51 protein-coding genes are annotated in these 57,067 nt (G+C 63.7%); 41 read left to right on the top strand and 10 right to left on the bottom strand.

Annotation, left to right across the window (positions count from 1 at the left end; translation table 11 throughout):
* Window positions 1-5 precede the first annotated feature (5 nt).
* From ACTS1Z_RS15645 to ACTS1Z_RS15595, 11 genes are all read left to right on the top strand, one after another.
* Window positions 6-413 carry a phage tail tube protein gene (locus tag ACTS1Z_RS15645; protein ID WP_442625402.1) on the top strand — a complete coding sequence of 136 codons (408 nt, stop codon included), beginning with the start codon at window positions 6-8 and terminating at the stop codon, window positions 411-413.
* A gap of 281 nt (window positions 414-694) precedes the next feature.
* Window positions 695-1,009, top strand: a complete 315-nt coding sequence (locus tag ACTS1Z_RS15640) for a gene transfer agent family protein (RefSeq protein ID WP_442625401.1) — start codon at window positions 695-697, stop codon at window positions 1,007-1,009.
* Window positions 1,006-1,296, top strand: a complete 291-nt coding sequence (locus tag ACTS1Z_RS15635) for a phage tail assembly chaperone (protein ID WP_442625400.1) — start codon at window positions 1,006-1,008, stop codon at window positions 1,294-1,296. Before ACTS1Z_RS15640 ends, ACTS1Z_RS15635 begins: the two co-directional genes overlap by 4 nt.
* Window positions 1,289-1,870: a tail tape measure protein gene (locus tag ACTS1Z_RS15630; protein ID WP_442625399.1), complete on the top strand. Its 582-nt coding sequence runs from the start codon at window positions 1,289-1,291 to the stop codon at window positions 1,868-1,870. The genes ACTS1Z_RS15635 and ACTS1Z_RS15630 overlap by 8 nt, the downstream gene beginning before the upstream one ends.
* 4 nt (window positions 1,871-1,874) lie before the next feature.
* The gene (locus ACTS1Z_RS15625) at window positions 1,875-4,199 is read left to right on the top strand and encodes a DUF2460 domain-containing protein (RefSeq protein WP_442625398.1); all 2,325 of its coding nucleotides are present in this window, start codon (window positions 1,875-1,877) and stop codon (window positions 4,197-4,199) included.
* The gene (locus ACTS1Z_RS15620; protein WP_442625397.1) at window positions 4,199-5,020 is read left to right on the top strand and encodes a DUF2163 domain-containing protein; all 822 of its coding nucleotides are present in this window, start codon (window positions 4,199-4,201) and stop codon (window positions 5,018-5,020) included. Before ACTS1Z_RS15625 ends, ACTS1Z_RS15620 begins: the two co-directional genes overlap by 1 nt.
* Entirely contained in the window at window positions 5,020-5,454 is a 435-nt protein-coding gene (locus tag ACTS1Z_RS15615; protein ID WP_442625396.1) for a peptidoglycan endopeptidase, read from the top strand. Before ACTS1Z_RS15620 ends, ACTS1Z_RS15615 begins: the two co-directional genes overlap by 1 nt.
* Window positions 5,455-5,458: 4 nt before the next feature.
* Window positions 5,459-7,657: a phage tail protein gene (locus ACTS1Z_RS15610; protein ID WP_442625395.1), complete on the top strand. Its 2,199-nt coding sequence runs from the start codon at window positions 5,459-5,461 to the stop codon at window positions 7,655-7,657.
* Window positions 7,658-7,675: 18 nt separating this feature from the next.
* A complete protein-coding gene (locus ACTS1Z_RS15605; RefSeq protein WP_442625394.1) occupies window positions 7,676-8,176 on the top strand; it encodes a DUF2793 domain-containing protein in 501 nt (166 codons plus the stop codon).
* 235 nt (window positions 8,177-8,411) lie between these two features.
* Window positions 8,412-9,599 (top strand): OmpA family protein, encoded by a 1,188-nt coding sequence (locus ACTS1Z_RS15600; RefSeq protein WP_442625393.1) that lies wholly within the window; start codon window positions 8,412-8,414, stop codon window positions 9,597-9,599.
* Window positions 9,600-9,816: 217 nt separating this feature from the next.
* Entirely contained in the window at window positions 9,817-10,947 is a 1,131-nt protein-coding gene (locus ACTS1Z_RS15595; protein WP_442625392.1) for an OmpA family protein, read from the top strand.
* A gap of 82 nt (window positions 10,948-11,029) precedes the next feature.
* Here ACTS1Z_RS15595 and ACTS1Z_RS15590 read toward each other — a convergent pair whose 3' ends face one another.
* Window positions 11,030-12,997 (bottom strand): glycosyltransferase, encoded by a 1,968-nt coding sequence (locus ACTS1Z_RS15590; protein WP_442625391.1) that lies wholly within the window; start codon window positions 12,995-12,997, stop codon window positions 11,030-11,032.
* A gap of 124 nt (window positions 12,998-13,121) precedes the next feature.
* Between ACTS1Z_RS15590 and ACTS1Z_RS15585 the strand changes: the two genes are divergently transcribed.
* The 7 genes from ACTS1Z_RS15585 (at window position 13,122) to ACTS1Z_RS15555 (ending at window position 21,944) form a co-directional block, all read left to right on the top strand.
* A complete protein-coding gene (locus tag ACTS1Z_RS15585; protein WP_442625390.1) occupies window positions 13,122-14,438 on the top strand; it encodes a glycosyltransferase family 2 protein in 1,317 nt (438 codons plus the stop codon).
* Window positions 14,439-14,480: 42 nt separating this feature from the next.
* Window positions 14,481-16,175 carry a glycosyltransferase gene (locus tag ACTS1Z_RS15580; protein WP_442625389.1) on the top strand — a complete coding sequence of 565 codons (1,695 nt, stop codon included), beginning with the start codon at window positions 14,481-14,483 and terminating at the stop codon, window positions 16,173-16,175.
* A gap of 82 nt (window positions 16,176-16,257) precedes the next feature.
* A complete protein-coding gene (locus ACTS1Z_RS15575) occupies window positions 16,258-17,574 on the top strand; it encodes a UDP-glucose dehydrogenase family protein (RefSeq protein ID WP_442625388.1) in 1,317 nt (438 codons plus the stop codon).
* A 92-nt stretch (window positions 17,575-17,666) separates the two neighbouring features.
* On the top strand, window positions 17,667-18,437 hold the full coding sequence (locus ACTS1Z_RS15570) for an ABC transporter permease (protein WP_442625387.1): 771 nt from the start codon (window positions 17,667-17,669) through the stop codon (window positions 18,435-18,437).
* 5 nt (window positions 18,438-18,442) lie between these two features.
* Entirely contained in the window at window positions 18,443-19,102 is a 660-nt protein-coding gene (locus ACTS1Z_RS15565; RefSeq protein ID WP_442625386.1) for an ABC transporter ATP-binding protein, read from the top strand.
* Window positions 19,102-20,259 (top strand): hypothetical protein, encoded by a 1,158-nt coding sequence (locus ACTS1Z_RS15560; RefSeq protein WP_442625385.1) that lies wholly within the window; start codon window positions 19,102-19,104, stop codon window positions 20,257-20,259. The genes ACTS1Z_RS15565 and ACTS1Z_RS15560 overlap by 1 nt, the downstream gene beginning before the upstream one ends.
* The gene (locus ACTS1Z_RS15555) at window positions 20,256-21,944 is read left to right on the top strand and encodes a polysaccharide biosynthesis/export family protein (protein ID WP_442625384.1); all 1,689 of its coding nucleotides are present in this window, start codon (window positions 20,256-20,258) and stop codon (window positions 21,942-21,944) included. The genes ACTS1Z_RS15560 and ACTS1Z_RS15555 overlap by 4 nt, the downstream gene beginning before the upstream one ends.
* Before the next feature lie 100 nt (window positions 21,945-22,044).
* Here the strand turns inward: ACTS1Z_RS15555 and ACTS1Z_RS15550 are convergent, their stop codons facing one another.
* Window positions 22,045-23,355, bottom strand: coding sequence for a capsule biosynthesis protein (locus tag ACTS1Z_RS15550; protein ID WP_442625383.1), 1,311 nt, complete (start codon window positions 23,353-23,355; stop codon window positions 22,045-22,047).
* A 149-nt stretch (window positions 23,356-23,504) separates the two neighbouring features.
* On the opposite strand from ACTS1Z_RS15550, the gene ACTS1Z_RS15545 reads away from it, so the two are divergent.
* Genes ACTS1Z_RS15545 through kdsB form a run of 3 tightly spaced genes read left to right on the top strand, consistent with a single transcriptional unit; the run spans window position 23,505 to window position 26,043 of the window.
* Window positions 23,505-24,488 (top strand): KpsF/GutQ family sugar-phosphate isomerase, encoded by a 984-nt coding sequence (locus ACTS1Z_RS15545; protein ID WP_442625382.1) that lies wholly within the window; start codon window positions 23,505-23,507, stop codon window positions 24,486-24,488.
* Entirely contained in the window at window positions 24,481-25,314 is an 834-nt protein-coding gene (kdsA, locus tag ACTS1Z_RS15540) for a 3-deoxy-8-phosphooctulonate synthase (RefSeq protein WP_442625381.1), read from the top strand. The genes ACTS1Z_RS15545 and kdsA overlap by 8 nt, the downstream gene beginning before the upstream one ends.
* 9 nt (window positions 25,315-25,323) lie before the next feature.
* Complete coding sequence (gene kdsB, locus ACTS1Z_RS15535; protein ID WP_442625380.1) at window positions 25,324-26,043, top strand: 3-deoxy-manno-octulosonate cytidylyltransferase; 720 nt, start codon at window positions 25,324-25,326, stop codon at window positions 26,041-26,043.
* On the opposite strand, the gene ACTS1Z_RS15530 is transcribed toward kdsB, so the two are convergent.
* Complete coding sequence (locus ACTS1Z_RS15530; protein WP_442625379.1) at window positions 26,040-27,317, bottom strand: nucleotide sugar dehydrogenase; 1,278 nt, start codon at window positions 27,315-27,317, stop codon at window positions 26,040-26,042. The genes kdsB and ACTS1Z_RS15530 overlap by 4 nt on opposite strands.
* A 106-nt stretch (window positions 27,318-27,423) precedes the next feature.
* Here ACTS1Z_RS15530 and ACTS1Z_RS15525 point away from each other — a divergent pair, with 106 nt between their 5' ends.
* The gene (locus ACTS1Z_RS15525; RefSeq protein WP_442625378.1) at window positions 27,424-27,978 is read left to right on the top strand and encodes a superoxide dismutase family protein; all 555 of its coding nucleotides are present in this window, start codon (window positions 27,424-27,426) and stop codon (window positions 27,976-27,978) included.
* 62 nt (window positions 27,979-28,040) lie between these two features.
* Here ACTS1Z_RS15525 and cysQ read toward each other — a convergent pair whose 3' ends face one another.
* Window positions 28,041-28,841 carry a 3'(2'),5'-bisphosphate nucleotidase CysQ gene (gene cysQ / locus ACTS1Z_RS15520; protein WP_442625377.1) on the bottom strand — a complete coding sequence of 267 codons (801 nt, stop codon included), beginning with the start codon at window positions 28,839-28,841 and terminating at the stop codon, window positions 28,041-28,043.
* Between the two features lie 102 nt (window positions 28,842-28,943).
* A complete protein-coding gene (locus ACTS1Z_RS15515) occupies window positions 28,944-30,524 on the bottom strand; it encodes a long-chain-fatty-acid--CoA ligase (RefSeq protein ID WP_442625376.1) in 1,581 nt (526 codons plus the stop codon).
* A 125-nt stretch (window positions 30,525-30,649) separates the two neighbouring features.
* Here ACTS1Z_RS15515 and ACTS1Z_RS15510 point away from each other — a divergent pair, with 125 nt between their 5' ends.
* The 16 genes from ACTS1Z_RS15510 to ACTS1Z_RS15435 all read left to right on the top strand — a co-directional run bounded on the left by ACTS1Z_RS15510 (window position 30,650) and on the right by ACTS1Z_RS15435 (window position 47,280).
* Window positions 30,650-32,146, top strand: coding sequence for a CoA-acylating methylmalonate-semialdehyde dehydrogenase (locus ACTS1Z_RS15510; protein ID WP_442625375.1), 1,497 nt, complete (start codon window positions 30,650-30,652; stop codon window positions 32,144-32,146).
* Between the two features lie 3 nt (window positions 32,147-32,149).
* A complete protein-coding gene (locus ACTS1Z_RS15505) occupies window positions 32,150-32,614 on the top strand; it encodes a hypothetical protein (protein ID WP_442625374.1) in 465 nt (154 codons plus the stop codon).
* 5 nt (window positions 32,615-32,619) lie between these two features.
* Window positions 32,620-33,006 (top strand): RidA family protein, encoded by a 387-nt coding sequence (locus ACTS1Z_RS15500; protein WP_442625373.1) that lies wholly within the window; start codon window positions 32,620-32,622, stop codon window positions 33,004-33,006.
* Window positions 33,007-33,072: 66 nt separating this feature from the next.
* Window positions 33,073-34,215, top strand: coding sequence for an acyl-CoA dehydrogenase family protein (locus ACTS1Z_RS15495; RefSeq protein WP_442625372.1), 1,143 nt, complete (start codon window positions 33,073-33,075; stop codon window positions 34,213-34,215).
* A 24-nt stretch (window positions 34,216-34,239) separates the two neighbouring features.
* Window positions 34,240-35,022, top strand: coding sequence for an enoyl-CoA hydratase-related protein (locus ACTS1Z_RS15490; RefSeq protein ID WP_442625371.1), 783 nt, complete (start codon window positions 34,240-34,242; stop codon window positions 35,020-35,022).
* On the top strand, window positions 35,000-35,917 hold the full coding sequence (mmsB, locus tag ACTS1Z_RS15485; protein WP_442625370.1) for a 3-hydroxyisobutyrate dehydrogenase: 918 nt from the start codon (window positions 35,000-35,002) through the stop codon (window positions 35,915-35,917). Before ACTS1Z_RS15490 ends, mmsB begins: the two co-directional genes overlap by 23 nt.
* A 71-nt stretch (window positions 35,918-35,988) precedes the next feature.
* The gene (locus ACTS1Z_RS15480; protein WP_442625369.1) at window positions 35,989-37,014 is read left to right on the top strand and encodes an SDR family oxidoreductase; all 1,026 of its coding nucleotides are present in this window, start codon (window positions 35,989-35,991) and stop codon (window positions 37,012-37,014) included.
* Between the two features lie 222 nt (window positions 37,015-37,236).
* The gene (locus ACTS1Z_RS15475; protein WP_442625368.1) at window positions 37,237-38,769 is read left to right on the top strand and encodes an acyl-CoA carboxylase subunit beta; all 1,533 of its coding nucleotides are present in this window, start codon (window positions 37,237-37,239) and stop codon (window positions 38,767-38,769) included.
* Between the two features lie 8 nt (window positions 38,770-38,777).
* Complete coding sequence (locus ACTS1Z_RS15470; RefSeq protein ID WP_442625367.1) at window positions 38,778-39,230, top strand: hypothetical protein; 453 nt, start codon at window positions 38,778-38,780, stop codon at window positions 39,228-39,230.
* Window positions 39,231-39,397: 167 nt separating this feature from the next.
* Window positions 39,398-40,384: a DUF808 domain-containing protein gene (locus tag ACTS1Z_RS15465; protein WP_442625366.1), complete on the top strand. Its 987-nt coding sequence runs from the start codon at window positions 39,398-39,400 to the stop codon at window positions 40,382-40,384.
* A gap of 28 nt (window positions 40,385-40,412) precedes the next feature.
* A complete protein-coding gene (gene mce, locus ACTS1Z_RS15460; protein WP_442625365.1) occupies window positions 40,413-40,832 on the top strand; it encodes a methylmalonyl-CoA epimerase in 420 nt (139 codons plus the stop codon).
* A gap of 82 nt (window positions 40,833-40,914) precedes the next feature.
* Window positions 40,915-41,715: an enoyl-CoA hydratase-related protein gene (locus tag ACTS1Z_RS15455; RefSeq protein WP_442625364.1), complete on the top strand. Its 801-nt coding sequence runs from the start codon at window positions 40,915-40,917 to the stop codon at window positions 41,713-41,715.
* 23 nt (window positions 41,716-41,738) lie between these two features.
* Window positions 41,739-43,874 carry a methylmalonyl-CoA mutase gene (scpA, locus tag ACTS1Z_RS15450; RefSeq protein WP_442625363.1) on the top strand — a complete coding sequence of 712 codons (2,136 nt, stop codon included), beginning with the start codon at window positions 41,739-41,741 and terminating at the stop codon, window positions 43,872-43,874.
* A complete protein-coding gene (bioB, locus tag ACTS1Z_RS15445) occupies window positions 43,871-44,875 on the top strand; it encodes a biotin synthase BioB (RefSeq protein ID WP_442625362.1) in 1,005 nt (334 codons plus the stop codon). The genes scpA and bioB overlap by 4 nt, the downstream gene beginning before the upstream one ends.
* A gap of 4 nt (window positions 44,876-44,879) precedes the next feature.
* Window positions 44,880-45,275, top strand: a complete 396-nt coding sequence (locus tag ACTS1Z_RS15440) for a lysozyme inhibitor LprI family protein (protein ID WP_442625361.1) — start codon at window positions 44,880-44,882, stop codon at window positions 45,273-45,275.
* Between the two features lie 22 nt (window positions 45,276-45,297).
* Complete coding sequence (locus ACTS1Z_RS15435) at window positions 45,298-47,280, top strand: acetyl-CoA carboxylase biotin carboxylase subunit (RefSeq protein ID WP_442625360.1); 1,983 nt, start codon at window positions 45,298-45,300, stop codon at window positions 47,278-47,280.
* Between the two features lie 21 nt (window positions 47,281-47,301).
* Here the strand turns inward: ACTS1Z_RS15435 and ACTS1Z_RS15430 are convergent, their stop codons facing one another.
* Together ACTS1Z_RS15430 and ACTS1Z_RS15425 are read right to left on the bottom strand one after the other, a co-directional pair.
* On the bottom strand, window positions 47,302-47,604 hold the full coding sequence (locus ACTS1Z_RS15430; RefSeq protein ID WP_442625359.1) for a hypothetical protein: 303 nt from the start codon (window positions 47,602-47,604) through the stop codon (window positions 47,302-47,304).
* Entirely contained in the window at window positions 47,601-49,049 is a 1,449-nt protein-coding gene (locus ACTS1Z_RS15425) for a coniferyl aldehyde dehydrogenase (protein WP_442625358.1), read from the bottom strand. The genes ACTS1Z_RS15430 and ACTS1Z_RS15425 overlap by 4 nt, the downstream gene beginning before the upstream one ends.
* A 134-nt stretch (window positions 49,050-49,183) precedes the next feature.
* Between ACTS1Z_RS15425 and ACTS1Z_RS15420 the strand changes: the two genes are divergently transcribed.
* Entirely contained in the window at window positions 49,184-49,603 is a 420-nt protein-coding gene (locus ACTS1Z_RS15420) for a VOC family protein (RefSeq protein ID WP_442625357.1), read from the top strand.
* Window positions 49,604-49,660: 57 nt separating this feature from the next.
* Window positions 49,661-50,710: an enoyl-CoA hydratase/isomerase family protein gene (locus ACTS1Z_RS15415; protein WP_442625356.1), complete on the top strand. Its 1,050-nt coding sequence runs from the start codon at window positions 49,661-49,663 to the stop codon at window positions 50,708-50,710.
* A 102-nt stretch (window positions 50,711-50,812) separates the two neighbouring features.
* Here ACTS1Z_RS15415 and glpK read toward each other — a convergent pair whose 3' ends face one another.
* Window positions 50,813-52,276, bottom strand: a complete 1,464-nt coding sequence (gene glpK / locus ACTS1Z_RS15410) for a glycerol kinase GlpK (protein ID WP_442625355.1) — start codon at window positions 52,274-52,276, stop codon at window positions 50,813-50,815.
* Entirely contained in the window at window positions 52,273-53,757 is a 1,485-nt protein-coding gene (gene glpD / locus ACTS1Z_RS15405) for a glycerol-3-phosphate dehydrogenase (RefSeq protein WP_442625354.1), read from the bottom strand. The genes glpK and glpD overlap by 4 nt, the downstream gene beginning before the upstream one ends.
* Before the next feature lie 73 nt (window positions 53,758-53,830).
* Between glpD and rnr the strand changes: the two genes are divergently transcribed.
* Window positions 53,831-56,053 (top strand): ribonuclease R, encoded by a 2,223-nt coding sequence (rnr, locus tag ACTS1Z_RS15400; protein WP_442625353.1) that lies wholly within the window; start codon window positions 53,831-53,833, stop codon window positions 56,051-56,053.
* Here rnr and ACTS1Z_RS15395 read toward each other — a convergent pair.
* Entirely contained in the window at window positions 56,050-57,039 is a 990-nt protein-coding gene (locus ACTS1Z_RS15395; RefSeq protein ID WP_442625352.1) for an MBL fold metallo-hydrolase, read from the bottom strand. The two genes, rnr and ACTS1Z_RS15395, sit on opposite strands and share 4 nt — an antisense overlap.
* Window positions 57,040-57,067: the final 28 nt, after the last annotated feature.

Genomic DNA, 57,067 nt, shown 5'->3' with positions numbered 1-57,067 from the left:
TGAACATGGCAGCAGAAAAAGGATCGGCTTTCCTCCTGAAGGTCGGCGATGGCGGCGATCCGCCCGTCTACAGCACGGTCGCGGGCATGCGGACGACGCAGCTTTCGATCAATGGCGAGCCAGTCGTCGTCACCAACAAGGATTCGGGCGGCTGGCGCGAATTGCTGGGCGGCGCGGGTGTGCGGTCCGTATCGGTGTCCGGTGCGGGGATATTCACCGGCTCCGTCGCCGAGACGCGGCTCAAAAATAACGCGCTCTCCGGTTCGCTCGATGATTACGAGCTGAGCTTCGAAAGCGGCGAGCGGATGCAGGGCAGCTTCCTGATCGCCCGGCTCGATTACGCCGGCGATTTCAACGGCGAACGCAATTACACGCTGGCGCTCGAAAGCTCGGGCGAAGTGGCGAGCCTTTAACAAGTACGTGTACTTGATCTCCGGCTAAGCAAGGATTGTCAGTACCAGCATTGCGAAGCCAGTAAGCGTCGTTGTGGCGGTCAGGACCAAAATCGCTGTCTTGTAGCGCATATATCGGTCTCCTTTCTGGCTCACCAATATTTCCAAACTTCACTCCGCGTTACCGCCGTCATGCTGAACTTGTTTCAGCATCCACTGCTCCATTTGCGAGACCGGCTCAGGAGGAAGAGTGGACCCTGAAACAAGTTCAGGGTGACGAACTCCTTTTTATGGGAAAGCTTATGACTATTAATGCAAATCCCGCGCGCGGCGAGGCGGAGATTGTTGTCGCTGGCGAGACGCTTCGCTTGCGGCCGAGCTTTGCCGCGTTGGTCCAGGCGGAGGAGGAACTTGGTCCGCTGTTCGCGCTCGTCGAACGCGCGGCCGATGGCGGGCTGAAGCTCGGCGAACTCGTCGCGCTGTTCTGGCACTGCCTCGACCCGAAACCCGAAGCGCTGACGCGGGACCGGTTCGGCGAGGCGCTGGCGGGGCAGGGGCTCGCCGCGCTGACTCCGGCGCTGCGCATCCTGCTCGGGCAGATATTGCAGGGCCGGTGAAGAAGACCGTGCTCCTGCGCAGGCAGGAGCCCAGAGCCGCAAGCGATGTCGTAAGCCGCCCTAGGCTCCTGCCTGCGCAGGAGCACGAGATCAGCTTTACAGCTTCCGCCTCCCGGCTGTCCGGACTGGCCGGCGCGATGCTGGGCTGGCGGCCCGACGATTTCTGGGCGGCCACGCCCGCCGAACTCGCAACGATCGTGCAATCCTTTTCCGATGAAGCACCGGGCGGCGTTCCCGCCGCGCCATCCGATCTCGCCGCCCTGATGGAGCAATTTCCCGATGGATGATTTTTTCGAGGATCAGATGGTCCGTATCCGCGCCGACACGCAGGCGTTCCGCCACGATGTCGAGGAGATGCGCCGCAGCCTTTCCGACGGGCTGGGCGGCGCGGCCGATATCACGGGTCGGCGGATCGAGGGCGCATTGCTGCGCGCGGTCCGCACCGGCAAGCTCGGTTTCGACGATCTGAAACGCACTGCGCTCGCGGTGATGAACGATATCGCCCAGGCGGCGATCCGCACGGGGCTGGATTCGCTGTTCGGCGGTACGCGCGCCGGACCCAATGGCGGGCTGCTCTCGCTTGGCAGTCAGCTCGCGGCCGCCTTTCTCGGCGTGCCGGGCCGGGCGACGGGCGGACCGGTCGCGCCGGGCCGGGCCTATCGCGTGGGCGAGCGCGGTCCCGAACTGTTCGTGCCGGACGCGGACGGACGGATCGAGCCGCTGGCCGCGCCGAACGCGAGCCGCGATATCCGCGTCACGATCAATCTCAATGCGCCACAGGGGGCAGAAACGGAGGCGCTGACGCGTTCCGGCCGCCAGATCGCCCGGCAGGTTCGCCGCGCGCTCGAGCGGACGGATTGAGCCGATGCCCTATTGGCTCGCCCAGCCTGGCGATGCGCAGCAGCACGATTTCATCAAGCGCTTCGATCCGCGTTTCTGGACTGTCGATTTCCCCCGGCCGATGATGGCGTCGGTCGTCACCACCGGCCCGGATTCACTGCGCGCCGATTGCGTTTTCTACCAGACCGACGATCTCGCCGGATTGATCTGGGAGAGCGAGGACCGCTGGGACCATCCGCTGGTCGCCTATGAGACGGCGCGCGACTATCGCGGCTGCCAACTAAGCTTTCACTGGCGCTCGTCCGGGCTGATGCCGCTCGACGCGATCGACGGGCCGACGCTGACCATCGAGGGGCGGGACGCCAATGGCGATCCGAAGAGCTGGTACGTCCGCCTGTGGAACTATGCGACCGGCACACCGGAGGACGCGGCGATCGCGCTCGATTTCGACGCGATGGATGGTGGGTTCCTGCTGCCGGGTGAGGCCGATCCGGTCTGGGCCGGCGATATCGACCGGCTGTTCGTCTCGCTGGTCCCGCCCGGCTATACCGGGCTCGACGGCCCGCTTCCCGATACAGCCGAAGCCTGGCTCGAACTGACCGGCCTCGCCTGCACGGGGCCCGCATCGACGATTCGCATCGGCGATACGATGCTGCCCGAACACGCGATGCGCCTCGCCACGGGTTATGACGATGCCTATAACCAGACGCCGGCGCGGCTGCTTCGCAATGCGCTGCACCTCGGCTATCGCGCGACCATCAACCATTATGTCGGGATGAGCCATTATTACCGGCTCGCCCGCAGCACCAACGGCAACCTGCTGATCACGGTTTCGGACGGCGCGCTCAACACTGCCTGCATCGCCTGGCATCGCGACTTTGCCGAGCGCGCCGCTGCGCTGGGCTTCGCGCCGATCTTCTCGCTGTCCTACGAGCTGTTCGACGAGATTACGCCGGGCGGATGGAAACAGCGCGCCGAAAATGGCGATGTCGCGCTGACCGGCTGGTCGCCGCCCTCGACGCTGCTGACGCCGGCGCGTTCGACGGTCGTGTTCGTGCTCGCCGCGATCGCCATCGCCTTCGCCCAGATCCTCAAGGACGCCGGCCTGCCGGTCAAATTCCAGATCGGCGAACCCTGGTGGTGGATCATGCAGGACGGCACCGGCCGTATCTGCCTTTACGATGCCAGCGCCCAGGCGGCGTTCGGCGCCGATCTCGTCTCGATCCCGACGATCGAAGGGCCGCAGACGCCCGAACAGATAACAATGCTCGATCGGGCGGGCGAGATACTCGCCCAGTCCACCGCCGATATCGCCGATGCCGTGCGCACCGTCGATCCGGCCGCTGAGCTACATCTGCTCGTCTATCTGCCGACCGTGCTCGACGAGACGGCGCCCGAGGCGAAGCGCGCGAACGTGCCGCTCGGCTGGGCGTCGCCGGCTTTCGATGTGCTTCAGCTCGAGGATTATGACTGGGTGACGGCCGGCAATCGCGGCGCGACGGCGCGCGGCGTCGCGGCGATGGAGGCACGGCTCGGCTATCCGGCCGACCGCCAGCATTATCTGTCCGGCTTCGTGCTCAATGCCGAGGACGCCGCGCAATGGGCGGCGATCGACGCGGCCGCCGATGCCGCACGCGCCCGCGGCGTCGCCGAGACGTTTTTCTGGGCGCTGCCCCAGGTGATGCGCGACGGCTTCACCCATTTCGATATCGAGGAGGACGAAGTGCAGGCTTTCGACGATGTGCAATTCCCGCTGGCGCTGGGCCGCGAAGCGGTCGCGGCGCCGGCTTTTTCGACCGCGATCGTCACGACCGCCTCGGGCGCCGAGCATCGCAACAGCGACTGGGCCGATGCGCGGATGCGTTACGATGCGGGGCCGGGCGTGCGGTCCGAAGAGGATGTCGGCACGCTGATCGCCTTTTTCCGCGCCCGGCGCGGCGCGGCGCGCGGTTTTCGATTCCGCGATCCTTTCGATCACAGTTCGAACGGCATGACTGGCACGCCCGATCCCGGCGACCAGTTTCTCGGAACCGGCGACGGTCAGGCGACCCATTTTGCACTCGTCAAACGGTATGGCGACGATCCGGACCAGCAGGTCCGCGCGATCACCTATCCGGTTTCGGGCTCGATCCGGGTTGCGGTGGACGGCGCCGAACAGGCGAGCGGCTGGACGTTCGAGGCGGGCGAAATCCGTTTCGACACGCCGCCCGATGCCGATGCGGAAGTCCGCGCCGGCTATCTGTTTGACGTGCCCGTGCGCTTTGCCGAGGACCGGCTCGAAGTCAGCCGCGCGACCTTCCGCGCGGGCGAGGCCGTCAGCGTCCCGCTGATCGAGATCCGGCCCAGCTGATGCCCGTCTTTCTGGCAGCGCCTGTCACGACCATCGCACTGTGCTGGCGGCTGGCGCGGCGGGACGGCGTCGCGCTCGGTTTCACCACGCATGATCGGGACCTGACGATCGACGGGCTGAGCTATCGGTCTTCGCCCGGCATGCTGCCTTCGGCGATCCGCAGGACTAGCGGGCTGGAGGCGAGCACCATGGATGTGTCCGGCGCGCTGACCAGTGCGGCGATAGCCGAGCGCGATCTGGAAGCGGGCCGCTGGGACGGTGCACGCGTTGCGATATTCGCCATCGACTGGGAAGCGCCTGACGGCGAGCAGCTGGCGTTGGGTAGGGGCGAACTTGGCGCCGTGTCGATCGAAGCCGAGGGTTTCACCGCCGAACTCAATGGACCTGCCGCGATACTCGATCGCCCGGTCAGCGAAGAGACGTCGCCCGAATGCCGCGCGCGTTTCGGCGACACGCGGTGCCGGGTCGATCTGGCGCGCTATCGACGCATGAGCTCTGTCACGACCGTCATCGACGAGTCGACCATCGATGTCGCGGACACCGAACCGGCCGCGAACGCCTATGCCTATGGGCGGCTGCGCTGGATCGACGGTGAGAATGGCGGACTGTCGAGCGCCATCCTGTCGTCGGCCGGCGACCGGATAGTGCTGCGCGAGCCGCCGCCCTTCGCGATCGCGGCGGGCGCGAGGATCGAACTGACCGAGGGATGCAACCGGCTGTTCGAAACCTGCCGCGACCGTTTTGCCAATGCCGAGAACTTCCGCGGCGAGCCGCATCTGCCCGGCAACGATCTGCTGACCCGCTATCCGGGCGCAAGCTGATGACGGCAGCCGACAGCGCGGCATCGCGCATCGTCGCTGCGGCACGCAACTGTATCGGTGCGCGCTTCCGGGTGCATGGCCGCGATCCGGCCATCGGCCTCGACTGCGTCGGGCTGGCCGCGCACGCCTATCGCGCGGCGGGTGCCGATCCGATCTTGCCGGCCGGCTATGCGCTGCGCGGCGGCGCTATGCGCGACATCGACGAGCGGCTCCGCGCAAACGGGTTCATTCGTGTTTCGGACGGCATCGGGGTTGCGAGCGACCTGTTCGTCCTGCGGCCCGGGCCGCGCCAGATTCATCTCGCGGTCCATAGCGGCTTCGGCTTCATTCATGCCGATCTGGCGCTGAAGCGCATCGTCGAGCGACCGGGCGCACCACCTTGGCCGCTGCTCGGCATCTGGCGCTGGCGGCCCGACATACGGACAGGGATATAGTGCCATGGCGACATTGATACTCGGCACGGTCGGCACCGCGCTGCTCGGACCGATCGGTGGAGCGGTCGGCGCGTTCGTCGGGCAACAGATCGATGGCGAACTGTTCGGATCCGGCGGGCGGGAAGGACCGCGCCTCAACGATCTGAGGTTGCAGACCTCGTCCTACGGTACGCCCATCCCGCGCATCTTCGGCACGATGCGCGTGGCGGGCACCGTTATCTGGGCGACCGATATCCAGGAAAACCGGAACCGCGAGGGCGGCGGCAAGGGCCGCCCGAGCACGACGACCTATAGTTATAGCGCGTCCTTTGCTGTGGCGCTCTCGGCTCGACCGATCCGCGCCGTCCATCGCATCTGGGCCGACGGGAAACTGCTGCGGGGCGCGGCCGGCGACTTCAAGAGCGAAACCGATTTCCGCCTGCATCTCGGCTCGGAGGATCAGGCGGTCGATCCGCTGATCGCATCGGGCGAGGGCGCCGGTGGCACGCCGGCCTATCGCGGGCTCGCGCTCGCCATATTCGAAAATCTCCAGCTCGCCGATTTCGGCAATCGCATTCCCTCGCTGACCTTCGAGGTCGAAGCCGATGCCGGTCCGGTGAGCGTCGCGGACATCGTCGCCGATATCAGCGCCGGGGAGGTCGCCGCCGACAGCGATGCCACGCTGTCCGGCTATGCGGCGCACGGGGCCGATGTCCGTGCGGCGGTGGAGACCATGTTCGCGGCGTTGCCCCATCACCAGGTCCACGATCCCGAAACGCTGCGCTTTGCCGATGCGATACCGGAAGCGACCGTGCTGGAAACGGAATCGCTCGGCGCCGAACGGGGCGAGTCCGGCGGGCCGCGCTATCGGATCGAGCGCGGCGGTGCGGGCAAGGCGCCCATCGAGGTCGCCATTCGCTACTATGAACCGGCGCGTGATTATCAGGCCGGGGTTCAACGGGCATGGCGCCGTGGGCCGGGACGGGCGGCCGAACGCATCGATCTGCCGTCCGCCCTGTCCGCGCCGCGCGCCAAGGCGATCGCCGAAGCGCGGCTGGCGCGCCTGTGGACCGAGCGTGAGACCGCATCGGTTTCGCTGCCGTTCCGCGCCATGGACCTGCGGCCCGGCGATACGGTGTCCGTTCCCGGCCGCTCGGCCGTCTGGCGCGTGGCGGGCGTGTCGCTGGAGCGGATGGCGGTGACGCTCGACCTGATCCGGGTGCAGGCGGCCGATGCGCCGGCCGCCGATACCGCGGCGCCTGGGCGCGCTGTCTCCGATCCGGACCTGGAGCATGGGCCGACGCGGTTGGAGATATTGGATATCCCCAATCTCGACGACGAACTTCGGACCGCGCCGCGCATCCTGATCGCTGCCGCGGGCCCGTCGCCCGGCTGGCGATCGGCGGCGCTCGAAGTCAGCTATGACGGCGGCGCGAGTTTCGCATCGCTCGGACGGACCGCGCCGCCCGCTACGATGGGCCAGGCTGTCGATGCCCTCGGCGATGGGCAGTCGGCGCTGCTCGATCTGAGGGCCACTGTAGAGATAGAGTTGCTGCACAACGATATGTGGCTGTCGCCCGTATCGGACGAAGCATTGGTTGCTGGGGCGAATCTGGCCTTGCTCGGCGACGAGCTGATCCAGTTCGGTACGGCCGAGGCGATGGGGGCGGGGCGGTTCCGCCTCGCGCGCCTGTTGCGCGGACGGCGGGGCACAGAATGGGCGATGGCGACGCATGTGCCGGGCGAGCGATTCGTCTTCATTGAGGCCGCCACGATGAAAGCGCTCGATACGCCGATTTCAGCGCTCAGCGGTCCGGTCGAACTGTTGGCGTCTGGCCTCGGCGATGAGGACATGCCGGTATCGGCAAGCGGTACTATCGCGGGCCGCTCGATCCGCCCGCCCGCTCCCGTCCACCTGACGGCGCGGCGGCTGGCGGACGGTGCGGTCGAATTTCGCTGGGTGCGGCGCAGCCGTCTCGGTTGGGCCTGGACTTCGGGAAGCGATGTGCCGCTCGGCGAGGAAGAGCCGGCCTGGCGCGCTGTTATCGAACCGGAGTTTGGGACTGCGCGGACCGTGGAGGTCGGCGAACCGGCGCTCACATATTCGGCAGCCGCGCAGACCGACGACGGCGCGGACATGGCGGCCAGCTTCACCCTGTCGGTCGTTCAGCAGGGGACGCATGGCGATTCCCACGCGCCCGCACGCGCACAATTCACACTATAATACAAAGGAGTATTCGGCATGTCCGATTCCACGGCCCGTTTCGGGCTACCGTTCATCCAGCCGGGGCAAGCGCAAAAGGAGCTGTTCCACAACGAAGCCCTGGCGACGATCGATGCGGCGTTACACGCCGTGGCCGAAACGCGCGGGGAAGACGTCCCGCCGCCGGCGCCGGCGATAGGCCAGGGATGGATCGTCGGCAGCGCGCCGACCGGCGACTGGGCTGACCAGGCCGATCGGTTTGCCGTCTGGACGTCCGGCGGCTGGCGCTTCGTCGAGCCGGTCGAAACGATGTGCGTGTGGCTGCGCGATGCTGAGATCATCTCCAGATGGACTGGCACGGAGTGGATCGACGGCGAACTGTCGGGCTCGCTGGTGCGGATCGGAGGGAACGCTGTTGTCGGCGCGCAACAGCCGGCGATTTCGGATGTCGGTGGTGGTAGCGTTATCGATGCGGAGGCGCGCGCCGGAATCGCGAGCATATTGGCGGCTTTGCGCGCTCATGGCCTTATCGGGACATGATCTTGCCGATTCTCACAATTAAATAACCAACTTTCCTTGCATGCATGCAACCATCGCGGCATAGAGACGTTAGGTACTGTGTTGTTGATCCAAGCCGGGTCTTTGTCTGTCATTTGATTGCGCAGATGCGGCATTTTGGCAACAGATACGCCAATTGTCCGCTTGCGTGGATACATTGGTTTCGATATTGGTTTTGGTATTCCTACGCTAGGAATTTGTAAGAAAGGGGAAAGTTATGCGCAAGTTCGCCATCAAAGCGGCGCTCGCGACAACCGCGCTCACCGTGGCGGCTACGCCAGCGCTGGCTCGCGATGATTCTTGGTACATCGGCGCTGAAGCCGGTGGCACGTTGATCAGCAACGCTGATTTCGACGTTACCAACTCGGCCGGTGTTTTCACCAATAACGCTTTCAGCGTCAACACGGAGCCTGGCTTCGATGTCGGCGGCATTCTGGGTTACGATTTCGGATGGTTCCGGCTGGAAGCCGACGTTTCCTATCGTCGCGCGGAAGTGACGGGGATCGAACAGAATCTCGGTTCGCGTCTGCCAATCGCCGGTACGCCTCGTGCTGATGGCGGCGTGAACTACAACCCGGGCGGCCCGAACGGCAATCCTCCGGGCAACCCGTTCCAGTGGAACGGCGCGCAGGGCAGCGTTCGCATTCTCGCCTTCATGGCCAACGGTCTTCTCGACTTCGGCGATGATGACGGTTTCCAGGGTTACATCGGTGGTGGTGTCGGTATCGCCCGCACCAGCTTCGATGGCATCCGCGTCACGGACGCCGCGCCGGTTTACACCGATGATTCGGACTCGGGTTTCGCTTGGCAGCTCGTTGCCGGCGTTCGCTATCCGCTTTCCCGGAATTTCGACATCGGCGTGAAGTATCGCCTGTTCAATCAGGACGAAGTTGATACGAACAGCTTCTACAGCACGTCGGACAGCACGGATATCCGGTCGCACAGCGCGTTGGTTACGCTGACCTATAACTTCGGGTCGCCGCCTCCGCCTCCGCCGCCGCCTCCGCCGCCTCCGCCGCCGCCTCCTCCGCCTCCGCCGCCGCCTCCGCCGCCGCCGTGCGAGCCGGGTCCGTTCCTGGTCTTCTTCGACTGGGATCAGTCGGACATCCGTCCGGACGCGGCATCGGTGCTCGATGCGGTTGCAGCCCAGTACCAGACCGGTCGGTGCCCGACCTCGGTCATGCTGGCTGGTCACGCGGACCGTTCGGGTTCGGCCACATACAACGTCGGCCTGTCCGAGCGTCGTAACGCCTCGGTCCGTGCATACCTCGCATCGCGCGGTGTTCCGGATGGTGCGATGTCGAGCGAAGCGTTCGGTGAGAGCCGTCCGCTGGTCGACACGGCCGACGGGGTTCGCGAGCAGCAGAACCGCCGCGTCGAGATCACTTACGGCCCTGGCATGTAAGGATCGGCGCGAGCCACAAGAAAGAGGGGCCGGTCTCGCGACCGGCCCCTTTTTTGTGTCTGTTCGGAACAGCTTATCGGGAATGACGATTCCATGACATTTCGGGGTCGCCACGATTACCAAAATACTACAAATTTTATAATGTAATCAATAACTTGAATGCTTGATCGCCTGGTATTAAGCGGGCCGCACCGCAGTCCGAATCCAGGGGAACACCATGCGCAGATTGCTCCTATCCACGCTCTTAGCATCGTCGGTCATCGCCAGTCCCGCGGCAGCGCGCGACGATCATTGGTATGTCGGTATCGGCGCCGGCGTGATGATGCCGCAGGACGAGACCGCCGACCTGCTCAACCAGAATCAGAGTACGCGGTTCGGCTCGTTCGAAATCGAACATGATCTCGGCTTCGATGTCGGCGGCGTTCTCGGATATGATTTCGGGTGGCTCCGGCTCGAGGCCGAGGCTGCGTTCAAGCGCGCCGGTTTCGACCAGCTCAGCGGCGGGCCGATCACGATACCCGCAACGACACCGGGTCTTCCGGACGTGCAGATCACACCGAACGGATCGGCGAGCGGTACCGTCAATGTCACAAGCGGCATGGCGAATGCGCTGTTCGACTTCGGCGGCGAAGACGGCATCGGCGGATCGATCGGTGGCGGGGTCGGCGCGGCCTTTGTCGGTATCGACGGTCTCGGCGTCGGCGGCCCGCAAGTGCTGATCGACGACGATAATTCGAAATTCGCCTGGCAGCTCCTGGCCGATGTCCGGTTCCCGGTCAGCGAGTCGATCGATCTTGGGCTGCGCTATCGCTACTTCAACGTCCACGATCTCGTTTTCCGCAGCGCGGCCAATACGCGCACCGAGGCCGATTTCCGCTCGCACAGCCTTTTGGCGACGCTGACCTTCAATTTCGGGGGACCGAGCGCTCCGCCTCCGCCTCCGCCGCCACCTCCGCCTCCGCCGCCACCTCCGCCGCCACCTCCTCCGCCTCCGCCGCCGTGCGAGCCGGGTCCGTTCCTGGTCTTCTTCGATTGGGATCAGTCGGACATCCGTCCGGATGCGGCATCGGTGCTCGATGCGGTTGCAGCCCAGTACCAGACCGGTCGGTGCCCGACTTCGGTCATGCTGGCTGGTCACGCGGACCGTTCGGGTTCGGCCACGTATAACGTCGGCCTGTCCGAGCGTCGTAACGCCTCGGTCCGAGCCTATCTCGCATCGCGCGGTGTTCCGGACGGTGCGATGTCGAGCGAAGCGTTCGGTGAAAGCCGTCCGCTGGTCGACACGGCCGACGGGGTTCGCGAACAGCAGAACCGCCGCGTCGAGATCACTTACGGACCTGGAATGTAACTTCCGGGCATGTAAGGATCGGCGCAAGCCGCAACACGAAGAGGGGCCGGTCTCGCGATCGGCCCTTTTTTGCGTGCGGCGCCTAGCGTACGGAAAAGATGTCGATCGTCCGGTCGACCATTGCGGATAGGGAAAAGCGGTCGGTCGCCCAGTTCCGCACTGCGTTCCCAATGTCGTCCCGCTGCTTGCCGTCCATCGCCGCGAGTCCCGCGATATGCGCCGCCGCAGCATAGGCATCGGGGTCCTCGGCGTCCGCGAGAACAAGATTGGCGCGATGCGGCGCCACCGCTTCGGGCGCGCCGCCGGCCGGCGTCGTGACCACGGGCAGACCCGCCAGCTGCGCCTCGATCAACGCGTTGGGCACGCCTTCGTGGCGCGACGTCAGCGCGAGCGCGTCCATCTTGCCGAGCCAGAAACCGACATGCGATGTCCGCCCGACGAATAGCGTGCGGTCCAGAATGCCGAGACTTTTCGCCAACTCCTCGGCCGCAGGCCGCAATGGGCCGTGCCCGGCGATAACGAAGCGGGCATCGGGCAATCGCGGCGCCAATGCGGCGCAGATCTGGAGCCAGAGCAGAGGTCGCTTGTTGTCGTCGAACCGCATGACCCCGCCGAGCACGAAACCGTTACCGCCCGTTTCGGCGCCGAAGCGTTGCCACATCGCTTCCTCGGTATCCGCTGCCTCGACCGACAGCGGCGAAACGCCGTTGGCAATCGTCAGCACGCTGCCGCGCGGCAGATCCAGCCACTCCTCATAGGCCCGCGCCGCGATACGCGAATTCGCGGTCAGCGACACGCCCTCGGCCCTGAGCAAACCGCGATAGAGCGTCTGTTGCTCCGGCCTTTGCCGATCCGTACGCCGGTTGGGCGGCATGGTCCGCACATTGAGGACGATGCGGGGAACGCCAGCCATCAGCGCGGCGAGGCCAGCGGCGAAGATCATCCCGTCCTGCCAGATCTGCACGACTTCCGGCGCTTCGTGTCGCAGGATATCGGTGAGCCGGACCACGCCTTCCCGCATTCTCTCCGGCAGCGCGGCGACGAGATCGGCCGAGGCGCCCGCAGCGCTCAACGTCCTGTCGCCGCCCCATGGCCTGGCCGAGAGATAATCGGCGACCCGGATGTCCGCCCGCTCCAGCCGGGACAGGTAAAAATCGTTGCGGCGCCTGCGATCGAGCTTGCGGCAGAATATGCTGACAGGGCCGTGGAGCCGGTCGCCATGCCTCGCCCGTTCGGACAGACCAAGCGCCGTATTGGCCAATTGCCGCTCCGCTCCGCCGCCGCCGAGCGTACCGCCGATCAGCACAATACCGCCCAAGGCGTTGCGCGCCCGGATGGGCGGCGAAGCGGCGCGGCGTTGCAGGGATTGTTCGAGCAGCATTTCGAGCGCGACGACGGACGGGGGGCCATCGGCGTGTCGGCCGTCGAACACCCGCATGGCCCGCTCTATATCTTTCACGAGCGCGGGGGCGGCCGCCGCCACGCCGGGCATGCGCACCAGCGTCATCGCGTCGTCGAACCGGCCCGATTTGCGCAGCAGCTTCGCTTTCTCGATCGCCAGCCGCACATCCCAATCCTTATCCGCTTTCGCCGCGTCGAGTGCGGCGAGGGCGGTGTCCATATCGCCGCCGATCGCCCTGCATCGGGCAATCAGTATCGCGCGTTCGGGATCCGCGGACGTGGCTGAGTCTCGCGCGTAGCTTACGAGAAGTTGCGAGGCGACGGACTCACCGAAAGTCTCCAAAACGATCCGATAATATTCCGGTATAATATTGAAAGAATTGGGAAATCTTTCGGCAATGCCACGCCAGCAGAGTCGCGCGCTGTCCCGGTTTTCCATGAGGTCGGTCAGCTTGCCGACATGCCATTGCAGGCGCGCGCTATCGGGGTGCTGAACACAAAGATCGATGGCGCGCGAAAGCAGCCAGCTCGAATAGACGCCGCGCTCGGCTTCCTTGAGAAGCGTGGCAGCCTCCGCCAGAGCGCCGCTTTCGGGCATGTGTGAGACGACGGGATCGAGGGTGCCCTGGGCAAGCGCACGGCTCAGCATGTCCGCCATCGGCTGCCAAGCCGGGCGTTGCGCGGGGGCGGGTAAACTGCCAGTCACGAGCGCTGCAATAGGATGCGGCGAAGCGCGCCGCAATTGGCGAAGGAGAGGGGCTCTGCCGCGACTGTTGAGTGACCGGTTGCTGGCGCGGCTCGCGGCGTCTTCGCTATCGCCGATCCGGATATGGGCGGCGCGCAAGGCGGCGGGACGGACGTTGCACTGGGCGGCGCTGCGCGGCGCACCGGCCGATCCCTATGTGCTCGCGCGTCTCGGGCTGTATCCGCTGGCGCTTGAATATTCCGGCGGCGATGCGAAGGCGGAATTGGGCCGGAACCTCGCCAAGGCCGCGCTCGGCCAGGCGGATGCGGCGACGCGCACGGCGCTCGCATCTGCTGGGCCTGCGCATCGCAAGCTGGCGGCCAAGCTGATCGCTCTCCAGGACTGCCATGCGGCGCTGGAGCTGCTTGCGCCGGACGATTATCTCGCACGCGCGGCCTGCCACCTGGCGCTCGGTTCGCCTGAACAGGCTGCCGGCCTGGTGCGTCAAGCACGGTCCGCTTCGCGCGAGGCGGCGGCGATCGAGGCGGCTGTGGCCATTGGCACCGATGATTTCCGTGCAGCGCGTCGCGCGCTTAACGCCATGTTCGCGACTGACGGTCTTGGCGCGCCGCTCGCGGATGGCGACAGTCCCCACACCATCGACGAGCTTGCGGGCGAAGGGGCACCGATCGGCGCGGGACCGAAAGTCTCGGTCGTCATTCCCTATCGTAATGCGGAGGCAACGCTCGAAACCGCGGCTATGTCGATCGCCCGGCAGAGCTGGCGCAATGTCGAAATCCTCCTCGTGGACGATCGATCCGATGATGGAGGTCCGGCGCTGGCCGCCCGGTTGGCGAGGACGGACGATCGGATCGTGACGCTCGCCAATGCTCGCGATCCCGGCGTTTATGGCGCGCGCAATACGGCCATAGATTCCGCAACTGGCGAATATGTGACCTTTCTCGACGCGGACGATTGGTCGCCGGTCGAGCGGATCGAGCGGCAGCTTGCCGGGCTGCGCAATCATGCCGTGGCCATTTCCAATCATATCCGGATGGACGAGGCGGGCCGGCCAGTTGCGCCTCGAGTCTTTCCCATCGTGCGGCCGGTGCCGATTACCATGTGCCTGCGCCGCGACACGCTGATGGCGGCGGGCCCCTTCGAGGAAGTAGCGACGGGTGCCGACACCGAGATGCTGGCGCGGCTCGAGATGATCGGGGGGAAGAAGTCGATCTATCGCGATCCCGCCGTATTGCTGGTCGCGCGCTGGCAATCGGGTTCGCTCAGCCGCGATGCGGAGGGCGGACTGCTGGGCGCGCAGCGTTATGCGTATCGCGCCGCATGGATGTTCCGCCATGCCGGGATGGACGCACCACGCTTGCCACGGGAGCGGGCGGAGGAATAGAGACCCAGCAGGGACAAGAGGATAGACGCCATCACGGACGATATGGACAGCGATGACGAGCCCGAAGCGATCGCTCGCGCGCTGGAAGAAGAACGCGCCGCGCGCGAAGCGGCGGAGCGGCAGTTGCTTGCGCTCAAGGCGGAGAAGCGGCTGCTCGAGCATCGGGTCATCAATGCCCGCCGGACGCTGGCCTATGGGCTTGGCCGGGCGCTGATCGAGGCGCGCAGCGTGAAAGGGCTGCTGGCGCTGCCCGGGCGGATCCGGCAATTGCGGGTCAAACAGAAGGCCAAGCGACGCGAGCGCGTGCCCAACAGTTTCGCCGAGGATCCGGCGGCGCTGCTCGCGCTCGTCGATCCCGCGCTCGAACGGGCCAAGGACGAGGGAGTGCAGGCCGCGGCGGAATGGGTGTCCACGCAAGATGCGGCGCCGGAGAGCAAGGCACGCGCGCTGGCCGAGCTGGCGCACCGCATGCTCGACGACGATCCGGTGCTGGCCGCGCGAATCGCAGAGGACGCCGTCGCGCTCTTTGCCGGAGACCATCGCCTGTTTTCGGTGGCCGTCCGATTGTACGAGGCCGGTCTTGTCGCGGAACCCGCGCGGTTGATCGCACAGTTTCGCGATGCCCTGACGCTTTCCGATGCACAGCTTCGGATGTGCGCTTTCATCGAAGAGGACGCGGCGCTGCTGGAGCGCGGGCGCTGGACGTTACCGGGGCCTCCGGTAGATGAGCCTGCAGATGGCCGGTCCGGTCTCGCAATCCTCTGTTCGCCGCGTGGAAAGGGGCTGCCTGAAGTCGCGCAAGCCCGGGCTGCAATCGCTCCGATCGATTTGGCTGTCTCCGTTATCGAGCTTTCGTCGGACCAGGATCTCAACGATTTCGCCCTCGTCCATATCTTCGCGGACTCGCTCGAAATGGGCTGTCAGGCGGCTACCGATGCCCGTGCCGCCGGGTGCCAGATCATCCTCGACCTCGCGCTCCCGCCATCCGCGCTGATCGTCCTGCCTGGCAGCGCGCGTGCCCGGGCAGCGGCGATCCGCCTGAAGGGACTTGCAGAGGGCTGCGATGCGATAGTCACACGCAGCCGGGCAATGGCCGACGCGCTCGACGAACTGGGTATCGCGCACCGGATTGTTACCGATGTCGAGGATGTAACGCGGGAAAGCGTCGATGAAGACGCTGTTACCGCGGCAATCGTCGAATATGGTGCAAGGCCCGGCGTAAAGACGATCGGCTTCATAGCTGCGCTGGATGACGATCCTGGGCTGCTGCGCGGTCTGAAGGCTTTCGCCGCTGCGGCAGTTGACGACGAGGATACGCAGCTCATCGTCGTCGGAAGCGGCGCGGGCGCGGAGCGGTTTGCGCGCGAGGCGCGGCGTCTCTCGATCGGCGATCGCGTGCATTTCGCCGGAAACCCGCCGCCGCAACGCTGGACGGCGCTGCTGGCCGGTTTCGACCTGGCGGTGTTTCCCCGTCTCGAGGGCGAGGCGCTCGGTTCGGACGTTCCTGCCCTCTTGCGGACGACGGTCGCATTGGGCTGTTCCGTTCTTGCGACCGATTCGGCCTGGGCGTCTCAGTCCGGTTGGAACGCCGATGCGCAGTCGATCCTCCCGGACGACGGCGATTGGAATGCGGCCGTTCGCGAACTGGTAAAGAGGCCGCGCGGTTCGGTAGCCGTGCGCACCAGGGATGGTGTATCGATCGAAAAAGTTTACCGGTTGCTCCTCAAGCAGTTGTAGGCGATTGCCGATTTCCGCCGGGGTGGCGCCCGCGCAGAGGGTAGTGTAACAGCGGCCCGTTTTTTGTTGGGACGATTTCACAATGCGTATTGCGATGATTGGCACCGGTTATGTTGGTCTGGTGTCCGGCGCCTGTTTCTCGGATTTCGGTCATCAGGTTGTTTGCGTCGACAAGGATGCGGACAAGATCGCCGCGCTGCGTGATGGCGTGATGCCGATCTATGAACCGGGGCTGGAGGGCCTCGTTGAGCATAATGTAGGCGGCGGCCGGCTCAGCTTTACGACGGATCTGGCCGAGGCCGTGGACGGCGTGGATGCGGTGTTCATCGCCGTGGGTACGCCGTCTCGCCGCGGTGACGGCCATGCCGATCTGTCCTATGTATATGCCGCAGCCCGGGAAATCGCCACGGCGCTGACCGGCCCGGCGGTGGTGGTAACCAAGTCGACCGTACCGGTGGGAACGGGCGACGAGGTCGAGCGGCTGATCCGCGAGACCGCCCCGGACGCGGAAGTGTCCGTTGCCTCGAACCCGGAGTTTCTGCGCGAAGGCGCGGCGATAGCCGATTTCAAGCATCCCGACCGCATCGTTGTTGGCGTGGAAGACGATCACGCGCGCGACGTGCTCGAGGCCATTTATCGGCCGCTCAACCTCAACAAGGCGCCGCTACTGTTCACGACGCGGCGTACGGCCGAGGTCATCAAATATGCGGCGAACGCCTTTCTCGCGACGAAGATCACCTTCATCAACGAAATGGCCGATCTGTGCGAGGAAGTCGGCGCGGACGTCCAGTCCGTGTCGCGCGGCATCGGGCTCGACAACAGGATCGGACCGAAGTTCCTGCATGCGGGGCCGGGCTATGGCGGCTCCTGCTTTCCCAAGGACACGCTGGCGTTGCTGAAGACGGCTGAGGACGCGCAGGTGCCGCTGCGGATCGTCGAATCCGTGGTCAAGGTCAACGATGCCCGAAAGCGGGCGATGGGACGCAAGGTCGTCAAGGCGATGAATGGTGATGTGAGAGGCAAGACAGTCGCGCTGCTCGGCCTGACGTTCAAGCCCAATACCGACGATATGCGCGATTCGCCGGCGATCTCGATCGTCCAGGCGTTGCAGGACGAAGGCGCCAAGATCCGGGCCTATGACCCGGAGGGCACCGAACAGGCGAAGCTGGTGCTGGAAAATGTCGATTTCTGCGACGATCCCTACACTGCGGCCGATGGCGCCGATGCGCTGGTCATCGTGACGGAATGGGATCAGTTTCGCGCGCTAGACCTCAAGCGCGTGACGGACATCCTCAACCAACCGGTTCTCGTCGACTTGCGCAACATCTATTCGGCCGATGAGGCCAATCAGGCCGGCCTCCGTTACACCGGCATCGGGCAACCGAAAAAGGCGGTGTGATCGCGATGGAAGAAAAACTTCCGAGCGAACAGACGCACCGGGCGCCGTTCAGCGCGGCATGGTTTGCCGAATTGCGGGAATCGCTTACGATAATGGGCCGCGTGATCTTCGCGATCATGATACGGGAATCGCGGACGCGCTACGGCAGCTCGAATATCGGCTATGCATGGGCGATCGTGGACCCACTGGCTACGCTTGCAGTCTTTGTCGGCATATTCTCTCTACTCGGCCGCACATCGCCGGTTCCTGCGCCGATAAGCGTGTTTTTCGTGACGGCGATCGTACCCCTGTTTTTCTGGCGCGGCTCGGTTGGACAGGCAGCGAACGCGATCAGCGCGAGCCTCGGTCTATTGACCTACCCGCAGGTCATGCCCGCAGACGTCGTAATCGGTCGTTTGTTGCTGGAGGCAGCGACGACGGTCGTGGTGTTCATGCTGTTCCTGGTCGGTCTCAATTTGCTGATCGGCGTTTCTCCCACTTGGTTCTTCGGCGATCCACCGCAGCTCCTGCTGGCGACGCTCGGCTTGTTCTATTTCACTCTGGGTTGTTGTTTCTTGAGTTCCAGTCTTGCGCGTGTCTTGCCCATTTGGCCGAATATCTGGGGATATATGAGCCGGCCGGTCTGGCTGCTTTCCGGCATCTTTTTTACGCTCGAGCAGCTGCCGAGCGGCGTGCGTGGATATATGGCGTATAATCCGGTCGCACATATGATCGAATGGATGCGCTCGGCCATGATCCCGACCTTTCAAAGCGAGGCATATTCGATATTTTTCCCGATGGCTTTCGCGACGATCGCGCTGATCATCGGCCTGGTGATCGACCGGATGCTACTCCTCACGGGCGACGAAGAGATCGTAAGCTGAGCGCCATGACTATCGAACTCCACAATATCACCAAAACATACCGGTCGCGGCGGTCCGGCAAGAAAACCGTTTTGAAGGACATCAGCGCCACATTCGAGCGCGGGCACAGCTACGGCATTCTCGGTGTAAACGGAGCGGGCAAGTCGACGTTGCTGCGGATCATATGCGGCGCCGAACGGCCGACCTTCGGCGAAGTTCGCAAGGACGTTTCGGTCAGCTGGCGGCTTGGGTTCGCGTCGTCCTTCAACAGCTCGCTGACGGGCATGGAAAATCTGCGCTTCGTCTGCAGAATATATGATGCAGACATAAAAGAAATTTCTGATTTCGTTGAAGATTTTGCTGAAATCGGCAATGCGATCCACGAGCCTTTGCGGACCTACTCGTCGGGCATGAAGTCCCGATTGGCTTTCGCGCTAAGCATGGCTATCAGATTTCAGGTGTATGTCATCGACGAATCGCTGGCAGCTGGCGACTACAGGTTCCAGGAAAAATGCCGGGCGGAATTCGATCGGCGCCGAGAAGAATCAGATCTACTTATGACCTCCCACATGCCGACGGCGATTCAGGATTATTGCGACCGCGCGGGCGTGGTCCACAAAGGACAGCTCAAGATGTTCGACAGCGTGGCGGAAGCGACGGAATACTATAAAGAGGTGTCCTCGTAATGAACCGCGCCGAGATTCTCGATCGCGCGAAGGCCTGGTTTCGCATTCCCGAGGAAGAGAGCGGAGATCGCCATGCCCGAAGGCGCTTGCGGTTTCGCATCATCGCCGCCGGTATCGTCATCCCGACCCTGATCGTTTTCATCTATTATGCTCTGTTGGCGCGGCCCCAATATAGCACGGAAATGATGTTCACGGTGCAGGGGCTCGAGCAGCAACCGCCCGATTTGCTTGGCGGCATCGGTTTGCCGGCGGTCACACCCACAGCCAATGACGGCTTGGTAATCACCGAATTCGTAACTTCGAGCGCGCTCGTGCGACGGCTTGAAGAGGATTATGGTTTCGATGCCGCCTTTGGCGATTGGAGCTTCGATCCATTTGCGCGCGTTGCACCATCGGCGCCGATCGAGGACAAGACGGAGTTCTGGCGCGGTCGGGTGATCGCCAATTACGATTCGACGTCACGGATCATCTCCGTGAATGTGCAGGCATATACGCCCCAGGACTCGTTGCGACTGGCCGAGGGTGTCCTCACGGAGACCGAAAATGTCGTGAACGCGTTGAACGGGCGCGTGCAGGACGAAGCGGTTCGCGTTGCGGGCGAAGAGGTCGCTTCGCGCCGTGACGCCTATAACGAGGCGCGGCAGCGCGTCATTGAGTCGCGGGCGACACGCGCGACGACACTTGAAGGCGAAGCTGCACAGCAGGTCGGGCTGGTCGGGCAAATCGAAGGCCAGCTTGCAAACGCGCGTGTGGAACGGGCGGCGGCTATCGCACAGTTTCGCCCGGATTCACCCCAGATTCGCGCAATGGATGAGCGCATAGAGGCGCTCGAGCGGCAACGGGCGGCTGCTCTGCGCGACGCGCGCGGCGGTTTCGGGGTTTCCGAGGCGCAGCGCGATGTGAGCGCGCAGACGGCGTTGCTCGACTATGAGTTCGCCCAACAGGCCTATTATGCGGCGATTCAGGCCGAGCGCCAGGCCATCGCGCAGCGCGCGAACGAGCGCCGGTACCTTGTCGCCTTCGTACCGCCGCGCCTTGCCGAGATATCCAATTATTGGGAGCGGTTCATCAATATATTCGCTTTCGCCATAGGTGCGGCCGTATTGATGGCGATCGCGACACTCGGCTATTCGATCGTCAAGGATCATATGGAATGACATTGTTCGCGTACTTCCGCATCGGCCTGTTCATACTGCTATCCGGCGTCGCATTGACGCTATTGCCGGTCCCCGCCGTGGCCCAAATCGACGAAAACACGGGTGCGAGCGCAGTCGGCGCCGGCTCTGCGCCCTCGGCGGTCATCCAGGACGATCAGCGCGGTGCGGAACGGCAGGTGCGGACATTGCGGCAGGACCAACTCGCCGGCCGCCGGCCCGCGCCATTCGGTTCGGAACTTTTCCAGGGCACGGCTCCGGATTCGGCGGAGGGTGCGTCCGATCCCAATTATATCGTCCAGCCCGGCGATGTCGTCATGGTTACGACATATGGGCTGGTCAACGAAACCGCGCGTCTCGTCGTCGACGCCGAAGGTAATATCGCATTGCCCAATGTCGGCCCGGTGCGGGTTGCCGGCACGCGGGCGGCCGATGTCGACAGCGTGGTCAGCGGCGCGGCTTCCCAAGTGTATCAGTCGACGGTGCAGGTTTACGCTACGGTTGCCGATGCCGGAGAGATCCAGGTTTTCGTGACCGGGCCGGTGCGGCAGCCCGGCGGCCACACGGCCAGCAGCCAGGCGTCCATTATCGGTTTCTTGCAGAATGCAGGCGGCATCGATCCGGATCGCGGCAGCTATCGTCACATTATCGTGCGGCGAAACAACGATACCATCGGATCGATCGACCTTTACGAGTTTCTGCTCAACGGCGAACTTTCAGGCGTAAATCTGCGCAATGGCGACGTTATCGTGGTCGGGCAGCAGGGCCCGGTCGTGTCGGTCAGCGGCGATGCACGTGCCCCTTACACCTTCGAGTTCGCCAGCCTCGCGAGCAGCGGCGCCGAATTGCTCCAATATTCGCGTCCGCGGCCCGAAGTTACTCATGTGTCGATCCTCGGGACGCGCGACGGGATACCGTTCAACGCCTATGTCACGCGCGAGGAATTCGCCGCGATGATGCTCGCGGATGGCGACCGGGTTCGTTACGAGGCGGATGCGCCGTCGGGCACGTTCATCGTCCGGGTGCTGGGGGCACATGACGGTCCGTCGGCCTATGTCGTGAATCGCGGGGACTATCTGGGTCCGTTGCTGGCACGCATCCCGCTCGATCCGCTCGCGGACGTGCCCATGATCCATCTCGAGCGGCAAAGCATTGCAGATACGCAGCGCGTCTTGCTGCAGGAGAATCTGGCGCGGCTGGAACGGGCCATCTACACCGCGCCGTCTTCGTCACCAGCCTCGGCGCAGGCACGCGCGGCGCAAGCGACCGCGCTTGGCGAATTCATCCAGCGTGCGCGGCTGGTCGAACCACGCGGGCTTGTCGCCTTTCCCGACGATGCTGATCTCAACGGCGTTCTGCTGGAACCGGACGACGTGATCGTCATCCCCTATATCAACCAGACGGTGGTCGTCGCGGGCGAGGTAGAACTACCGCAGACGCTGCTCTGGACGCCGGGTAACGATGCGCGCGATTATGTGCGCAGGGCAGGGGGCTTCACCAGTCTGGCGAACCGTTCGGATACGCTGGTTATCCGGCCCGATGGCAGCGTGCAGCGCGGCGGCGATGTGCGGGCCGGCGACCGCATTCTCGTGCCGCCGAAGGCGCCGGGCCAGACGCTGCAGTTCATCCGCGATATCACGCAGATCTTCGCGCAGGTGGGTATCGCAGCGGCGGCGGTGTTCAGATAGACGGGCGCGCCGCTCGCCGGATAACTCGATAACTGAAAACCATATCTGGCATCCAGAGCGCGAGGCCAATGCCTCGTGCGCAGGGAACGCCAGTCCGGTTCTATTTTCCGCGAGCCCAGTCGATGCCGGCAAGTGTGCCGGGTATCTTGATCCGGCGATAGAAGTTGCCGTTGAGCTGCGTGCGGTAGATTATATGGTTACGGAAGCTTTGGTACAGGTCCGGGTGGACGCTGAATTCGTCGGCTCTCGTCCAGAATTCGTCGAGCGTGGCGGACGCGGTCAGACCATCGATGCAATAGACAGCGTCGCCGAGCGCCAATGTCGGCTTGCCATGATGGATCGACGACAGGCCCGTTGTACTGTTGATCGTCACCATTCCCTTCGCATTCTGTATCAGCGTCGGGAGGTGCGGGTCGTGCACATAGATCAGGCGCTGCCCGAGCCCCGTCTTGTCACGAAGCTTGCGGACGAGCCGCGTATAGTCGGTATAGGGGCGGTCCATCGGGTGGTGCTTGAGCACGAGCAATGCGTCCCGCGGCGCATGATCGGCGAAGGATCGCACGACATGCCGGATAAATTCCTCGATCGTCTCGAATTCCGAGTGCACGCCGATCTGTGCATCATTGTGCACCTGCAAGGGCACGAGAAAGAAGGGCGGCGCCGCATCGCTCGATAGCTTCGCGATGTCCGCCCGGTTCTTCAGCCGATACCAATATTTGCGCGCGGCACCGCGCACCCAGGCCAGACCTTCGAACCAGCTCAGCGGCCGATGGTGCCGGTAGCGCGGAAAAGCCGGCCACAGGACGATGGCCCAGAAATAATAGGTGAACGCCCAGCCGGTGGCGTGCCAGATCGATTTGCCGACGGTGCTCGTCTCTGCGGGCTCCGGCGCTGACGCGTTGAGGTAGAAGATACCCGCTCTCGGCATCTTGCTGCGGCCGTTCACGCCGTGGCTTTCCATGGTGATATAATCGGGCCGGATATAGCCCTCTTCGAACACAAGCACTTCGATACCGCGCTCGGAAGCGATCTCGCTCGCCATGCGATGCATCTTCCTGCAATCGCCGAACAACATGATCGTATCGATTCGTTTCTCTTCGCATACGCGGTTCAGGAAGGCGGGAAACTTGTCGAGAGAGTCCCAAAAACTCGTCGCATTGGCCGGAAAATAGAACCAGTCACCGCCATTGAAATTGATCTTGTGAACCTTGGCACCCGCCCATTGCAGGTCTTTGGCGAGACGGTTGAAGAAGGGACCGACCGGGCCCTGCAGCATCAGAATGTTGCGGTCGCGAAAGCAATATGGCGCATTTTCCGGGATTTCCGGCAGGGTGTCGCGGAAGTCGCCGCGTTCGACATCTGCCGCGCTATTGTCCGAAACCAGCGTAGCAGGCGGCACTGGGCTACTCATAAATGACTCACTCCCTCTGCGCCCGCGACCCCTGTACTATTGTTGCGCAACGCCAAAGTCATCAGTAGAAGCGGTGAAAGTCAGTAATTTAACGAATAGGCTGGGAAAATGTGGCTAAAATGCTGCATACCGGCCGTCAAAGGGGCCCAATGACCGATTCCATAATGCGCAACAGGCTTGATTCGCGCGATAGGCCGACGAGTCCGACAAAAGTCGCCGCGCATGCACTCTCGATAAACGCCGCTGCAGTCGCGACGCTTGCCAACCGTATCGATGGCCATTTCGGAGAAGCGGTAGACCTTATCCTGGGCCGCAGTGGCCGCGTCGTCGTATCCGGCATGGGCAAATCCGGCCTCGTCGCGCGCAAGATCAGTGCGACTCTGTCGTCTCTCGGAACGCCCAGCCTCTTCGTGCACAGTGCAGACGCCGGTCATGGCGATCTCGGCATGATTACGCGCGGCGATAGCGCGGTGCTGATTTCGGCAAGCGGCGAGACCGATGAAGTGCTCGGCCTCATTCCCTATCTGCGTTCTCTCGAAGTGCCGATTATCGCGATTACCGGCAATTTACGGTCGACGCTGGCCAAGCAGTCCGACATCGTGCTCGACGGATCGGTAGAGCGCGAAGCGTGCATGCATAATCTGGCGCCGACCACTTCGACTATCGTCGCTATGGCGATGGGCGATGCTCTGGCGATTGCGCTTGGCGAAGCGAGCGGCTTTGGCGCGTCCGACTTCGCGCAATATCATCCCGGCGGAAAGCTCGGAAAACGGCTCAAAACGCCGGTCCGCGATGCGATGCACAAGGCCGATCTCCCGCTTTGCGCGCCCGACACGCCGCTCAAGGACATGCTGCCGATCATGTCGGACGGCCGGCTCGGTCTCGTGCTCGTGATGTCGGATCAGAAGCTGTGCGGCATCGTGACCGATGGCGACTTGCGCCGCGGGCTCGAGCAGGCGGACGAGCTGGGTCAGCTGCAGGCGAGCGAAATCATGACGTCGGACCCGCTGACGATCGGACCGGACGCCACGCTGTACGAGGCCGATACGAAGATGCACGAAGCCCGGGTTACCGCGCTGGTCGTTGCCGATCCGGCAAAGAAGGTACTCGGAGTCATCCAGATCCATGACTGAGTCGCTGCCCTCGCCCTGGGCGGGGGACGAGCTTTTCGTGCTGGCCGGACCCTGCGCGATAGAATCGCGAAGCTTTGCCCTCGAAACGGCAGAACAGCTGCGCGAGATCTTCGCCGACGCCGGGATCGGGCTCGTCTACAAATCCTCCTTCGACAAGGCGAACCGGACATCGGCCAGCAGTTTCCGCGGGGTCGGACTGGACGAGGGGCTTTCGATCCTGTCCGAGGTCCGTGAAAGCCTCGGCGTGCCGGTGATTACGGATGTGCACGATGCGGCGCAGGTAGCCCCGGCTGCGCAGGCCGTGGACATGTTGCAAACGCCGGCCTTTTTGTGCCGCCAGTCCGATTTCATCGCGGCCGTAGCGGCCTCCGGAAAGCCGGTGAATATCAAGAAAGGCCAGTTCCTCGCGCCATGGGACATGGCCAAGGTCGTCGAAAAGGCACGGATCGCGGCAGACGAAGCGGGCGTTCTCGCAGACTTTTTCGTGTGCGAGCGCGGTTCGACGTTCGGCTATGGCAATCTCGTCGTCGACATGCGCGGTCTTACCATCATGGGCGAAACGAGCGGCTGTCCGGTCGTCTTCGACGCCACCCATTCCGTGCAGTTGCCGGGCGCGAAGGGCGAAAGCAGCGGCGGCGAGCGCCAGCATGCACCGGCGCTGGCGCGTGCCGCGGTCGCGACAGGCGCCGTGTCGGGCTTGTTCATGGAAACCCATCCCGATCCCGACAATGCGCCGTGCGACGGGCCCAATATGCTGCCGTTCGAATGGCTGCCCGATCTGCTGGCCGACCTGAAAGCCATCGCCGCGATTTCGCGCGGGCGATAGGATATCCCGATGAAACTCGTCGCGATCATCCCGACGCGCTGGGGTTCCACCCGCTTTCCCGGCAAGGCGCTCGCGCCGATCGCGGGAACGCCGATGATCGAGCTGGTCTGGCGCAAGGTGCGGGCAGCGCGGGAGCTGGATGATATCATAGTTGCGACCGACGACGAACGCATCGCAAGCGTCGTCGGCGATTTCGGCGGACATGTCGAAATGACACGCGGCGACCATGAAAGCGGCAGCGATCGCATCGCCGAAGTTGCAGCGCGTATAAAGGCGGATGCGATCATAAACGTGCAGGGCGACGAACCGCTTGTGCGGGCTTCGGACCTCGACCGGCTGGCCCGGTTGATGCGGGACGACCCCGTCGTCGAAGTCGCAAGCCTGTGTCACGCCATTTCGGCGCAAGAGGCGCAGAACCCGAACCGGGTGAAAGTGGTCCGCGATGCGGCTGGCGATGCACTCTATTTCAGCCGCGCGCCGATCCCGCATCCGCGACATCCGGAGGACGCCCGCTATTTCCAGCATGCCGGTATCTACGCCTATCGGCGCGAGGCACTGCTTGGTTTTTCCGAGCTTCCGGTTCCGGACGAGGAGCGCGCCGAGGCGCTCGAGCAGTTACGCTATCTCGCGGCCGGCACGAAAATCCGTCTGATCGAGACGGAGCCGAGCGGGCCGGGCGTCGATACGCCGGAAGATGTCGCCGTCGTGGAAGCCCTGCTGGCGCGCTAGAGCGTCCAGCGATCGGCGTCGCCGAGGTTTCGGTCGCGCCACATATTCTTCAGATCGGCGATCAGGCCGCCATCGTTCACGAGCCCCATGATCGCGCCATCCGGCATGTCGCGATAGGCCCGATGCGGCACGGCAGCGAAGACGATGTCGCATGCGCCTTCGGGCGCGCCGCTTTCAAGGTCGATACCATATTCCGCTTTCGCCTCTTCGGGATCGGCGAGCGGGTCGTGCACGCGCACCTCATGGCCGAGTGCCTCGAGCCGCCGGATCACATCGATCACCCGCGAATTGCGCAGGTCCGGCACGTCCTCCTTGAAGCTGAGCCCCAGCACCAGCACGCTGCCGGTGCGGCCGCCGCGCCGCGCGTGGAGTTGGTCGGCGACCCATTCCCCCATCGCATCGTTGATCTTGCGGCCCGCCAGAATGACCTGTGGGTCGTGCCCGAGCTGCTCTGCGCAATGGCTGAGATAATAGGGATCGACACCGATACAGTGGCCGCCGACGAGCCCGGGCGTGAAAGGGAGGAAGTTCCACTTCGTTTCCGCCGCTTCCAGCACGTCCCAGGTCGACAGGCCGAGCGGTCCGAAGACACGGGCGATCTCGTTCATGAAGGCGATGTTGATATCGCGCTGGGCGTTCTCGATCACCTTGGCCGCTTCGGCCGCCTTGATAGACGCCGCCTTGAATGCCCCCGCCTCGGTGATTGCGCCGTATATGTCCGCGAGCCGCTCCGTAACCTCGGCATTTTCCCCCGCAACGACCTTCACGATCTTGTCGATCCTGTGCGCGCGGTCGCCGGGATTGATGCGTTCGGGCGAATAGCCGAGGAAGAAATCGGCGCCGCGGCGCAGGCCCGACGCGTCCTCCAGTGCGGGCCCGCAGATATCCTCGGTCACACCCGGATACACGGTCGACTCATAAACGACGATCGGCTGGTTCTCCGCGCGCAACAGCGGCCCGACGGTGCGCGTGGCGGCCAGCAGCGCGGACAGGTCGGGGCGGTTATCGGCGTCTACCGGCGTCGGCACGGCAATGATGAATATGTCCGCGCCAGCAGCTTCGGACGGATCATCGCACAGCTGCAAGCTGGACGCCTTCAGGTCGCCCTGATCGATCTCCCCCGTCCGGTCGGTGCCGTCGCGCAATTCGGCGATCCGGCTGGCGCTCGCATCGACGCCCATGACGGTGAAGTGGCGGGCCAAAGCGACGGCAAGCGGCAGCCCCACATAGCCGAGCCCGATAATCGCGATCCGGATATCCGGCGCTGCGTTCATTGTTTTTCCCTTATTCTGCAGCGAATTCTGTTGCGCGCCCCTATAGCCTCCGGGTGCCGGAAAATGCCATAGAACAATCACCGACTATTATCGCAGGGGACCGTCGATGCGTATGAGAATTGCCGCTTTGCCGAGTATCGCGCTGTCAGCAGCGCTCGCCGGCTGTGTTTCGAGCGGCGCGGAGCCGGCACCACCGCCGCCGCCGTCCGTCGAATTCGCCGGAGCGACGCTGCGCGATGCATCCGGCGCGCCGCGTGGCGACGCGACGATCACGCAGCTCGATCAGGGCATCCGGCTCGTACTGCGCGTCGAAAACATGCCGCCGGGCGTGAAGGCCGCGCATATCCACACGACCGGTCGCTGCGATCCGCCGGACTTTACGAGCGCGGGCGGGCACTGGAACCCATTCGACCGCGAACATGGCCGGGACAATCCGGCGGGCCAGCATATGGGCGACATGCCCAATATCATCATCGGCCAGGACGGGACCGGAATGCTGGAAGTCACGATCACCGGGGCACGCATCGAGGGCGGCAATGCCGAACTCCTCGACGTTGATGGTGCGGCGGTCATGATCCACGCCGGGCCCGACGACTATCGCAGCGATCCGACCGGCAATGCCGGCGGCCGCATCGCCTGCGGGGTCATCGAAGCGCGCTAGACTTGCGGTAGCGTCAGCGCGCAATCCGCGCAAAGCGTACGTACGCCGATGAACAGCGCATCCTAGCGGCCCCAGGCGATGAAATGCGGATTGTCGAAGCCGCGCTCGGCCTTGTTGTACATCAGCGGCCCGGCTTCGCTTTCGCCCTCCAGCGCCATGACGCGGCCGCCCGCGGCTTCGAGCACGGCCTGGCCTGCGCCCGTGTCCCACTCCATCGTCCGGCCGAGCCGCGGATAGACGTCGGCCGAGCCCTGGGCGAGCAGGCAGAATTTGAGGCTGGAACCGGCCGGCGTGAAATCCTTGACGCCGATCTTGTCGAGCAGTGCTTCGGTCTCGGGCGAACGGTGGCTGCGGCTGGCGACGGCGGTCAGGTTCTTGTGGAAGGCCGATCGCGCTTCGATCTCGTGCGGATGCTCGGCTTCGGTGCGATCCTGTCCGGGCGCGACCTCCTGATAGAAGGCGCCTTCGCCGCTCGCGCCGTAATAAAGTTTCGAAATTGCCGGGGCATAGACGACACCGGAGATCGGGCGGCCATGGTCGATGAGCGCTATATTCACCGTGAATTCGCCGTTCCGGGAGACGAATTCGCGCGTCCCGTCGAGCGGATCGACAAGGAAGAACCGGTCTCCTAACTCCGGAATCCTGCCTTCCGACGCCGCTTCTTCGGCGAGGATCGGGATATCGGGCTGTGCGGCCTTGAGCCCCGCCTCGATAATCGCTTCGGCCTCTTTATCGGCAGCGGTGACGGGTGAGCCGTCGCCCTTGGCATCGGCGTCGAAATCGGTCTGGTAGATCGCGTCGATCGCCGCGCCGGCTTGCAGGGCCAGATCGATCATGAGGTCGAGATGGGTGTCTTTGCGCACGTTTTCGGGCTTTCCTTGAGTGCTCCTGCGAAGGCAGGAGCCTAGAGCAGGAAACGATATCGCTTGAGGCACTGGGCTCCTGCCTTCGCAGGAGCACATGGTTCAGTTCACCTGCCGCTCCTTGCCCTCCCAATAGGGCGCGCGCAAATCCTTTCGCAAAATCTTGCCGCTCGCATTGCGCGGCAGCATGTCGAGAAAATCGACCGATTTCGGGCATTTGAAGGCCGCGATTTGCGTGCGCGAATATGCGATCACATCGTCTTCGCTCAGCTCTTCGCCCGGCTGCCTGACGATCACGGCCTTGACCGCTTCGCCCCATTTTTCGTCGGGCACGCCGATCACCGCCGCATCGGCGACCTTGGGGTGGCTGTATAGCGCGTTCTCGACTTCGGCCGGATAGACATTCTCGCCGCCCGAAATGATCATGTCCTTGATCCGGTCCTGAATATAGACATAGCCGTCTTCATCCATGTAACCGGCATCGCCCGTATGCAGCCAGCCATCGTCCTGTACGGTCTCGGCGGTCTTTTCCGGCTGTTTCCAATAATATGCCATGTTCTTGGGCGACCGCGTCACGACCTCGCCGATCTCGCGCGGCGGCAGGTCGTTGCCGTCCTCGTCCACCACCTTGATCTCGCAACCGGGCAGCGCCTTGCCCGCCGAGCGCATCCGTTCATTGCCGTCGGGGTCGTGATCGTCGGGCGGCAGGATGGCGACGGCGCCGGTCGTCTCGGTCATGCCGTAGGACTGGACGAAGCCGGCATTGGGAAAGGCCTTGATGCAGGCGCGCAGCAGATCGAGCGGGATCGGCGAGGCGCCATAGCCGACCTGGCTCACATGGCTGGTGTCGGTCTCGGCCATCTTGGGATGCTGGAGCAGGAATTGTAGCGCCGCGGGCACGAGGAAGAAGCGGGTCACCTCGCGCCGGTCGATGAGATCGAGTATCTCGCCCGGATCGAATTCGCGCGTCACCGTGCAGGCCGATCCGTAATTATAGGGGATCAGGCCGTAACCGGTGCCCGCGATATGCGCGACCGGCATCGGGATCAGCCCCGATTCCTCCTCGGTCCAATTGTCCCAGTCGGGCGTCTGGATGTCCGGATCGCGGCCGAGATCGAGGAAATTGCCATGGGTGAGAACCACGCCCTTGGGATTGCCGGTCGTGCCGGACGTGTAGAGCTGCACGAGCGCATCGCCGCGGTCCGGTTTGGGCGGCGCGTCGTCGCCGCTCGCCTCCGCGGCAATATCGCCGAGCGAGGGCACATCGCCGCCATCCTCCGATGCCCAGAGAACGCGCACGGCATCGATGGACTTCGCCAGCGCCTTGCCGGTGTCGAGGAAATCGGGCGTCGCGACGATCGCCTCGGCTTCGGCATCGGAGACGATGAACTTCATTTCGGGCTCGGCCAGCCGCCAGCCGATCGGCACGATCGTTGCCCCGACGCGCGCCGCCGCGAACAGCAGGATGAAATACCAGTCGCTATTCTTGCCGAGCCAGGCGATCCGCTTGCCCGAGCCGAGATCGGCGCGCTGCAACCCGCGCGCGAGTGCCTCCATCTTCTCCTTCACCTCGGCAAAATTGGTGACGCGGCCCTCGAAACGATAGGCGACGTGATCGGGCCGGTGCTCCGCCCAGAAATCCGCCAGCTCGTCCAGCGTGCTTGCCGTGTGAAGTTGATGCATCCTGCTCTCCGATAGTGTTTTCGGCCGCCATTTCGATCGCATGAGATCGATACTCGGCATGGCCTTGTCCGTTTTTGCGCATTATGGCGTCTCCGACATTTCTATTTGGAATTTGGAGGAAAGCAATGCGCACGGTGGAGCATTTCATTGGCGGCAATGCGGCTGGCGGTGGATCGCGCCAGCATGACATCTGGGATCCGAACTCGGGCGAAGTGCAGGCCAAGGTTTCGCTGGGCACGGGCGACGAACTGCAAAAGGCGGTCGATGCGGCGCTGGCCGCGCAGCCGGCCTGGGCGGCGACCAATCCGCAGAAGCGCGCGCGCGTGATGTTCGAATATAAGCGGCTCGTCGAAGCCAATATGGACGAGCTGGCAGCTTTGCTCTCCTCCGAACATGGCAAGGTGCTCGCGGATGCCGCCGGCGATGTGCAGCGCGGGCTCGACGTTATCGAATTCTGCTGCGGCATCCCGCACGCGCTGAAGGGCGAATATACGCAAGGCGCCGGGCCCGGCATCGACGTCTATTCGATGCGCCAGCCGCTCGGCATTTGCGCCGGGATCACGCCGTTCAACTTCCCGGCGATGATTCCGATGTGGATGTTCGGCGTTTCGATCGCCTGCGGTAATGCCTTTATCCTCAAGCCCTCCGAGCGCGATCCGAGCGTGCCGGTGCGGCTTGCCGAACTGATGAAGGAAGCGGGGCTGCCCGATGGCATTCTGAATGTCGTTCATGGCGACAAGCAGATGGTGGACGCGATTCTCGACCATGACGACATCAAGGCGGTGAGCTTTGTCGGCTCCACCGACATCGCCCATTATGTGTATCAGCGCGGCACGGAAAACGGAAAGCGCGTCCAGGCGATGGGCGGGGCGAAGAATCACGGCATCGTCATGCCCGATGCCAATCTCGACCAGGTGGTGAACGACCTGTCCGGCGCGGCGTTCGGCAGTGCGGGCGAGCGCTGCATGGCGCTGCCCGTCGTCGTGCCGGTCGGCAACGACACGGCGGACGCGCTGCGCGAGAAGATGATCCCGGCGATCGATGCGCTGCGCGTCGGCGTCTCGAGCGATCCGGACGCGCATTACGGCCCGGTGGTCACGAAGGAGCATAAGGAACGGATCGAAAACTGGATCCAGACCGGCGTCGACGAGGGCGCGGAACTCGTCGTCGACGGGCGCGGTTTCAAGTTGCAGGGCCATGAAGACGGCTTCTTCGTTGGCCCCTCACTGTTCGATCATGTGAAGCCGGGCATGGAAAGCTATCGGCAGGAGATTTTCGGGCCCGTGCTCCAGATGGTCCGCGCCAACGACTTCGAGGAGGCACTCGCGCTCGCCAGCAATCACCAATACGGCAACGGCGTCGCGATCTTCACGCGCAACGGCCATGCCGCCCGCGAATTCGCGGCTCGAGTGAATGTCGGCATGGTCGGCATCAACGTGCCGATCCCGGTGCCCGTCGCCTATCACACCTTCGGCGGCTGGAAGCGCTCGGGCTTCGGCGACACTAATCAGCACGGCATGGAAGGCGTGAAATTCTGGACCAAGATCAAGACCGTCACCCAGCGCTGGCCGGACGGCGGCGGCGACGGCAGCAATGCCTTCGTCATCCCGACCATGGGGTAGAGGATGGCTGCGTTTGCCCGACTACTGGCTTTGTCGTCGCTGGCCGTAGCCATGCCGGCGATGGCGCAACCGGACAATGATCCCGGTGTCGCGCTGCCCCCGCCGGGCGAGCTGGCCTTCGCGATACCGGCGCAGTTTCATGGCCGCTGGCTTTCGGCGGACATGGGTTGCGGAAACGAGACCGGATCGACCGAAACGATTATTTCCGCAGTCGGCCTGCAACGCGGCAGCCATTGGTCGGAACCGGTGGAGCTGATCGCGCAGTCGGACGATGGCAGGCGGCTCACGATGCGGGCGGACCTCTATTTTCAGGCCCCGCCGGTCCTCCACCGATCCGTGTGGGAACTCAGCGCCGACGGAAACAGCCTCGTCATCAGCGACAGCCGATTGGCTGCGTCCGGTGAGGAAGAAGGCGAGCTGGTGCGGCGCGTGGAGCTTGTGCGCTGTGACGCTGACCGTGCGAGTTGACGTCCATGGACCGCCGCAAAACCGCCTCCGCTTCCCCGTTCGAAAAGGCGTTCGGCTTCTCCCGTGCCGTTCGCTCCGGCAACCGTATCCTCGTCTCCGGCACCGGACCGATCGAGCCTGATGGCAGCTCGACGCCAGGCGATGCGGCAGATCAGGCGCGGCGCTGTTTCGCGATCATCGAGGCGGCGGTCGAGGAGCTGGGCGGTTCGCTAGCCGATGTCGTGCGGACGCGGATGTTCGTGACCGACGCCGCCGACGGCGATGCGATCGGCGCGGTCCATGGCGAGATTTTCGGCGATGTCCGCCCGGCCGCGACGATGGTCGTCGTCGCCGCGCTGCTCAGGCCCGAATGGAGGGTCGAGATCGAGGCGGAAGCGGAGATCGGCCGGTAGCAGGTCTTCCGCCGCCGGGCGATTTCGGGATTACGGTCGCTCCAAAAGCCCGCTATAGGGGCGCGCATGACACAATTCGACCTGACCGACGAGCAGCGCCAGATCCAGGAGATGGCGCAGAAATTCACTGCCGACGAAATCACCCCGCACGCCGCCGAATGGGACGAGAAACACATCTTCCCGCGCGACACAATCAGCAATGCCGCCGAACTCGGTTTCGGCGCGATCTACGTGTCCGAAGAGAGCGGCGGCATCGGGCTCGGGCGGCTCGAGGCGGCGCTAGTCATGGAGGCGATGGCCTATGGCTGCCCCTCGACCAGCGCCTTCATCTCGATCCACAACATGGCGAGCTGGATGATCGACACCTTCGGTTCGGACGCCGTGAAGCAGAAATATCTGCCCGAGCTCGTCACCTGCGAGCGCGTCGCCAGCTATTGCCTGACCGAGCCGGGTTCGGGCTCCGACGCCGCCGCGCTCAAGACCAAGGCGGTGCGCGAGGGCGACCATTATGTCGTGTCGGGCTCGAAAGCCTTTATCTCGGGCGGCGGCGAGAATGGCGTCTATGTCACCATGGTCCGCACGGGCGAGGAGGGGCCCAAGGGCATTTCCTGCCTCGTGATCGAGAAGGATATGGAGGGCGTCTCCTTCGGCGCGTTCGAAAAGAAGCTCGGCTGGCATTCGCAGCCGACCGCGCAGGTAAATTTCGATTCTGTGCGCGTTCCTGTGGAAAACCGTGTGGGCGATGAGGGGGAAGGCTTCCGCATCGCGATGATGGGGCTCGATGGCGGGCGCCTCAATATCGGCGCCTGTTCGCTGGGCGGCGCGCAGCGCTGTCTCGATGAGGCGGTGAGCTACACCAAGGAGCGGAAGCAGTTCGGCCAGGCCATCGCCGATTTCCAGAACACGCAGTTCATGCTTGCCGATATGGAAACCGATCTCCAGGCAGCCCGGATGCTGCTCTATACGGCGGCGGCGAAAGTCACCGCAAACGCCCCGGACAAGACCCGTTTCGCCGCGATGGCCAAGCGGCTGTCGACCGATAATGGCAGCAAGATCGTCAACGATGCGCTGCAGCTGTTCGGCGGTTATGGCTATCTGCAGGACTATCCGATCGAACGCTTCTGGCGCGACCTGCGCGTGCATTCGATTCTCGAAGGCACCAACCAGATCATGCGCATGATCGTCTCGCGCGATATGCTGCGGCAGTAGATTTACTCAAACAGGGAATTTCCGATGGATTATGAAACCATCCTCGTCGAACAGCGCGGCGCGATCACGCTGATCACGTTGAACCGGCCCAAGGCGCTCAACGCGCTCAACAGCCATGTGCTCGACGAGCTCATCGATGCCTTTGCCACGTTCGAGGCCGATGACGGGCAGCGCTGTGCGGTGCTGACCGGCGCCGGCGACAAGGCCTTTGCGGCGGGCGCGGACATCAAGGAGATGTACGACAAGGCGGCCGCCGATTTTTACCTCGAGGATTTCTTCGCGAAGTGGACGAGCCATATCGTGAAGGCCGTGCGCAAGCCCTGGATCGCGGCGGTCAACGGTTTCGCGCTCGGCGGCGGGTGCGAGCTGGCGATGATGGCGGATTTTATCATCGCGTCCGACAAGGCGAAGTTCGGCCAGCCCGAGATCAATCTCGGCGTCGCTCCGGGCATGGGCGGTTCGCAGCGGCTCACCCGCGCGATCGGCAAGGCGAAGGCAATGGAGATGTGCCTGACCGGGCGGATGATGGACGCCGAGGAAGCGGAGCGCTCGGGCCTTGTCGCGCGCGTCGTGCCGCATGACGACCTGCTCGACGAGACGCTGAAGACGGCGGAGAAGATCGCATCGCAGGCGCCGATGGCGGCGATGGTGAACAAGGAGATGGTCAATGCGGCCTTCGAAACGACGCTCGATCAGGGCGTGCTGCACGAACGCCGATTGTTCCAGATCCTGACCGCGACCGAAGACAAGACAGAAGGTATGGGCGCGTTCATCGACAAGCGCGATGCGGAATGGAAGGGACGCTGACATGACCACAATCGCCTTTATCGGGCTCGGCAATATGGGCGCGGGGATGGCCGCAAACCTCGCCAAGGCCGGGCATGACGTCGCCGCTTTCGATATTTCCGAGGATGCGCTGGAGGTCGCCAAGGCCAATGGCTGCCGGATCGCCGAGTCCGGTGCGGATGCGGTGAAGGGCGCCGAAGCCGTGGTCACCATGCTGCCCGCCGGCAAGCATGTCCGCGCCGTCTATCTCGACGATGTGTTCGATCATGCCGAGCCGGGTACGCTGCTGCTCGACTGCTCGACCATCGATGTCGCAACGGCGCGCGATGTCGGCGAACAGGCGGCGGCCAAGGGCTTCCTCATGGTCGACGCGCCGGTCTCGGGCGGCATTGCTGCGGCGGCGGGCGGCACGCTGACCTTCATGGTCGGCGGCACGGACAAGGCGTTCGAGCGCGCCGAGCCGATCCTCGACGTGATGGGCAAGGCGGTGATCCATGCCGGCGAGTCCGGCGCGGGGCAGGCGGCGAAAATCTGCAACAACATGCTGCTCGGCGCGACGATGATCGCGACCTGCGAGACCTTCAACCTCGCCCAGTCGCTGGGTCTCGATCCGCAGACCTTCTTCGATATCTCGTCCAAAGCCTCTGGCCAGAGCTGGTCGATGACGAGCTATTGCCCGGTCCCCGGCGTCGGCCCGGACAGCCCGGCCGATAACGATTACGAAGGTGGTTTTGCCGCGCCGCTCATGCTCAAGGACCTGAAGCTTGCGATGGAAGCGGCCGACGAAGCCGGGATGCGCACGCCGATGGGCGCCAAGGCGCGCGCTCTGTACGAGCAATTCGTCAAGAATGGTGGAGAAAAGAAGGATTTTTCGGGGATAATCGAGTTTCTCGAACGCAGCTCAATCGACGGCTAGCTTTGGCCATCGTAGTGAAGCAATGACGATGTTTTGAGGGTCAGACAAACAAAGATATCGGAGACGCAGCCATGGCCAAAACCGCACTTGTGACCGGGGGCACCGGATATATCGGCGGCGAGGTTATCGACCAGCTGCTCGCCAGGGGCTGGACGGTTCATACGACGGTGCGGTCCAAGGCGAAGAGCGAACAACGGCTCCGCGATCGCTGGCCCGATGCGGGCGAGCGGCTCAAGATTTTCGAAGCCGATCTTGAAAACGATGCAGGCTGGGCCGAAGCCAATGCCGGCTGCGAAGGCGTCGCCCATGTCGCCTCGCCCTTTCCATTGGCCGTGCCGGACAATGAAGACGAGCTGATCGTCCCCGCGCGCGAAGGCACGCTGCGGGCGCTGCGCTTTGCCAAGGAGGCTGGCGTGACGCGCTTCGTCCAGACCTCGTCGGTCGCCGCGATCGCCTATGGCCATGACGAGAGCCGGACCGAATTCGACGAAAGTGACTGGACGAACATTCAGACACCCGGCGTCGCACCCTATACGAAATCCAAGACGATCGCCGAGCGCGCCGCGCGTGACTGGGTCGAAGCGAACGCGCCGGAGATGGAGTTCTGCAGCGTCAACCCGACCGGCGTGTTCGGACCCGTCGTCAACGACGATCTGTCGACCTCGATCGAGCTGATCAAGCGGCTGATCGACGGCAGTATGCCGATGATTCCCGAAATGGGCATCGGCGTCGTCGATGTCCGCGATGTCGCGAAGATCCATGTGCTGGCGCTCGAAGCGCCGGCCGACAAGGTGCGCGGCGAACGCTTTGCCGCGGCCAACGGCTTTATGTGGACGCGGGAGATGGCCGAAGTGCTGCGCGCGCGGATCGGCGACAAGGCGCGCAAGGTGCCCAAGCGCAAGATGCCCTATATCATGGTCGCCATTCTCGCGCTGTTCATGCCGGCGATGCAGCAGATCAAGGCCAATATCGGCAAGAAACGCGTCACCTCCGGCCGCCATGCCGCCGAAACGCTGGGTTTCGAATATATCCCGGCCGAACAGACCATCGTCGATACCGCCGAAAGCCTGATCGCGCGGGGCGTTGTCACGCTCTGATCCGTTGATTTTCGCCGCTGTTCCTGCTTGGGCTTAATAAAATAACCAACCCCCTCCCTTCTAGGGAGGGGCGTAGGGGTGGGTGAAGCAGAAAGCGGCTCGATGCCGCTTTCGTAGTTTCGTTGCGCGAGAGCCGACAAGGGGATCGACCCCTTGCCGCCTCACCCCACCCTTACATCCCTCCCCTGGAGGGGAGGGAGGAGTTTTTGAGAAGGGGCGATCATGCAGGACGTTATCGAGGATCTTGAACGCCGGCGGGAAGCCGCACGGATGGGCGGCGGGCAGAAGCGCATCGACGCGCAGCACGCCAAGGGCAAACTGACCGCGCGCGAGCGGCTGGAAGTGCTGTTCGACGAGGGTTCATTCGAGGAGCTCGACATGTTCGTCGAGCATAATTGCACCGATTTCGGCATGGAGGAGCAGGTGATCCCGGGCGATGGCGTCGTGACCGGATCGGGCACGGTCAACGGCCGGCTCGTCTATGCCTTCAGCCAGGATTTCACGGTGTTCGGCGGCTCGCTGTCGGAGCGCCATGCGGAGAAGATCTGCAAGGTCATGGACACGGCGATGAAGGTCGGCGCGCCGGTTATCGGGCTGAACGATTCAGGCGGGGCGCGTATCCAGGAGGGCGTGGCGAGCCTGGGCGGCTATGCCGAGGTGTTCCAGCGCAACGTGCTGGCGAGCGGCGTCGTGCCGCAGCTTTCGCTCATCATGGGCCCGTGCGCGGGCGGGGCGGTCTACAGCCCGGCGATGACCGACTTCATCTTCATGGTGAAGGATTCGAGCTATATGTTCGTGACCGGGCCCGACGTCGTGAAAACGGTGACCAACGAAGTGGTCACGCAGGAGGAGCTGGGCGGCGCGGTCACGCACACGACCAAGTCGGGCGTCGCGGACGTCGCGTTCGAGAACGATATCGAGGCGCTGATGGCGGCGCGCGATTTCATCGATTACCTGCCCGCGTCGAACCGCGAAGAGGTACCCGAACGGCCGACCGCCGATGCCTGGGACCGCGAGGAGCCGAGCCTCGACACGCTGATCCCGGCCAGCGCGACCATGCCCTATGACATGCACGAGCTGATCCGGAAGACGGTCGATGAGGGCGAATTTTTCGAACTCCAGCCCGCCCATGCGGCGAATATCATCATCGGCTTCGGCCGGATCGAGGGGCGCACGGTGGGCATCGTCGCCAACCAGCCGATGGTGCTCGCCGGCGTGCTCGATATCGCGGCGAGCAAGAAGGCTGGCCGCTTTGTGCGCTTCTGCGACGCTTTCGATATCCCGATCGTCACCTTCGTGGACGTGCCGGGCTTCCTCCCCGGCGTCGGGCAGGAGCATAACGGTATTATCAAGAATGGTGCCAAGCTGCTCTTCGCCTATGCCGAGGCGACGGTGCCCAAGATCACGGTGATCACGCGCAAGGCCTATGGCGGCGCCTATGACGTTATGGCGTCGAAACATCTGCGCGGTGATCTCAACTACGCCTGGCCGACCGCCGAGATTGCCGTGATGGGGGCGAAGGGCGCGGTCGAGATCATCTTCCGCCAGGACCGCGACGATCCCGACAAGATCGCCGAAAAAACGAAGGAATATGAAGACCGCTTCGCCAACCCGTTCGTAGCGGCTGCGAAGGGCTTTATCGATGAGGTCATCATGCCGCATTCGACGCGGAGACGGGTGGCGCTGGGCCTACGGAAGCTCAGGAACAAGCAGCTCGAGAATCCGTGGAAGAAGCATGATAATATTCCGTTGTGAGAAAAGCAATGAGCGAAAATAGCGAAAATGAACTTAGATTAATAAAAGCCGAAATAATAAAAGAGGAAATTAGAAAGGATGACGATTTTTCGTTTTCCATTTTTAAATGGTGTTTGGCGAGTCTTGTCATTGTGAATAGCGGTACTTTATTTTCATTATCCAGAATGGAAATTATACAATCACCCAATTTTTTATCTATTGCTAGCCCATTTGCCGCTAGTTTATTTTTATCGATAATGTCTGGTATCATAATGTGTATTACTTATTCAATTTCAGCCTCAAGGATGAGGAGTCGCCTTTGGCAGGATAATTTTGATCAATATGAGTCGTTTACGAAATTCTATTCAAGTCTGAAGCCAGGGACAGGGCTATTTTTGATTGGCGCATTGCTTTTGATTTTTAGTGTTAGCGCATTTATTTACGGATGCTTCTCATTAGCCGCAGTCCTAAACGCTTCATAAGTGCAATTTTATTGTAGGCGAGCGATGAAAACTATCCGATCTGTGCGAGAAGATCTGGGAGCGTGTACGTGGGATGGGCCAGTAAGCGAACCAGCTTGCCGCGTAGAAAAAAGGGTCAATCTGAAATGCGGACGGTCTTCGAAATCGGCAGGTTCAATGCGTAGCCCATGCCCTCCGGCCTAGTCGCCCTTCTCGACGACGTTGCCGCCATCGCGCGCGCGTCCGCCGCATCGCTCGACGATATCTCCGTCGCGGCCAAGGCTTCCGCCGCGTCGCTCGACGACATTGGCGTCGCAGCCAGCCGCGCGGGCGCCAAGACAGCCGGCGTGGTCATCGACGATGCCGCCGTTACTCCGCGCTACGTCACCGGCTTCGATCCCGCGCGCGAACTGCCGATGATCGCGCGGATCGCGCGCGGATCGATCTTCAACAAGCTCGTTATCCTGCTGCCCGCCGCCGTGCTGCTCGGCCAGTTCGCGCCCTTTCTCATTCCCTATATCCTGATCGTGGGCGGGCTGTTCCTCTGCTACGAGGCGGCGGAGAAGGTGCTGGAATGGTTTCATGTCGACGAGACGAACGTCCATGAAACGCCCGCGATCGTAGAGGGCGGGGAGCGCGAGGACGATATGGTGTCCGGCGCGATCCGCACGGACCTGATCCTTTCCGCCGAGATCATGGCGATCGCGCTGTCCGAAGTGACCGACCAGGTCTGGTGGACGCAGGCGCTGATCCTCGCGCTGATCGGCCTGGTAATCACGGCGGTCGTCTATGGCGCGGTCGCGCTGATCGTGAAGATGGACGATGTAGGCCTGCATCTCGCCAAGACGCGCGAGGGCGGGATGGCGGCGTTCGGGCGCGGGCTGGTCGGCTTCATGCCGAAGCTGCTGGCGTTCATCTCCGTCGTCGGCACGCTCGCCATGGCCTGGGTCGGCGGCGGGCTGCTCGTCCACAATATCGCGGCGATCGGCTGGCATGGGCCCGAACACTGGATCGAGGCGGTCGCGCATCCGGTGGCTGGGGCGATGCCCGCGGGGCTGCACGGCTTTATGGACTGGCTGGTTTTTGCCATATTGTCCGGGCTCGGCGGTGTGGCTATCGGCGCGGTGATCGCGCCCATCGTCCACCGCTACATGCCCCATGGCGAGGCGCATTGAGCGCCATACAGTGCAGGAGACTGGCAGAATGAAACTCGGCCCCCTCAACCATGTCGGCGTGGCGACGCCCTCCATTCCCGACAGCATCGCCTTCTGGCGCGACATTATGGGTGCGACCAAGATCCACGAACCGTTCGACATGCCAGCGCAGGGCGTGAAAGTCTGCTTCGTCGATACGCCGAACAGCCAGATCGAGCTGATCGAGCCGCTGGGCGAGGATTCGCCGATCCACGGGTTCCTCAAGGCCAATCCGCTGGGCGGCCAGCATCATCTCTGTTTCGAGGTGCCGGATATCCACGAAGCCAAGGCCGAGTTCGAGGCGATGGGCAAACGCGTGCTCGGCGAACCGCGGATCGGTGCGCATGGCACGCTGATCTTCTTCGTCCACCCCAAGGATATGGGCGGTGTGCTGACCGAGATCATGGAGACGCCGAAGGAGGCGCATTGATCGGTCTGCCGGATTTGACTCGCGCGGCTCGGCATGGTTTACGTTAACGTAAACCAACGACATCCGCGGGAGACAGAACGCCATGGCCGAATATGACACCATCAAGCTCGCCGTTGCCGACACTATCGCAACGATCACGCTGAACCGCCCCGAGCGATTGAACGCGATGCCGCCGGCGATGGCCGACGAGATTTCCGCTGCGCTCGACGAGGCGCTGGGCGAGGGCGTGCGCTGCGTCATCATGACGGGCGAGGGCCGGGCCTTCTGCTCGGGCGCCGATCTTGCGGGAGGCGGCCGCGACGGCAGCAGCGAGATCAGCGGCGGCGATCGCGCCAAGGCGTCGCTCGACGGGCATTACAACCCGATGATGAAGAAGCTCGCCGAACTGCCCGTGCCGCTGATCACGGCGGTGAAAGGGCCGGCGGCGGGCGTCGGCTGTTCGGCGGGGCTCGCCGGCGATTTCGTGATTTGCGGGGAATCGGCCTATTTCCTCCAGGCGTTCGTCAATATCGGCCTCGTGCCCGATGGCGGCGCGACCTGGATGCTGCCGCGCCTCATCGGCAAGGCACGTGCCTTCGAGATGATGATGCTCGGCGAGAAGATCCCGGCGGAGAAGGCGCTCGAATGGGGCATGGCGTACAAGGTTGTGCCGGACGATGCGCTGATGGATGAGGCGCAGGCGCTGGCCGAACGGCTGGCCAAAGGCCCGACCAAGGCGCTCGGCCTCATGCGCCGCACGGCAATGGAAAATCTCGAGCGCGACTATTCCGATGCGCTCGATGCCGAAGCCAATGCGCAGCGCGAAGCGGGCAACAGCCAGGATGCGGTGATTGGCGCCGTCGCCTTCCTCAAGAAAGAAAAAGCGCAGTTTACCGGGCAATAGAGCGCGCCTATGATGCGGTCGCTATGACCGACAAACCCACCAAAGCCGATTGGCGCGAACGCGCGGCCAGGGAAGTGAAGGGCCGCGATCTGACCTGGGATACGCCCGAGGGCATCCCGGTACAGCCCGTTTACGATGCGAGCGACGCGATCGATCCGGGCTTGCCGGGGTTCGAACCGTTCACGCGCGGGCCCTATGCCTCGATGTACACGGGCCGGCCCTGGACAATCCGCCAATATGCGGGCTTTTCGACGGCCGAGGAATCGAACGCCTTTTACCGCCGCAACCTTGCCGCCGGGCAGAAGGGGCTCTCGGTCGCCTTCGATCTCGCCACGCATCGCGGCTATGACAGCGATCATCCGCGCGTCACCGGCGATGTCGGCAAGGCGGGCGTCGCGATCGATACGCTCGCCGACATGCAGATCCTGTTCGATCAGATCCCGCTCGATCAGATGAGCGTGTCGATGACGATGAACGGGGCGGTGATCCCGGTGATGGCCTTCTATATCGTTGCGGCGGAAGAGCAGGGGGTGGCGCAGGAACAGCTTTCCGGCACGATCCAGAACGATATCCTCAAAGAGTTCATGGTGCGGAACACCTATATCTATCCGCCCGAACCCAGCATGCGGATCGTCGCCGATATCATCGCCTATACGGCCGAGCATATGCCGCGCTTCAACTCGATCTCGATCAGCGGCTATCATATGCACGAAGCCGGGGCGACGGCGGTGCAGGAGCTCGCCTATACGCTCGCCGACGGAATGGAATATGTCCGCGCGGCGATGGCGCAGGGGCTCGACGTAGACAGTTTCGCGCCGCGCCTCAGCTTCTTCTGGGGTATCGGCATGAACTTCTTCATGGAGGTCGCCAAGATGCGCGCGGGGCGCAAGCTCTGGCACAAGATCATGGACGATTTCGGGGCGCAGAACCCCAAGTCCAAGATGCTGCGTACCCATTGCCAAACGAGCGGGGTGAGCCTCACCGAGCAGGATCCGTACAACAATATCGTCCGCACCACGATCGAGGCGATGGCGGCGACGCTAGGCGGCACGCAGAGTCTCCATACGAACAGCTTCGACGAAGCCGTTGCTTTACCAACAGATTTTTCCGCGCGTATCGCGCGCAACACGCAGCTGATCTTGCAGGAGGAAAGCGGCATCACCAACGTCGCCGATCCGCTGGGCGGTTCCTATTATGTCGAGCAGCTGACCCAGCAGCTCGCCGACAAGGCCTGGGAGCTGATCGAGGAAGTGGAAGCCGCAGGCGGCATGACCAAGGCCGTCGCCGATGGCCTGCCCAAGCGCAACATCGAGGAAGCGGCCGCCGCCAAGGCCGCCGCCGTCGATCGCGGCGAGCAGGTGATCGTCGGCGTCAACAAATATCGCCTCGCCGAAGAGCCCGAGATCGATATTCTCGATATCGACACCGCTCGCGTCCGCCGCGACCAGATCGCGCGGATCGAGAAGACACGCGCCGAGCGCGACGAGGATGCGGCGCAGGCGGCGCTTGCCGCGCTGACCGAGGGCGCGAAAGCCGACGGCAATATGCTGGCGCTCGCAATCGAGTGCGCCCGCGCGCGCTGCACGCTCGGCGAGATTTCGAGCGCGATGGAAGATGCGTTCGGCCGCTACGACACGATCCCCCAGCCGGTGAGTGGCGTCTATGGCGGCGCCTATGACGGCACGCCCGAATGGGAGCGGGTGACGGGCGGTGTCGAAGCGATGACCGGCCGGCTCGGTCGCAAGCCGAAGATCATGGTCGCAAAGATGGGCCAGGACGGGCATGACCGGGGCGCCAATCTCGTCGCGTCGGCCTTTGCCGATATGGGCTTCGAGGTCGTCTCCGGCCCGCTGTTCCAGACACCGGGCGAAGCCGCAGATATGGCGATGGAGCATGATGTCGATGCGATCGGCGCGTCGAGCCTCGCCGCCGGTCACAAGACGTTGATCCCCGAACTCATCAGCAAGCTGGAAGAAGCCGGGCGGTCGGATATCCGCGTCTTCGCCGGCGGCGTGATCCCGCAACAGGATTACGAGTTCCTGCGCAAGGCCGGCGTAAAGGCGATCTTCGGCCCGGGCACCAATCTGGTTGACGCGGCCGCCGAAGTCCTCAAGCTGCTCGGCCATAACCTGCCGCCGCTGGAGGAAGCCGCCGAGTGACCGAAATTCGTACCGACTGGACGCGCGAGGAGATCGCCGATCTCTTCGACCTACCGTTTCACGAGTTGATGTGGCGGGCGCAGACCGTCCATCGCGAAAACCATGCGGCCGGCGAAGTGCAGCTTTGCACGCTGCTGTCGATCAAGACCGGCGGCTGCCCCGAGGATTGCGGCTATTGCTCGCAGTCCGTTCACGCCGATAGCGGCGTCGAGGCGACCAAGCTGATGGACGTCCGCCAGGTGCTGCAATTGGCGGCACAGGCCAAGGATGCGGGGTCGCAGCGTTTCTGCATGGGCGCGGCGTGGCGCAATCCGAAAGACCGCGACATGCCCGCGATCGTCGAGATCGTGAAGGGCGTGCGCGAGATGGGCATGGAAACCTGCATGACGCTCGGTATGCTGACGCCGAAACAGGCGGAGATGCTCGCCGAAGCCGGTCTCGATTATTACAACCACAATATCGATACCTCGCCCGAACGCTATGAAGAGGTGATCACGACGCGCGCCTTCTCCGAACGCATCGAAACGCTCGGGCATGTCCGCGATGCCGGGATCAATGTCTGTTCGGGCGGGATTGTTGGCATGGGCGAAAGCCGGGAGGACCGGGTCGGTTTCCTCCATGCGCTGACGACGCTCGAACGGCATCCAGAGAGCGTGCCGGTCAATGCGCTGGTACCCGTCAAAGGCACCGTGCTTGGCGATATCCTGCACGATGTGCCCGAAGCGAAGATCGACGATCTCGAATTCGTCCGCACGGTGGCGGTGGCGCGGATTACGATGCCGCGCTCGATGGTGCGGCTATCGGCGGGCCGCGAAAGCATGAGCGAGGCCGTGCAGGCGCTCTGCTTCCTCGCCGGTGCGAACAGCATCTTCACCGGCGACAAGCTGCTCACGACGGGCAATCGCGGCGACGATGCCGATGCGGAACTGTTCGAGAAGCTCGGGCTAATACCGCTAGACGGCGAAGAGCCGGCGCGCGCCGATCTGGTGGCGGCGGAGTAAGTCGATGCTCGGGGTGACCCTGTTCGCAATCATGCAGTTCACGCCCAATGCCGAGACCTGCGCCGATAGCGGCAATCTCCCGCAGCAACCGATGAACGCCTGCGCCGCTTGGGAATATGAGCTGGCCGATGCCGAGCTCAACGATGTCTGGGAGCAGGCGATCGCCTATGCGCGCAACTATCTGAGCCATGACGATATGAATGACGGCCGGCCGAGCGGCGCCGAGCGGCTGCTCGCGGCCCAGCGCGCCTGGATTACGCTGCGCGACGAACATTGCGCGGCCTGGTCTTACCATATGCGCGGCGGCAGCGCGGAGCCGCTGCTCTATCACGGCTGCCGGACCAGCATGACGCGCCAGCGGGTGACCGAACTGCGCAATTTGATGATCGAGGATCAATAGATTTCAGGGAGTAGCTAGGGGCGTGTTCAAAAAAATCCTGATCGCCAATCGGGGCGAAATTGCGTGCCGGGTGATCCGCAGCGCGCAAAAAATGGGGATCGCGACGGTCGCGGTCTATTCGGACGCCGACGCGCGCTCGCCCCATGTCGAGATGGCGGACGAGGCCGTGCATCTGGGGCCGCCGCCTGCGGCCGAAAGCTATCTGCTCGCCGACAAGATCATCCAGGCCTGCAAGGATACGGGCGCCGAGGCCGTGCATCCCGGCTATGGCTTCCTCTCCGAGCGCGAGAGTTTCGCCAAGGCCTGCGCGGAGAACGATATCGTTTTCATCGGCCCGCCGCCGGGGGCGATCGCGGCGATGGGCGACAAGATCGAGTCGAAGAAGCTCGCGAAGAAGGCCGGCGTCAGCGTCGTCCCGGGCCATGTCGGCGAGATCGACGATACCGAACATGCGGTGAAGATCTCGACCGAGATCGGCTATCCGGTGATGATGAAGGCCTCGGCCGGCGGCGGTGGTAAGGGTATGCGGCTCGCCTGGAACGAGCAGGACGTGCGCGAAGGCTTCGAGGCAACGAAGCGCGAAGGCAAGGCGAGCTTCGGCGACGACCGCGTTTTCATCGAGAAATTCATCGAACAGCCCCGCCATATCGAGATCCAGGTGCTGGGCGATACGCATGGCAATATCGTCTATCTGGGCGAGCGCGAATGCTCGATCCAGCGGCGCCACCAGAAGGTCGTCGAGGAAGCGCCGTCGCCTTTCGTCGACGAGGAAATGCGCAAGGCGATGGGGGAGCAGGCCGTCGCACTGGCCCGTGCCGTCGATTATCACAGCGCCGGGACGGTCGAGCTGATCGTCGGTGCCGACAAGAGCTTCTATTTTCTCGAAATGAACACGCGGCTGCAGGTCGAGCATCCGGTGACGGAATTCGTTACCGATATCGATCTGGTCGAGCAGATGATCCGCGTTGCGGCCGGCGAAGAGCTGCCGTTCAAGCAGGACGATATCACGCTGACCGGCTGGGCCGTCGAAAACCGCGTCTATGCCGAAGACCCGTATCGCGGGTTCCTGCCGTCGATCGGACGGCTCGTGCGCTACGATCCGCCTGAGGAAAGCCATGAGGAAGAGGGCTGCACGCGCGTCGATGATGGCGTGGCCGAGGGCGGCGAAGTCTCGATGTATTACGATCCGATGATCGCGAAGCTGATCACCTGGGCACCGACGCGGGAGGGGGCGATCGACCGGCAGATCGCCGAACTCGACCGGTTCGAGCTTGAGGGGCTCGGCCACAATCTCGATTTCCTCTCGGCCCTGATGCAGCATCCGCGCTTCCGGTCGGGCGAGATCACGACCAACTTCATCGCCGAGGAATATCCGGAGGGCTTTCAGGGTGCGCCCGTGGACGAAGTGCTGCGCAAGCGGCTGGCCGCGATCGCCGGCTTTGCCGCTGTCGCCCATGCGGACCGGGCGCGGCGCGTGTCGGGTCAGTTGGACGGACCGCTAGAGCCGCCGGCAGAATGGGTCGTCGAGATCGATGGCGCGGCGCATGATGTGCATGTCGACCTGGATGACGTTTCGGTAGACAGCGAAGGGATGGAGCTCGCCATGGCCTATGCCCCGGGTGACCGGATGGTTGAGGCCGAGTTCGGAGGCGAAGCGCTCACCGTTAAGATTAGGCCGGGCCGTTACGGCTTTTCGCTCACGACGCGCGGCGCGAGCCACGATATCCGCACGCTGCCCAGGCATTTCGCCCATCTCGCCCAGCATATGATCGAGAAGGAGCCGCCGGATCTTTCGAAGATGCTGATCTGCCCGATGCCGGGCCTCGTCACCGCGCTCCATGTCGGCGAGGGCGATTCTGTCGAAGAAGGGCAGCCGCTCGCCGTGATCGAGGCGATGAAGATGGAGAATATCCTGCGCGCCGAAAAGGCGGGTGTCGTCAGCAGCGTCAGTGCGGCCGAAGGCGACAGCCTCCAGGCCGACGATGTAATTATGGAGTTCGAATAGGAAGCCGTCCGGGTTTCCGGTTCAGCAGCCGTCCGGCGAAGCGCATCCGCGTATACCGCTCTGCCGCGAGCGATATCCGAGAATGTTCTCGGCATCGTCGTTCCCGTGGCGCGCCATCCGGTCCCACTGCCGGTTGGTCATGCATATCCGTTCACGCCGCGCATTCGATCCGGTGACCCGCCGTGTCTGACAGCGGATATAGTTCGGATCGGACCGCGATAGGGTTTCCTCCGCTTCGGCCTCGGCTTCCTGCGATGCAGCTGCGCCTGGTAGCATCATCAGAGCGCCAGCCGCGAACGTGAGGGCCAGTTTTCCAATCGTCATAGCTTCAACTCCCGCGCAATCGTTTTCTTCGTCGTCTTGCCATAGGGCGGCTTGAAGCCGCCGAGCTTCGCGACATCCATCTTGGGCTGGCTGTAGACGCTCTTCGCATGGCTGAAGGTCTTGAAGCCTTCATGGCCGGTATAGGCGCCCATTCCGGACGGGCCGACGCCGCCGAACGGCAGTTCTTCCATCGCGATATGGAAGATCACGTCATTGACCGTCGCGCCGCCGGAAATCGTGCGGGAAAGCACCTTCTGTTCTTCCGCCTTGTCGCTGCCGAAATAGTAAAGGCCGAGCGGCCGGTCATGCGCGTTCACATAGTCGATGGCTTCGTCGACCGACTTGTACGTCTTGATCGGCAGGACCGGACCGAAAATCTCTTCCTGCATCACGGTCATGTCGTCGGTCGGATTGCGGACGATGGTCAGCGGCATCTTGCGCTTGTTCGACGCACTGAAATCCTCATTGCCCGGATTGACCTCGACGAGCTCCGCGCCCTTCTCCTCGGCGTCCTTCAGATAGCCCTGCAGCCGCTCATAATGGCGGTCGTTGATGATCGAGGTGTAGTCGTCATTCGCGTCAAGCGTCGGATACTGTTCGCCGACCGCCGCCGTCAGGCCCTGGATGATATCGCCCTCCTTCGCTTCGGGCACCATCATGTAATCGGGTGCGAGGCAGATCTGGCCGGCATTCATCATCTTGCCCATTGCGACGCGGCTCGTACCGCGTTCGATATCGGCGCTTTCGCCGAAGATCGTCGGCGACTTGCCGCCCAGCTCCAGCGTGACCGGCGTCAGATGGTCGGCCGCGGCGTGCAGGATATGCTTGCCGATGCTCGTCGCGCCGGTGAACAGCAGGTGATCGAAGGGCAGGGCGGAAAACGCCTGGCCGACTTCGGGGCCGCCATTGAACACGGCGATTTCCTCAGGCGAGAAGGCCTCGCCGATCAGCTTCTCGACCAGCGCGCTGGTAACCGGCGTAAACTCGCTCATCTTGATCATTACGCGATTGCCCGCCGCGAGTGCATCGGCGAGCGGGCTGAAGGTCAGCTGCACCGGGAAATTCCATGGTGCGATGATCCCGACCACGCCCATCGGCTGATACTCGATCCGCGCCTTCGCGCCGAACAGTCCGAGCGGGAAGCGCGCGCTGCGCTTTTCGGGCCGCATCCATTTCTCGACATGCTTGCGCGCATATTTGACCTCGCCGAGCGCCGAGACGACGTCCGTCATCATCGATTGCTCTTTGGAACGATGGCCGAAATCCTCGCTCATCGCGGCGCACAGCGCATCGGCATTGTCGACGAGCAGCCGGCCGGCGCGAGTCAGCCGCTCCTTGCGCGTCTCGGCGCTCACGGGCAGTTCGGCGGTAAAGGCGGCGCGCTGCTTTTCGAGCGCGGCGAGCATCGCATCCTTGTTCACGATTTGCGGGTCTGCATCGGCCATCGTCACATCCTCTGTTGCAATTTGAAACCGAGTTTAGGGCAGATTCGCGAAATTGGGTAGGGGCGCTGTTTGCCGCATCATTGACAAGCGGAGTGGTGAGGCAGAGAAGAACATATACGGAACAGGACGGCGGTATGCGCGGCGATTGGCATCATATCGATTTCACTGTCAGCGACGTTGAAGCGGCGCGGCCGGTCTATGAACTATTCCTGACCCATATGGGCTATCGCGAGACACGACGCGTTGAAGATGGGCCGACCGAGTGGAGCCTGGGCGAGGGACTTTTCCCGTCTGTCGGAATCCGGCCGGCGAACGAGGCAAACAGAGCGATGCAGCATGACCGTTATGCGCCGGGGCTGCACCATGCCGCCTGGCGCGCGGAGGACCGGGCCGATGTCGATGCGCTGCACGCCAAGCTGGTCGAAGCGGGAGTGACGATCCTCGATCCGCCCGATCACTATTATGGCGACAACTACTACGCGGTGTTCTTCGCCGATCCGGACGGGCTGAAGCTCGAATATGTGTGGACTCCGCTGTCCGGCGAAGGCGCCTGACCCTCTCGCGCTATTGATGGGATGACGCGCCGCCGCCGACCCGTTACCAGCATGTCCATGACCGAAGACCTTATCACCCAAATCGACGGCAAAGCTGCCCGGCTGCGGCTCAATCGGCTCAAGGCCCTCCACGCGCTGACCACGGCGATGTGCGAGGCCGCGATCGATGCGCTCATGGCGTGGCGCGAGGATCTGTCGGTGGAGGCCGTGCTGATCGACCATGCCGAGGGCCGCGGCTTTTGCGCGGGCGGCGATATCCGGATGCTGGCCGAAAGCGGGGCGGGCGACGGGGTCAACGCGCGCGAATTCTTCCACACCGAGTATCGGCTCAACCACCTGCTCTTCACCTATGCCAAGCCGACCGTCGCCTTCATGGACGGGATCACGATGGGCGGCGGTGTCGGCCTTTCGCTGCCCTGCCAATATCGGGTCGCGACGGAGCATACGCGCTTCGCCATGCCCGAAACGGGGATCGGGCTGTTCCCGGATGTCGGCGGCGGCTGGTATCTGTCGCGGCTGCCGGGGCGGACGGGGCAGTTTCTCGCGTTGACCGGCGCGCGGATCGACGGGGCGGAGTGCATGGCGCTGGGCCTTGCCACCCACTACCTGCCCTCGGAGTCGCTGGAAGCCGTGAAGGCGAAGATTGCTGAAAACCCGCAGGAGATCGAATCGATCCTGAAGGAAGCTTCGGTCGAACCGCCCGAAGCGCGGATCAAAGAAAATCTCGAAAAGATCGACCGGCTGTTCGCCTCGGACAAGTATGAGGACATCCTTGCCGCGCTCGAGGAAGATAGCTCGGAATGGGCGCAGAAGGAGCTGGAAACGCTGCGCACCAAATCGCCGCAGACCTGCAAGGTGTCGCTCTATCTTTTATGGCAGGGAGCCCAGCAGACCGATTTCGCCGACGAGATGCGTGTCGAATACAGGGTCGGCGCCCATGTCGTGCAGCGGCACGATTTCCTCGAAGGCGTGCGCGCCGTGATCGTCGACAAGGATAACGATCCACAATGGAATCCGGCGACGCCCGAAGAGGTCAGCGATCACCTGATCGACCAGATATTCGCGCCGCTGTCGCCCGACGAGGAATGGACGCCGCTGAGGCTTTAGGCAAAAAACCGATAACCCTGAGCCTGTCGAAGGGTTGTACTTTTTCTTGGCCGTCTCAAAAGAAGTGCAGGGCTTCGACAAGCTCAGCCCAAACGGATTTGTTTAAGCCAGCGTTCGTTCGAGCGCCTTGCGCCACCCGGTAAGCAGCGCGTTCCGCTGCGCATCTGCCATTTGCGGGCCGAAATGCGCATCGGCCTCCCACCGCGCGGACAGATCGTCCAGCCCGTTCCAGACGCCGGTCGCGAGGCCCGCGAGATAGGCGGCGCCCAGCGCGGTCGTTTCATGGCTTTCCGGCCGTTCCACAGGGGCTTCGAGGACATCGCTCAGAAACTGCGCGAACCAGTCATTCTGCGCCATGCCGCCATCGATACGCAGCGCGCGCGGATCGTCGGCCCCATCGGCGCGCATCGCATCGACGAGATCGCGCGTCTGATAGGCGATCGATTCGAGGGTGGCACGGACGACATGGTCGGCCGTCGTATCGAGCGTCATCCCGCTGATCACTCCGCGCGCATCGGGGTCCCAGTGCGGCGCACCCAGACCCACGAAAGCGGGTACGAGATAGACGCCGTGATTGTCCGGCGCCGCCTTGGCAATCGCCGCCGTCTCGCCGGCCTGTGCGATCAGCCCCATCTTGTCGCGCAGCCATTTGATCGCCGCGCCGGCGACGAAGATCGAGCCTTCGAGCGCATAGGTGATATCGTCGCCGATCCTGTAGGCGGGCGTCGTCAGCAAGCGGTTTTCGGACGGTACGGCCTCGGCTCCCGTGTTGAGCAGCAGGAAGCAGCCCGTGCCATAGGTGGATTTCACCATGCCGGGCGCGAAACAGGCCTGCCCGATCAGCGCCGCCTGCTGGTCGCCCGCCATGCCGGCGATGGGAATCGCCCTGCCGAACAGCGCCGGGTCGGTCTCGCCGTAAATCTCCGCATTGCTGCGGATGTCGGGGAGCAGGCTGCGATCGATCCCGAACAGGTCGAGCAGCGCATCGTCCCAATCGCCGCCATGGATATCGCACAGCATCGTGCGCCCGGCATTGGTGATGTCGGTTGCGTGGACGCTGCCGCCCGTCAGCCGCCAGAGCAGGAAACAGTCGATCGTCCCTGCGGCCAGCTCGCCGCGCGCCGCCGCCTCCCGCGCGCCCGCGACATGGTCGAGCAGCCAGGCGAGCTTGGTCGCGCTGAAATAAGGGTCGAGCAGCAGCCCGGTCGTCGCGCGGATCATCGACTCATGCCCATCGGCCTTGAGGCGGCGGCAGGTGTCCGCCGTGCGCCGGTCCTGCCAGACGATGGCATTGTGCAGCGGTTTGCCGGTCGCGCGATCCCAGAGGACGATCGTTTCGCGCTGATTGGTGATGCCGATCGCCGTCGTTTCGTCGGACAGAACGGCTTTCACCGAGGCGACCGTATCCCGCCAGATATCTTCCGGATCATGTTCGACCCAGCCATCCTCTGGATAATGCTGCGGAAATTCCTGTGCGGAACTTGTGAGCGGTTTGCCCGTCTCGTCGAACAGGATCGCGCGGCTCGACGTCGTCCCCTGATCGATGGCGAGAATATGCCTTGTCATGCGTTCACCCTTTCGCGGTCGTCGGCCATGTACGATGCAAGCCGGGCCTGCTCATCCGGGCTCATCGACAGACCCAGCTTGGTCCGCCGCCAGAGCACATCTTCTGGCGTACGCGCCCATTCGCGGTCGATGAGGTAACGCAGTTCGCGCTCCGTCAGGCCCGCGCCGAAGTCCATGCCGAGATCGTCCATGCTCCGTGCATCGCCGAGTATCTCGGTCATCAAGCGGCCATAGGCACGAGCGAGGCGCTTCGTCAGGTCGGCGTCGAGAAACGGGTAGCGCGCCGCCATCTGTCCGAGAAAATCATCGAACTCCGTGCCGAGATCGCCGCCCGGGAACTTCGCGTCACGCGTCCATGCCGGTGCCTGCAATCCCGTTTGCCGGCTCAGCCGGTCGATCGCATCTTCCGCCAGCGCGCGCGCTGTCGTGATCTTGCCGCCGAACACGGAGAGGATCGGCGCATCGCCGTCGCCGCCATCTATCTCGAGCACATAATCGCGCGTGACTTCCTTCGATTGCTTGGCGCCATCGTCATAGAGCGAGCGCACGCCGGCATAGCTGGCGACGATATCCGCTGGCGATATCTGTTTGGAAAAGTACGCATTCACCGCGCGGCACAGATAGTCGATCTCGTCATCGCTCGCATCCGCATCGCCTGGATCATCGACGGCGACGTCGGTCGTTCCGATCAGCGTGAACCGGTCGAGATAGGGCAGGGCGAAGACGATGCGCCGGTCCGGCTGCTGGAGAATATACGCCTGGTCGCCATCATAGAGCGGCGGGACGACGATATGGCTGCCGCGCACGAGCCGCACGTCAGCCTTGCCGGAGAGCCCGACCTTTTCGTTGAGCAGCTTGGAGACCCAGGGGCCGGCCGCGTTCACCATCGCGCGGGCTTCCACCGTCCGGCCGTCGCTCAGTGCCGCTTTCCAGACCGCGCCGGATCGCTCGGCCGACACGAATGCGGTGCGCGTCGCGATCTCCGCACCCCGGTCCGCAGCGTCCACCGCGTTCAGGACCACCAGCCGCGCATCGTCGACCCAGCAATCCGAATAGACGAGGCCCTTGGTGGCCGGATCGGCGAAGGGCGCTGCATAGCGCGGATCGGCCTTGGCCAGCGCGCGCGTGCCCTGCAGCGTCCGGCGGCCGCCGATCATGTCGTAGAGGAACAGCCCGGCGCGGATCATCCAGAAGGGGCGGACCTGATGGTTGTGCGGAAAAACGAAACGCATCGGCCAGATGATATGCGGCGCCGATGCCAGCATGACCTCCCGTTCTTTCAGCGCCTTGCGGACGAGGCCGAACTCGTAAAATTCGAGATAGCGGACGCCGCCATGGATCAGCTTCGACGAGGAGGAACTCGTATGGCTCGCCAGATCGTCGCGTTCGACGAGTAAGGTTTTCCACCCGCGTCCGGCGGCATCACGCGCAATCGCGGCACCGTTTATGCCGCCGCCGACGATCAGGAGGTCATAGGTCATGACGCGTGTTTAGCGGAATTATTTCTGCCGTCACTAGATGGCCGCCGCATCCGATAACGGCTATGGCGGCGCCATGCCCCGCAGAACCCCCGCCGGTTTCCCGACCGAGCAGCAGATCGTCGATTTCCTCGAAAGCTCGGACCGGCCGGCCGGTAAGCGCGAGATTGCGCGCGCCTTCGGCCTGAAGGGGCAGGACAAAATTCAACTCAAGGCGTTGCTCAAGCGCATGGCGGAGAAAGGGCTCGTGGACAAAGGCGCGGGGCAGTCGCTCCACAAGGCGGGCGGCCTGCCGCGCGTTACGGTCCTGGGCGTCACGAATGTCGACGATGACGGCGATATATGGGCGGAACCCGAACGCTGGGATAGCGATGCACCGGTGCCCAAGCTGCGCGTCAAGGAACGCGGCCGCCGTCACCCGCTCGGCGTTGGCGATCGCATTCTCGCGCGGACCGAACAGGCCGGGCGCGGCTGGATCGCGCACCCGATGAAGAAAATTGCGCCCGCGCAGGACGAGTTGATGGGCGTGCTGCACGAGGAAGGCGGCAAGCTCTGGCTGAAGGGGCTCGAAAAGGGCAACCGGCGCGACTTTTTCGTATCCGACGCCAATCGCGCCCGGCCCGGCGATCTGGTTCTAGCCGAAAAGTCGGGACGGCCGCCGCGCGTTTCGGCACGTGTGACGGAAATCCTCGGCGATCCGTTCGAGCCGCGCAGCTTTTCCCTCATCGCGATCCACAAGCATGAAATCCCGGTCGAGTTTTCCGACGAGGCGCTCGCCGAAGCCGGACGTATGGCCAGACACGATCTGGGCGAACGCGAAGACTTGACGCATCTGCCGATCCTCGCCATCGATCCGGCCGATGCGCGCGATCATGACGATGCCTTCTGGGCGGAGCCGGACGGCGAGGGCGGCTGGCGCGTCATCGTCGCGATTGCCGATGTCAGTTACTATGTGCGGCCCGGTTCGGCGCTGGACAAGGAAGCGCGTAGGCGTGGCAACAGCGTCTACTTTCCGGACCGCGTCGTGCCGATGCTGCCCGAACAGCTGTCCGCCGATATCTGTTCGCTGAAAGCCGGCGAGGACCGCGCCGCGCTGGCCTGTCACATGACGATCGACAGGAAGGGACAGGTGAAGAGCTGGCGTTTTTCGCGCGTCAGGCTCCGGATAGCCGCGAATGTCCCTTACCCGGATGCGCAGGCGGCGATCGACGGGCAGGCGGATATCGTTGAACCCGCGCTCGTCGATAGCGTGCTGCGGCCGCTCTGGGACTGTTGGAGCGCGTTATTCCGGGCGCGCGAAAAGCGGGAGCCGCTCGATCTTGATCTGCCGGAACGCCGGATCGAACTCGATGAAACCGGCCGCATCCTCTCGGTCGCGCCGCGCGAGCGGCTCGATGCGCACCGGCTGGTCGAAGACTATATGATCGCCGCCAATGTCGCGGCGGCCAAAGCGCTCGAGGCCAAGGCCGCGCCGGTCATGTACCGCGTCCACGAACCGCCCAGCCGGGAAAAGCTGGTTGCACTGAAGGAGTATCTCGCGAGCCTCGACGTGCCCTTCACGCTGGGTCAGGTGATCCGTCCGGACACCTTCAATCGCATTCTCGAACGTGTCGGGGACGACGACTTCCGGCCGCAGGTCATGGAACAGATTTTGCGCACCCAGACCCAGGCCTATTACGCACCGCGCAATGCCGGGCATTTCGGGCTGGCGCTCGGCAGCTATGCGCATTTCACCTCGCCGATACGCCGCTATGCCGATCTGCTCGTCCACCGCGCGCTGGTCGGCGCGTACAATCTGGGGCCGGACGTCGCCGAGACGAAGTTGACGGGCAGCGAAGCCGAGCGGATGGAAGCGACGGGCGAGGCGATCAGCAAGCTCGAACGCCGTGCCATGGAGGCCGAGCGCGACACCGTGGACCGCTATGTCGCCGCCTATCTCTCCGAACGAGTCGGCGAGATCATGCCGGCACGGATTACCGGCGTGCAGAATTTCGGCTTCTTCGCGACGGTCGAGGGGCTGGGCGGCGACGGGCTGGTGCCGGCGCGCGATCTGGGCCGGGAATATTATCGCTATGACGAGCGCGCCCAGGCCCTGATCGGCGAAGACAGCGGCACGCGCTATACGCTTGGCGACCGGCTCGACCTGCGGCTCGTGGAAGCCAGTCCGATCAGCGGTGGGTTGCGGTTCGAACTGCCCGAGGGCAAAGGCGGCGGAACGAAGAGCGAGCGCGGGCGCAGGGGATCGCGCGACCGTTCAGATGGAAAACGGCGCAAGCCGCGCCGCAAGCGTAATCGCTAGCCGTCCGCGGCTTCGTTGCCGTCTTCTTCTTCTTCGCGGTCGGCTTCGAGTTCGCCGCCCAGTTGCGCGACGATCGCTTCGAGATTGCGCCGCAATTGGGCCGGTCGGCCGGTCACGCTTTCCCAGTCCGGATAATTGGAACGGATCGCGGTGATCGCCTCGTTAATCTCGGCTTCCGTGGCGACATCGTCGGACAGTATCTCGCGCTCGACGAGACCGCGCACGAAAGAAATATACGCAACCTGATTGGCGACGAGCAGGCCGATCGGGCCCGGCTCGCCATGGCCTGGATAGAGGGTGTAGCCGCTGAAATCGCGGGTCAGGCGGTCCAGCGCGCGCGGCCAGCTGTCGATATCGGCATCCGTGAAATCAGGATGCATGCGATTGGCGACCATATCGACGGCCAACAGCGCCTGTTCGCTCGGAATAGAGAGCATCGCCATCGTTTCTGCCTCGGTATCGCTCACGACATGGACGATCACCGGCACGCCCGAGACCGTCAGTTCCTCGCGATTCTCGATGAACCGCGTCGGCTCGGGCGGCATCCGGTAATCCTCGCCCAAGGTCTCCCGCAGCCGTTCGACATAGCCGGAAAGGTCGCGCCCGATCTGCTCCGCAACGTCCTCCGTCATCAACAGTTCGGCCTCGGGAAACGCCTCCATGAAAGACTGGAGACCGCCGAAATGGCCGGGATCGTAATGGCTGATCACAATCGCTGTGACCGGCTTGCCCGTCGCGCGGATCGCCGCGACCACGCGATCGGCAAGCGCTATTTCGCGCTGCGTATCGAATACCAGGACTTCGTCGGCGCCCTCCAGCCAATAGCTGTTTACCGAACCCGGCCCGGCGCGGAATGGACGGTGGATCTGGACGCTGTCGGTCGCGGTCGCTTCCGCCTCGTCCTCAGCGCCGCTCTGGCCGCCGCTGCAACCGGCCAGTGCCAGTCCAATGGCCGACAAGGCGATGAAAATGGGCGCCGCGCGCATGGCTCGAAGTCTCCGAATAAGGGCAGCC

Source organism: Parasphingopyxis sp. (assembly GCF_052168295.1).
GTDB lineage: Bacteria > Pseudomonadota > Alphaproteobacteria > Sphingomonadales > Sphingomonadaceae > Parasphingopyxis.
The sequence above is the reverse complement of the archived record's forward strand: the minus strand, read 5'-3'. Positions and strand labels throughout refer to the sequence as shown.

Bases quoted from the DNA above. Each gene is read 5' to 3' on its own strand.
- rnr (WP_442625353.1), top strand. From the start codon at position 53,831: ATGCCCCGCAGAACCCCCGCCGGTTTCCCGACCGAGCAGCAGATCGTC.
- kdsA (WP_442625381.1), top strand. From the start codon at position 24,481: ATGACTGAGTCGCTGCCCTCGCCCTGGGCGGGGGACGAGCTTTTCGTG.
- ACTS1Z_RS15590 (WP_442625391.1), bottom strand. From the start codon at position 12,997: ATGCTGAGCCGTGCGCTTGCCCAGGGCACCCTCGATCCCGTCGTCTCA.
- ACTS1Z_RS15630 (WP_442625399.1), top strand. From the start codon at position 1,289: ATGGATGATTTTTTCGAGGATCAGATGGTCCGTATCCGCGCCGACACG.
- ACTS1Z_RS15475 (WP_442625368.1), top strand. From the start codon at position 37,237: ATGCAGGACGTTATCGAGGATCTTGAACGCCGGCGGGAAGCCGCACGG.
- ACTS1Z_RS15625 (WP_442625398.1), top strand. From the start codon at position 1,875: ATGCCCTATTGGCTCGCCCAGCCTGGCGATGCGCAGCAGCACGATTTC.
- ACTS1Z_RS15570 (WP_442625387.1), top strand. From the start codon at position 17,667: ATGGGCCGCGTGATCTTCGCGATCATGATACGGGAATCGCGGACGCGC.
- ACTS1Z_RS15530 (WP_442625379.1), bottom strand. From the start codon at position 27,317: ATGAACGCAGCGCCGGATATCCGGATCGCGATTATCGGGCTCGGCTAT.
- ACTS1Z_RS15525 (WP_442625378.1), top strand. From the start codon at position 27,424: ATGCGTATGAGAATTGCCGCTTTGCCGAGTATCGCGCTGTCAGCAGCG.
- ACTS1Z_RS15395 (WP_442625352.1), bottom strand. From the start codon at position 57,039: ATGCGCGCGGCGCCCATTTTCATCGCCTTGTCGGCCATTGGACTGGCA.
- ACTS1Z_RS15595 (WP_442625392.1), top strand. From the start codon at position 9,817: ATGCGCAGATTGCTCCTATCCACGCTCTTAGCATCGTCGGTCATCGCC.
- ACTS1Z_RS15430 (WP_442625359.1), bottom strand. From the start codon at position 47,604: ATGACGATTGGAAAACTGGCCCTCACGTTCGCGGCTGGCGCTCTGATG.
- ACTS1Z_RS15550 (WP_442625383.1), bottom strand. From the start codon at position 23,355: ATGAGTAGCCCAGTGCCGCCTGCTACGCTGGTTTCGGACAATAGCGCG.
- ACTS1Z_RS15545 (WP_442625382.1), top strand. From the start codon at position 23,505: ATGACCGATTCCATAATGCGCAACAGGCTTGATTCGCGCGATAGGCCG.
- ACTS1Z_RS15555 (WP_442625384.1), top strand. From the start codon at position 20,256: ATGACATTGTTCGCGTACTTCCGCATCGGCCTGTTCATACTGCTATCC.
- ACTS1Z_RS15515 (WP_442625376.1), bottom strand. From the start codon at position 30,524: ATGCATCAACTTCACACGGCAAGCACGCTGGACGAGCTGGCGGATTTC.
- ACTS1Z_RS15495 (WP_442625372.1), top strand. From the start codon at position 33,073: ATGACACAATTCGACCTGACCGACGAGCAGCGCCAGATCCAGGAGATG.
- ACTS1Z_RS15560 (WP_442625385.1), top strand. From the start codon at position 19,102: ATGAACCGCGCCGAGATTCTCGATCGCGCGAAGGCCTGGTTTCGCATT.
- ACTS1Z_RS15640 (WP_442625401.1), top strand. From the start codon at position 695: ATGACTATTAATGCAAATCCCGCGCGCGGCGAGGCGGAGATTGTTGTC.
- glpD (WP_442625354.1), bottom strand. From the start codon at position 53,757: ATGACCTATGACCTCCTGATCGTCGGCGGCGGCATAAACGGTGCCGCG.
- mmsB (WP_442625370.1), top strand. From the start codon at position 35,000: ATGCGGAATGGAAGGGACGCTGACATGACCACAATCGCCTTTATCGGG.
- ACTS1Z_RS15455 (WP_442625364.1), top strand. From the start codon at position 40,915: ATGGCCGAATATGACACCATCAAGCTCGCCGTTGCCGACACTATCGCA.
- ACTS1Z_RS15620 (WP_442625397.1), top strand. From the start codon at position 4,199: ATGCCCGTCTTTCTGGCAGCGCCTGTCACGACCATCGCACTGTGCTGG.
- ACTS1Z_RS15510 (WP_442625375.1), top strand. From the start codon at position 30,650: ATGCGCACGGTGGAGCATTTCATTGGCGGCAATGCGGCTGGCGGTGGA.
- ACTS1Z_RS15420 (WP_442625357.1), top strand. From the start codon at position 49,184: ATGCGCGGCGATTGGCATCATATCGATTTCACTGTCAGCGACGTTGAA.
- ACTS1Z_RS15490 (WP_442625371.1), top strand. From the start codon at position 34,240: ATGGATTATGAAACCATCCTCGTCGAACAGCGCGGCGCGATCACGCTG.
- ACTS1Z_RS15465 (WP_442625366.1), top strand. From the start codon at position 39,398: ATGCCCTCCGGCCTAGTCGCCCTTCTCGACGACGTTGCCGCCATCGCG.
- ACTS1Z_RS15415 (WP_442625356.1), top strand. From the start codon at position 49,661: ATGACCGAAGACCTTATCACCCAAATCGACGGCAAAGCTGCCCGGCTG.
- ACTS1Z_RS15580 (WP_442625389.1), top strand. From the start codon at position 14,481: ATGGACAGCGATGACGAGCCCGAAGCGATCGCTCGCGCGCTGGAAGAA.
- ACTS1Z_RS15425 (WP_442625358.1), bottom strand. From the start codon at position 49,049: ATGGCCGATGCAGACCCGCAAATCGTGAACAAGGATGCGATGCTCGCC.
- ACTS1Z_RS15565 (WP_442625386.1), top strand. From the start codon at position 18,443: ATGACTATCGAACTCCACAATATCACCAAAACATACCGGTCGCGGCGG.
- ACTS1Z_RS15480 (WP_442625369.1), top strand. From the start codon at position 35,989: ATGGCCAAAACCGCACTTGTGACCGGGGGCACCGGATATATCGGCGGC.
- kdsB (WP_442625380.1), top strand. From the start codon at position 25,324: ATGAAACTCGTCGCGATCATCCCGACGCGCTGGGGTTCCACCCGCTTT.
- scpA (WP_442625363.1), top strand. From the start codon at position 41,739: ATGACCGACAAACCCACCAAAGCCGATTGGCGCGAACGCGCGGCCAGG.
- ACTS1Z_RS15605 (WP_442625394.1), top strand. From the start codon at position 7,676: ATGTCCGATTCCACGGCCCGTTTCGGGCTACCGTTCATCCAGCCGGGG.
- ACTS1Z_RS15610 (WP_442625395.1), top strand. From the start codon at position 5,459: ATGGCGACATTGATACTCGGCACGGTCGGCACCGCGCTGCTCGGACCG.
- ACTS1Z_RS15440 (WP_442625361.1), top strand. From the start codon at position 44,880: ATGCTCGGGGTGACCCTGTTCGCAATCATGCAGTTCACGCCCAATGCC.
- glpK (WP_442625355.1), bottom strand. From the start codon at position 52,276: ATGACAAGGCATATTCTCGCCATCGATCAGGGGACGACGTCGAGCCGC.
- ACTS1Z_RS15470 (WP_442625367.1), top strand. From the start codon at position 38,778: ATGAGCGAAAATAGCGAAAATGAACTTAGATTAATAAAAGCCGAAATA.
- ACTS1Z_RS15575 (WP_442625388.1), top strand. From the start codon at position 16,258: ATGCGTATTGCGATGATTGGCACCGGTTATGTTGGTCTGGTGTCCGGC.
- mce (WP_442625365.1), top strand. From the start codon at position 40,413: ATGAAACTCGGCCCCCTCAACCATGTCGGCGTGGCGACGCCCTCCATT.
- ACTS1Z_RS15600 (WP_442625393.1), top strand. From the start codon at position 8,412: ATGCGCAAGTTCGCCATCAAAGCGGCGCTCGCGACAACCGCGCTCACC.
- ACTS1Z_RS15645 (WP_442625402.1), top strand. From the start codon at position 6: ATGGCAGCAGAAAAAGGATCGGCTTTCCTCCTGAAGGTCGGCGATGGC.
- ACTS1Z_RS15500 (WP_442625373.1), top strand. From the start codon at position 32,620: ATGGACCGCCGCAAAACCGCCTCCGCTTCCCCGTTCGAAAAGGCGTTC.
- ACTS1Z_RS15505 (WP_442625374.1), top strand. From the start codon at position 32,150: ATGGCTGCGTTTGCCCGACTACTGGCTTTGTCGTCGCTGGCCGTAGCC.
- ACTS1Z_RS15615 (WP_442625396.1), top strand. From the start codon at position 5,020: ATGACGGCAGCCGACAGCGCGGCATCGCGCATCGTCGCTGCGGCACGC.